Annotated in this window: 46 protein-coding genes and 3 pseudogenes (2 of these 49 running past the window's edge); 29 read left to right on the plus strand and 20 right to left on the minus strand. The window is 67.6% G+C overall.

The genetic code is table 11. The annotated features are described in order from the left end of the window. Window positions 1–153 carry the 5' end (the start) of a ThuA domain-containing protein gene (locus tag ACE3T8_RS00255; RefSeq protein ID WP_374605842.1) on the minus strand. Its footprint begins 627 nt before the window's first position, so only the first 153 of its 780 coding nucleotides appear in the window; its start codon is at window positions 151–153; its stop codon lies beyond the left edge, outside the window. Between the two features lie 103 nt (window positions 154–256). On the opposite strand from ACE3T8_RS00255, the gene ACE3T8_RS00260 reads away from it, so the two are divergent. Continuing rightward, window positions 257–820: a YdeI/OmpD-associated family protein gene (locus ACE3T8_RS00260; protein ID WP_374605843.1), complete on the plus strand. Its 564-nt coding sequence runs from the start codon at window positions 257–259 to the stop codon at window positions 818–820. 49 nt (window positions 821–869) lie between these two features. Here ACE3T8_RS00260 and ACE3T8_RS00265 read toward each other — a convergent pair whose 3' ends face one another. Beyond that, window positions 870–1325, minus strand: coding sequence for a hypothetical protein (locus ACE3T8_RS00265; RefSeq protein WP_374605845.1), 456 nt, complete (start codon window positions 1323–1325; stop codon window positions 870–872). Window positions 1326–1448: 123 nt separating this feature from the next. Here ACE3T8_RS00265 and ACE3T8_RS00270 point away from each other — a divergent pair, with 123 nt between their 5' ends. Beyond that, entirely contained in the window at window positions 1449–2471 is a 1023-nt protein-coding gene (locus ACE3T8_RS00270; protein ID WP_374605846.1) for a TIGR00266 family protein, read from the plus strand. Between the two features lie 15 nt (window positions 2472–2486). Here ACE3T8_RS00270 and ACE3T8_RS00275 read toward each other — a convergent pair whose 3' ends face one another. Together ACE3T8_RS00275 and fabR are read right to left on the minus strand one after the other, a co-directional pair. Further along, window positions 2487–3713, minus strand: a complete 1227-nt coding sequence (locus ACE3T8_RS00275) for a hypothetical protein (RefSeq protein ID WP_374605847.1) — start codon at window positions 3711–3713, stop codon at window positions 2487–2489. Between the two features lie 147 nt (window positions 3714–3860). Continuing rightward, window positions 3861–4520 carry an HTH-type transcriptional repressor FabR gene (fabR, locus tag ACE3T8_RS00280; protein WP_374605849.1) on the minus strand — a complete coding sequence of 220 codons (660 nt, stop codon included), beginning with the start codon at window positions 4518–4520 and terminating at the stop codon, window positions 3861–3863. A gap of 82 nt (window positions 4521–4602) precedes the next feature. Between fabR and ACE3T8_RS00285 the strand changes: the two genes are divergently transcribed. The 3 genes from ACE3T8_RS00285 (at window position 4603) to ACE3T8_RS00295 (ending at window position 7252) form a co-directional block, all read left to right on the plus strand. After that, the gene (locus tag ACE3T8_RS00285; protein WP_374605851.1) at window positions 4603–5712 is read left to right on the plus strand and encodes a ferredoxin reductase; all 1110 of its coding nucleotides are present in this window, start codon (window positions 4603–4605) and stop codon (window positions 5710–5712) included. A 5-nt stretch (window positions 5713–5717) separates the two neighbouring features. Beyond that, the gene (locus tag ACE3T8_RS00290) at window positions 5718–6839 is read left to right on the plus strand and encodes a fatty acid desaturase (protein ID WP_374605852.1); all 1122 of its coding nucleotides are present in this window, start codon (window positions 5718–5720) and stop codon (window positions 6837–6839) included. A 185-nt stretch (window positions 6840–7024) separates the two neighbouring features. Further along, complete coding sequence (locus ACE3T8_RS00295) at window positions 7025–7252, plus strand: hypothetical protein (protein WP_374605854.1); 228 nt, start codon at window positions 7025–7027, stop codon at window positions 7250–7252. Window positions 7253–7314: 62 nt separating this feature from the next. Here ACE3T8_RS00295 and ACE3T8_RS00300 read toward each other — a convergent pair whose 3' ends face one another. From ACE3T8_RS00300 to ACE3T8_RS00310, 3 genes and pseudogenes are all read right to left on the minus strand, one after another. Next, on the minus strand, window positions 7315–7485 hold the full coding sequence (locus ACE3T8_RS00300) for a hypothetical protein (protein ID WP_374605855.1): 171 nt from the start codon (window positions 7483–7485) through the stop codon (window positions 7315–7317). 166 nt (window positions 7486–7651) lie between these two features. Then, window positions 7652–9268: pseudogene (locus ACE3T8_RS00305) on the minus strand (family 43 glycosylhydrolase). 222 nt (window positions 9269–9490) lie between these two features. After that, the gene (locus ACE3T8_RS00310) at window positions 9491–11383 is read right to left on the minus strand and encodes a DUF885 family protein (RefSeq protein WP_374605856.1); all 1893 of its coding nucleotides are present in this window, start codon (window positions 11381–11383) and stop codon (window positions 9491–9493) included. Between the two features lie 217 nt (window positions 11384–11600). Between ACE3T8_RS00310 and folE the strand changes: the two genes are divergently transcribed. From folE to ACE3T8_RS00330, 4 genes are all read left to right on the plus strand, one after another. Then, the gene (folE, locus tag ACE3T8_RS00315; protein ID WP_374605857.1) at window positions 11601–12209 is read left to right on the plus strand and encodes a GTP cyclohydrolase I FolE; all 609 of its coding nucleotides are present in this window, start codon (window positions 11601–11603) and stop codon (window positions 12207–12209) included. Continuing rightward, window positions 12196–13119 carry an NAD(P)/FAD-dependent oxidoreductase gene (locus tag ACE3T8_RS00320; RefSeq protein WP_374605858.1) on the plus strand — a complete coding sequence of 308 codons (924 nt, stop codon included), beginning with the start codon at window positions 12196–12198 and terminating at the stop codon, window positions 13117–13119. The genes folE and ACE3T8_RS00320 overlap by 14 nt, the downstream gene beginning before the upstream one ends. A gap of 41 nt (window positions 13120–13160) precedes the next feature. After that, on the plus strand, window positions 13161–13751 hold the full coding sequence (locus tag ACE3T8_RS00325; RefSeq protein WP_374605860.1) for a DUF2239 family protein: 591 nt from the start codon (window positions 13161–13163) through the stop codon (window positions 13749–13751). A gap of 78 nt (window positions 13752–13829) precedes the next feature. Further along, entirely contained in the window at window positions 13830–15107 is a 1278-nt protein-coding gene (locus ACE3T8_RS00330) for a TCR/Tet family MFS transporter (RefSeq protein ID WP_374605861.1), read from the plus strand. 12 nt (window positions 15108–15119) lie between these two features. Here the strand turns inward: ACE3T8_RS00330 and ACE3T8_RS00335 are convergent, their stop codons facing one another. After that, window positions 15120–15416: an I78 family peptidase inhibitor gene (locus tag ACE3T8_RS00335; RefSeq protein ID WP_374605863.1), complete on the minus strand. Its 297-nt coding sequence runs from the start codon at window positions 15414–15416 to the stop codon at window positions 15120–15122. A gap of 134 nt (window positions 15417–15550) precedes the next feature. Between ACE3T8_RS00335 and ACE3T8_RS00340 the strand changes: the two genes are divergently transcribed. Beyond that, on the plus strand, window positions 15551–17449 hold the full coding sequence (locus tag ACE3T8_RS00340; RefSeq protein ID WP_374605864.1) for a M61 family metallopeptidase: 1899 nt from the start codon (window positions 15551–15553) through the stop codon (window positions 17447–17449). 96 nt (window positions 17450–17545) lie between these two features. Beyond that, complete coding sequence (locus tag ACE3T8_RS00345) at window positions 17546–18376, plus strand: murein L,D-transpeptidase catalytic domain family protein (protein WP_374605866.1); 831 nt, start codon at window positions 17546–17548, stop codon at window positions 18374–18376. Window position 18377: 1 nt separating this feature from the next. Here ACE3T8_RS00345 and yjjJ read toward each other — a convergent pair whose 3' ends face one another. Together yjjJ and ACE3T8_RS00355 are read right to left on the minus strand one after the other, a co-directional pair. Next, window positions 18378–19751, minus strand: a complete 1374-nt coding sequence (yjjJ, locus tag ACE3T8_RS00350; RefSeq protein WP_374605868.1) for a type II toxin-antitoxin system HipA family toxin YjjJ — start codon at window positions 19749–19751, stop codon at window positions 18378–18380. Window positions 19752–19858: 107 nt separating this feature from the next. Then, window positions 19859–23554, minus strand: coding sequence for an indolepyruvate ferredoxin oxidoreductase family protein (locus ACE3T8_RS00355; RefSeq protein ID WP_374605869.1), 3696 nt, complete (start codon window positions 23552–23554; stop codon window positions 19859–19861). A 113-nt stretch (window positions 23555–23667) separates the two neighbouring features. Between ACE3T8_RS00355 and ACE3T8_RS00360 the strand changes: the two genes are divergently transcribed. Further along, complete coding sequence (locus ACE3T8_RS00360; RefSeq protein WP_374605871.1) at window positions 23668–24867, plus strand: hypothetical protein; 1200 nt, start codon at window positions 23668–23670, stop codon at window positions 24865–24867. Window positions 24868–24877: 10 nt separating this feature from the next. Here ACE3T8_RS00360 and nagA read toward each other — a convergent pair whose 3' ends face one another. The 5 genes and pseudogenes from nagA to ACE3T8_RS00385 all read right to left on the minus strand — a co-directional run bounded on the left by nagA (window position 24878) and on the right by ACE3T8_RS00385 (window position 30481). Further along, window positions 24878–26008 carry an N-acetylglucosamine-6-phosphate deacetylase gene (nagA, locus tag ACE3T8_RS00365; protein ID WP_374605872.1) on the minus strand — a complete coding sequence of 377 codons (1131 nt, stop codon included), beginning with the start codon at window positions 26006–26008 and terminating at the stop codon, window positions 24878–24880. Between the two features lies 1 nt (window position 26009). After that, window positions 26010–27050, minus strand: coding sequence for an SIS domain-containing protein (locus ACE3T8_RS00370; protein WP_374606120.1), 1041 nt, complete (start codon window positions 27048–27050; stop codon window positions 26010–26012). Between the two features lie 50 nt (window positions 27051–27100). Beyond that, complete coding sequence (locus ACE3T8_RS00375) at window positions 27101–27844, minus strand: GntR family transcriptional regulator (RefSeq protein WP_374605874.1); 744 nt, start codon at window positions 27842–27844, stop codon at window positions 27101–27103. A gap of 214 nt (window positions 27845–28058) precedes the next feature. Next, entirely contained in the window at window positions 28059–29087 is a 1029-nt protein-coding gene (locus tag ACE3T8_RS00380) for a LacI family DNA-binding transcriptional regulator (RefSeq protein WP_374605876.1), read from the minus strand. A gap of 105 nt (window positions 29088–29192) precedes the next feature. Next, window positions 29193–30481: pseudogene (locus tag ACE3T8_RS00385) on the minus strand (sugar MFS transporter). Window positions 30482–30793: 312 nt separating this feature from the next. Between ACE3T8_RS00385 and ACE3T8_RS00390 the strand changes: the two are divergent. The 8 genes from ACE3T8_RS00390 (at window position 30794) to ACE3T8_RS00425 (ending at window position 44641) form a co-directional block, all read left to right on the plus strand. Beyond that, a complete protein-coding gene (locus ACE3T8_RS00390) occupies window positions 30794–31873 on the plus strand; it encodes a glucokinase (RefSeq protein WP_374605878.1) in 1080 nt (359 codons plus the stop codon). Between the two features lie 114 nt (window positions 31874–31987). Further along, a complete protein-coding gene (locus ACE3T8_RS00395; RefSeq protein WP_374605880.1) occupies window positions 31988–34756 on the plus strand; it encodes a TonB-dependent receptor in 2769 nt (922 codons plus the stop codon). A 108-nt stretch (window positions 34757–34864) separates the two neighbouring features. Beyond that, window positions 34865–37168: a family 20 glycosylhydrolase gene (locus ACE3T8_RS00400; protein WP_374605881.1), complete on the plus strand. Its 2304-nt coding sequence runs from the start codon at window positions 34865–34867 to the stop codon at window positions 37166–37168. A gap of 96 nt (window positions 37169–37264) precedes the next feature. Continuing rightward, window positions 37265–38461 carry an EAL domain-containing protein gene (locus tag ACE3T8_RS00405; RefSeq protein WP_374605882.1) on the plus strand — a complete coding sequence of 399 codons (1197 nt, stop codon included), beginning with the start codon at window positions 37265–37267 and terminating at the stop codon, window positions 38459–38461. A 30-nt stretch (window positions 38462–38491) separates the two neighbouring features. Then, window positions 38492–41410 (plus strand): ATP-binding protein, encoded by a 2919-nt coding sequence (locus tag ACE3T8_RS00410; protein WP_374605884.1) that lies wholly within the window; start codon window positions 38492–38494, stop codon window positions 41408–41410. 65 nt (window positions 41411–41475) lie between these two features. Then, window positions 41476–42105, plus strand: coding sequence for an AAA family ATPase (locus tag ACE3T8_RS00415; RefSeq protein ID WP_374605886.1), 630 nt, complete (start codon window positions 41476–41478; stop codon window positions 42103–42105). Between the two features lie 28 nt (window positions 42106–42133). Then, window positions 42134–42607 carry a histidine phosphatase family protein gene (locus ACE3T8_RS00420; protein ID WP_374605888.1) on the plus strand — a complete coding sequence of 158 codons (474 nt, stop codon included), beginning with the start codon at window positions 42134–42136 and terminating at the stop codon, window positions 42605–42607. Window positions 42608–42670: 63 nt separating this feature from the next. After that, a complete protein-coding gene (locus ACE3T8_RS00425; RefSeq protein ID WP_374605890.1) occupies window positions 42671–44641 on the plus strand; it encodes a phospholipase D family protein in 1971 nt (656 codons plus the stop codon). On the opposite strand, the gene ACE3T8_RS00430 is transcribed toward ACE3T8_RS00425, so the two are convergent. Further along, complete coding sequence (locus ACE3T8_RS00430) at window positions 44642–45655, minus strand: amidohydrolase family protein (protein WP_374605891.1); 1014 nt, start codon at window positions 45653–45655, stop codon at window positions 44642–44644. It lies immediately after the preceding gene. Window positions 45656–45809: 154 nt separating this feature from the next. Between ACE3T8_RS00430 and ACE3T8_RS00435 the strand changes: the two genes are divergently transcribed. From ACE3T8_RS00435 to ACE3T8_RS00455, 5 genes are all read left to right on the plus strand, one after another. Next, the gene (locus tag ACE3T8_RS00435; protein WP_374605893.1) at window positions 45810–46448 is read left to right on the plus strand and encodes a YkvA family protein; all 639 of its coding nucleotides are present in this window, start codon (window positions 45810–45812) and stop codon (window positions 46446–46448) included. Between the two features lie 82 nt (window positions 46449–46530). Beyond that, entirely contained in the window at window positions 46531–46905 is a 375-nt protein-coding gene (locus ACE3T8_RS00440; protein ID WP_374606122.1) for a hotdog fold thioesterase, read from the plus strand. A gap of 50 nt (window positions 46906–46955) precedes the next feature. Next, window positions 46956–47732, plus strand: a complete 777-nt coding sequence (locus tag ACE3T8_RS00445; RefSeq protein ID WP_374605894.1) for a lysophospholipid acyltransferase family protein — start codon at window positions 46956–46958, stop codon at window positions 47730–47732. Continuing rightward, window positions 47729–48730 (plus strand): YheT family hydrolase, encoded by a 1002-nt coding sequence (locus ACE3T8_RS00450; RefSeq protein ID WP_374605895.1) that lies wholly within the window; start codon window positions 47729–47731, stop codon window positions 48728–48730. The genes ACE3T8_RS00445 and ACE3T8_RS00450 overlap by 4 nt, the downstream gene beginning before the upstream one ends. 156 nt (window positions 48731–48886) lie before the next feature. Beyond that, complete coding sequence (locus tag ACE3T8_RS00455; RefSeq protein WP_374605896.1) at window positions 48887–49495, plus strand: YbhB/YbcL family Raf kinase inhibitor-like protein; 609 nt, start codon at window positions 48887–48889, stop codon at window positions 49493–49495. A 3-nt stretch (window positions 49496–49498) separates the two neighbouring features. On the opposite strand, the gene ACE3T8_RS00460 is transcribed toward ACE3T8_RS00455, so the two are convergent. From ACE3T8_RS00460 to ACE3T8_RS00470, 3 genes and pseudogenes are all read right to left on the minus strand, one after another. After that, on the minus strand, window positions 49499–50659 hold the full coding sequence (locus ACE3T8_RS00460) for a serine hydrolase domain-containing protein (protein ID WP_374605898.1): 1161 nt from the start codon (window positions 50657–50659) through the stop codon (window positions 49499–49501). A 108-nt stretch (window positions 50660–50767) separates the two neighbouring features. Further along, window positions 50768–51049 (minus strand): annotated as a pseudogene (locus ACE3T8_RS00465) (DUF4377 domain-containing protein); the annotation flags it as partial. 34 nt (window positions 51050–51083) lie between these two features. Further along, on the minus strand, window positions 51084–51938 hold the full coding sequence (locus ACE3T8_RS00470) for an undecaprenyl-diphosphate phosphatase (RefSeq protein ID WP_374605900.1): 855 nt from the start codon (window positions 51936–51938) through the stop codon (window positions 51084–51086). 208 nt (window positions 51939–52146) lie between these two features. Between ACE3T8_RS00470 and glnA the strand changes: the two genes are divergently transcribed. The 4 genes from glnA (at window position 52147) to ACE3T8_RS00490 (ending at window position 56681) form a co-directional block, all read left to right on the plus strand. Beyond that, window positions 52147–53556: a type I glutamate--ammonia ligase gene (gene glnA, locus ACE3T8_RS00475; RefSeq protein ID WP_374605902.1), complete on the plus strand. Its 1410-nt coding sequence runs from the start codon at window positions 52147–52149 to the stop codon at window positions 53554–53556. A 349-nt stretch (window positions 53557–53905) separates the two neighbouring features. Beyond that, a complete protein-coding gene (locus ACE3T8_RS00480) occupies window positions 53906–54688 on the plus strand; it encodes a TorF family putative porin (protein WP_374605903.1) in 783 nt (260 codons plus the stop codon). A 21-nt stretch (window positions 54689–54709) separates the two neighbouring features. Continuing rightward, window positions 54710–55048, plus strand: a complete 339-nt coding sequence (locus ACE3T8_RS00485; protein WP_374354570.1) for a P-II family nitrogen regulator — start codon at window positions 54710–54712, stop codon at window positions 55046–55048. Between the two features lie 19 nt (window positions 55049–55067). Further along, entirely contained in the window at window positions 55068–56681 is a 1614-nt protein-coding gene (locus ACE3T8_RS00490; RefSeq protein ID WP_374605905.1) for an ammonium transporter, read from the plus strand. Between the two features lie 68 nt (window positions 56682–56749). On the opposite strand, the gene ACE3T8_RS00495 is transcribed toward ACE3T8_RS00490, so the two are convergent. Next, on the minus strand, window positions 56750–57292 hold the 3' portion of the coding sequence (locus ACE3T8_RS00495; RefSeq protein ID WP_374605907.1) for an alpha/beta hydrolase family protein. Its footprint extends 273 nt past the window's final position; only the last 543 of its 816 coding nucleotides appear in the window; its start codon lies beyond the right edge, outside the window — the gene reads right to left on this strand; the stop codon is at window positions 56750–56752.

The raw sequence follows: 57292 nt of genomic DNA on the forward strand, positions 1-57292 counted from the left end.
CGACATCCGCTCGAACTGCGGTTTCGCGACCACCGTGTAGTCGTGGTGGTACTGGTTGGGGATGGCGACCACCAGCAGCTTGAACTGGCCCTGCGCGAACGCGGGCAGGCAGGCGACGAGCAGCAGAAACAGGCAGGGCAGCAGGCGTTTCATGGCTCGATGCTAGGACGAAAAGGGGTCAGAGTGAATTTCGTGTCGGGAGCTCACGGTTTGTAGAACAATCCGATCACGAAACTTCACTCTGACCCCTTTTCGCATGAGCGAGCCCGCGACGATCCGATTCAAGGCCACGCTGCGGCGCCCCGCACAACCGAAGGGCGCGACCTGGCGGTTCCTGGTCCTGCCTGCGGCCGCCAGCGCGAAGTTGCCGACCCGCAGCATGGTGAGCGTGCAAGGCACGCTGGCCGGGCAGCGCTTCCAGGCTACGCTGGAGCCGGATGGCGAAGGCAGTCACTGGCTGAAGGTCGAGAAGAAGCTGCACGAAGCCGCCGGCATCGGGCCTGGCGAGTCGGTGCAACTCGAGATCGCGCCGATGGCGAAGGAACCGGAACCGAAGCTGCCCACCGACCTGCGCGCAGCACTGGCCGCGAACGCCGCCGCCACGGCGACGTGGAAGGACATCACGACCGTCGCGCGACGCGACTGGATCCACTGGATCACCTCCGGCAAGAGAGCGGAGACGCGGGTGAAGCGGATCGACGTGGCCATCGACAAACTGGCTTGCGGCAATCGCCGCGCCTGCTGCTTCGATCGCTCCGGCAAGTACAGCAAGGGCAACATGGGCGCGCCGGAAGCGGCTGCGGAAAAGGGGTCAGAGTGAATTTCCTGCCGAGTAATTCAGATCGCTCGGAAGATTCGATCAGGAAACTTCACTCTGACCCCTTTTCCTGCACCACCCGCCGCATCCGCGAAAAAGGATAGCCATTGCAGCCGGTCTTCGGCGTGTCGCGGCGGGCGATGTCCGCGCGCTCCGCATCGGCCTGCGTCGCGGCCTCCCAGGCGCTCAGGCAGAACGCCCATCTGTATGGCGGCATGCCCGGTAAAGCGATCCAGTCGATGCGTGTCCAGCGGCCTGCATCGCTACGATTAGTCGCATCGTTCTGCGCGATCAGGTACTGCGCATCGGGATGCCAGGCGACCACGCGATAGCGCGTGTCCGGCCGTTGCAGCCATTCGTTCGCATCGATGCGATGGCCGATGCCGTAATCGTCGACGAAATCGCCAAGCAACATCGATGGTGGCGTCGCGGCCTCGCGCGGCGCATGCGATGCGCAACTGGCCAGGCAAAGAAACGCAGATATCAGCAGCAGGCGGGAGATGCGCATCGACCGTCATCGATCCAGTGAGCAATGTGGTCATTAAACCGCGGATCAAGCGCGACTTCCGGCATCTTGCCGGTCGTGGCGCGCGCATTAGACTTCGCCGCATTCCCCGCAATGGAGTTCGCGATGAGCCAGTGGCACCTGCACGACCCCGCCAGCAACAACCGCCTGGGCCCGATGGATGTCGACGCGGCGCGCGCGCAGGCTGCGCGCAATCCGGCGCTGCTGGCATGGAAGGACGGCATGGGCGACTGGCTGCCGGTGCGCAACATCGCCGAGCTGGTCGATGGCGTACCGGGCGATCCGGCCGCAGCCCCACCGCCGCCGCCGCGCAATGGCGGCAAGGGCCGCGCCGACGAGATCGACTTCCGCATCCATGGCCAGGAAATGCAGTTCGTCGAGATCGAACTGGATCCGGGCGAGAGCGCCATCGCCGAAGCGGGCTCGCTGATGTTCAAGGACAGCGCGGTGCAGATGGACACCGTGTTCGGCGACGGCTCGGCCAGCGGCCAGTCGGGCGGCTTCATGGACAAGCTGCTGTCCGCCGGCAAGCGCGTGATCACCGGCGAGAGTCTGTTCACCACGATGTACACGCATAGCGGCAGCGGCAAGGCCAAGGTCGCGTTCGCCGCGCCGTATCCGGGCACGGTGATGGCGATGAAGCTGGACGAGCACGGCGGGCGCATCATCTGCCAGAAGGACAGCTTCCTGGCCGGCGCGCGCGGCGTGCAGGTCGGCGTGCACCTGCAGAAGAAGATCCTCACCGGCCTGTTCGGCGGCGAGGGATTCATCATGCAGAAGCTGGAAGGCGACGGCTGGGTGTTCATCCATGCCGGTGGCTGCGTGGTGGAACGCGAACTCGCCGCGGGCGAGCGCATCGATGTCGATACCGGCTGCGTGGTCGGCTACCACGCGACCGTGAACATGGACGTGCAGCGCGTCGCCGGCCTGAAGAGCATGTTCTTCGGCGGCGAAGGCGTGTTCCTGGCCACGCTCACCGGCCCCGGCAAGGTGTGGCTGCAGTCGCTGCCGTTCTCGCGCCTCGCCGGTCGCATGCTGGCCGCCGCGCCGCAGAACGGCGGCGCGCGCGGTGAAGGCTCGGTGCTGGGCGGGATCGGCCGGATCCTGGACGGCGACAACTCGTTCTGACAGCGCAGCGGACGATCAGGGCAAGGGCAGCGCCAGGATGCGATGCCCGTGCCGACCTGGCGGTGCGGGCGTCACCGCATCGTTCGCGAACATCTGCAGGTTGGGATCGGCGACCAACAGGAAGCGGCGACCGACCACCACGCCGGTGGTCGGGTTGCGCAGGTCGGGATGCTGGCGCAGCAGTAGGTGCAGATCCTCGACATGCGCGGATGCCGGGTTGATGCGGAACCGCCACACCCGCCCACGCCCGACCAGGTTCTGGATCGCGACGATGTGCTCGCCATCGCGGGCTAGGCCATCCATGCCGCCGAGGTAGCGGCCACCTGGGGTGGTGATCCGGCGCTTGCGCATCGGTGCCGGTGCCGACGGATCGACGAGCCACAGCGCATGGAAATCGCTGACGACCAACGCCCTATCAGCGAGGGCGACGATGCCGTTCGGGCCTTCGAAACTTCCTGCGGGCAACACCGGCTGCAACGTGGGTGAGTCAGAGGAAGGATCAAGCAGGTAGACCGTGCCGGAGATGCTGTCGGTCACCGCAATGCGGCCATCGGGCAGCAGGTCGAGGTCGTTCAGCAGTCCCGCATTGGCAGGTGCGTACGAAGCGAGCACGCGACCGGTGGCGAGGTCGATGCGCGACAACCGCGTCTCACCCGCTTTTGCCGATGCTGCGTCGCGCATGAACGGCGCGGTCGCGCTGGCGACCCACAGCACATCGCGTTCGGCATCGACATCCATGCCCAGCACCGCGAGCAGGTGGTCATCTCCAGGCGGCAACACGTCGCTGCAACGGCCATCGGCATCGACCGCGATCACGTTGCGTCGGCGGCCGCTGGACATCAGGAAACGGTCGCGCGCGCTGTCGTATGCGGTGCCCTCCGGCAACACGTCGAGGCACTGCGTCTCGGCGTGCAGCACGGGCGTGCCGATGACGCTCGCGGCTTCCAGGCGCCGCGCGATCTCGTGGTAATCCGCGCGATCCGCCAAGGACGCGAAGTCGGCAGGCTCCAGCGCGTCGTCGAAGCCGGCATCGACCAGTTTGCGCAGGTAGGCGATTGCGCGATCGCCGTCGCCCGCGTTCGCAGCGGTGCGTGCGGCATGGTGGAGCGCACCGATGTGTGCCGGTTCGCGCGCGATCAGGGCATCGAGTGCGGCGTAGCGATCATCGCCGTCACTCCGCGCGTGACCGATGCCGGCGACGGACAGCAGCAATGCAGCAAGGACGAATGTCGACGACGGCATGTGCGATTTCCGCAGGGCGTGCGGCGATTGTTCGCGTATGCCGCGCACGTGGCCAGTGGCATCACACCTGGAATGGCGAATGCGATGCGATTGATTCGATCCGGCAAAGTTGCCGGTGAGGTGGTGCGCTCGACGCGTCGGCGGGCGTCAGTGCCGCTCCAGCGCGCGCGCGCCGACCAGGATCATCCGCACCATCTGCGAGAGCTGCTCGACCACTTCGGCGTCGCGGTCGGCCGGGCGGTCCAGTGCGGCCGCGCCCATCGCGAACGCGAGGCGGGTGATCGCCTTCGCGGCCAGCGCGGGTTCGTGCAGGGTCACGCCGTCGGCCTTGGCGAAGCGGATCAGGTCGATCCGCAGTTCTTCCTCGAAGAACCCCAGTTCGCGGTCGACCGCGCTCTTGAACGCGTCGGAGCCGACCGTGCCTTCGCGCAACAGCACGTGCAGCAGGCGGTCGTCGGCGCGCAACTGTTCCATGAAGGCCTCGACCGAGCCATGCACCAGGCTGCGTCCGCTGGCGGCGCGATGGCGCGCGGCACCGACGATCCGCCGCAGCGATTGCCCGGCGAGGTCGATCAATGCCACCGCGAGCTCGTCGATGTCGCGGAACTGGCGATAGAAGCTGTTGGGCGCGATGCCGGCCTCGCGTGCTACCTCGCGCAGGCTGAGGCTGGACACGCTGCGGTGCGGGCCGATCAGGCGCAGGGCCGCGGCCAGCAGGTCCTCGCGGGAAATCGCGGCCTTGCGGACGGCGTGGCCGGTGTCGGGACTGGCGTCGGAAGCGGCGGCTTGGGTCAAGGCGAAGGCCATGAAAGGCAGTGCCGGATCATATCGGCATTCGTCAATGCACAACTGTATAGACATATGTGCATTCACGTGTATATTGGCCGCCATGAACGCTGCACTCCAGGTCCGTCCGCGCCCCGCCTCCCGCCTCCTGAAAGGGATTGCCGAGGTCATGGCCCCTCCGCAGTCGCTGGAGTTCTGGGCCGACCGCCTGCTGCCCGGCGCGAATGCGGGGCGGGCGAAGGTGATCGAGCGCCGCCGGGAATCGGCCGACGCGGTCACCCTGGTCCTGCAACCCGGCCGCGGTTGGGGCGGGTTCCAGCCCGGACAGCACGTCAGCATCGGGGCCGAAGTCGACGGTCGGCGCGTCCGTCGCAGCTACAGCCCGACCGGCATCCCGCGCGCGGACGGCCGCATCGCGATCACCGTGAAGCGGATGGCAGGCGGCAAGCTGAGCCAGCATCTGTGCGATCACGCGCCGGTCGGCACCTGGCTGGACATCGGCCCGGCCTTCGGCGAGATGACGCTGCCGACACGAGCCGATGCGCCGTTGTTGTTCCTCGCCGCCGGCAGCGGGATCACGCCGCTGCTGTCGATGACCCGCGCGTTGGCGGAACGCGGCATGCCGGTGGCGGTGACCCTGCTGTATTGGGCGCGACGTCGCGAGGAACTGTGCTTTGTCGACGAATTGCGCGGACTCGCCTGCGACCTGCCCGGCTTCGACGTGCGATTCATGCTCACGGGCGATGCCGCGACGGGGCACGATGAAGGCAGCGGTCGCATCGATGCCGCGCAGCTCGCGTTGCATGTGCCCGACCTTGCACGGCGTCGCGTGTTTGCCTGCGGCCCGAACGACTTCGTGGAAGCGGCGCGTGTGTTGGCCGCAGCGCATGCCGTGGCTTTCGACAGCGAAGCCTTCTCCCCGCCGCGCCTCGTCGACGACGACGCAGACAGCAACGGCGACGTGCAGATCACCCTGGCCGCCAGCCAGCGCGTGCTGACCTTGCCGCGTGGCAGTTCGTTGCTTGAAGGACTGGAGGCGGCGGGTGTGTCGCCGGCATCCGGTTGTCGCATGGGCATCTGCAACACCTGCGCCTGCGGCAAGCGCGCGGGTACCACCCGCCACCTGCATACCGGCGATGTCGAGCACGAACCGGTGACCGCCCTGCGCCTGTGCGTCAACCGTGCCGCAACCGATCTGATCCTCGACCTGTGACCGCCATGACCCGAAACCGCCTGCTGACGCCTTCGGAACTCGACGCTTTCGGCAACGAACTCGACGCCGTGCGTGCGCGCACCGTCGCGACATTGGGCCAGCGCGATGCCGATTACATCCGCCGCGTTGCTGCCGCGGTGCGCTGGATCGGACTGGCCGGTCGCCTGCTGTTGCTGGGCGGAGCGATCGGCGGTGCATTCGTGCCGGTATTGCTGTGGCCGCTGTGCATCGCCGGCACGTTGTTGCTGGCGCTGTCGAAGATCCTCGAAAACATGGAACTCGGCCACAACGTGATGCACGGGCAGTTCGACTGGATGGGCGACCCGCAGCTCAACGGCCAGGCCTACGAATGGGACATCGCCGGCACCAGCGACAACTGGCGCAAGACCCACAACCACCAGCACCACACGTGGACGAACGTGCGTGGAATGGACGACGACATCGGCTACGGTCTGCTGCGGCTGTTCCCGGAGCAGCGCTGGAAGCCGTTCCACCTCTTCCAGCCGGCCATCGCGGTGGTGTTCGCGGTGCTGTTCGAATGGGGCATCGCGATCCAGGACCTGCGCCTGGGGCGCTGGTTCGCCGGCAAGCTGCGCTTGGCCCAGCTGCGCGAACAGTTCCGCCCGGTTGGTCGCAAGATGGGCAAGCAGGTGTTGCGCGATTACGTGCTGTGGCCGTTGCTGGCCGGCCCGTGGTTCCTGCCGGTGCTGCTCGGCAACATTGTCGCCAATGTGCTGCGCAATCTCTGGACCTACACGGTGATCTTCTGCGGTCATTTCACCGCGGATGCCGAAACCTTTTCGCGCGAGTCGGTGCGCAGCGAATCGCGCGGCCAGTGGTACCTGCGCCAGTTGCGCGGTTCATCCAACCTCACCGGCGGCCGTGTGATGAACCTGATGACCGGCAACCTCAGCCACCAGATCGAGCACCATTTCTTCCCCGATATCCCGGCGAACCGTTACGCCGCGATGGCGGTGGAGGTGCGCGCGATCTGCGCGCGCTACGGCCAGCACTACAACACCGGGTCGATGCCGGTGCAGTTCGGGCAAGTCGTCTGGCGGATCCTGCGGCATGCCCTGCCGAGCCGGCCGCGGGCGTCTGCGCCTGCGCCTGCGGCGAGCGCATGAGTGTCTTAGACGAAACTTCGTCGCCGCATCCGGGGTTTCGTCGCAAAGTGCTTGCAGCGGAATGGCTCGGCGTAGGGAATGGGGTCAGAGTGAAGTTTCCCGACATGGTTCTTTGATCCACCATTGGTCGGCGGGAAATTCACTCTGACTCCATTTCCATATTTCCATTCGCGAGACCCGAAGCCATGAAGACCCTGATCGCCCTGTCCGCCTGGTGCCTGCTGCTGGTGCTGTGCTGGCCGCTGGCGTTGCTGGCGCTGGTGTTGTGGCCGATCGCGTGGCTGTTGTCGCTGCCGTTCCGCCTGCTCGGCATCACGTTCTCGGCGCTGTTCGCGTTCCTGAGTGCGCTGCTCATGTTGCCGGCGCGTGTGCTGGGCTGGAAGCCGACGCCGTCGTCCGCGTCGATGGCGTGACTCGCACATACGCGAAGGGCAGGCGGTTGCCTGCCCTTCGCTGATCAAGGTCGCTGCGGACGTCAGCGTTGGCTGGTGTCGCGCCCGGGCGACTGCTTCGCGTCGCGGTTCTTGTCCAGGTCCTGCTGGTCGCGTGCCTGCCTGGCGGGATTGTTGCCGGCAAGCTGCTGGTCGCGTCCGTGCTGGTTCTGGTCCTTGTTGGTCTGCGGATTGTTCTGCGGGTTGGTGGGCATCGATTGCACTCCTGTGATGTACGTGGGGGTTGTACGTGGCCGTCCTGACCACGAGTGAAGGATGCGCCACTGCCCATTTGCGGATCGCGAAGAAAACGCAAAGATTGGATGAGGTGCCAGTCAGCTTGGTGACGGCACGGGTTGCCAGCTAATCGCGCTGCCTTCGTCAGCCTGCGGTGGATTCTTCCAGCGCGCGATAGCGGAAGTCGCGCAGGCGCACCGCGCCCTTGCCGATGGCGAACAAACCGACACGCAGGCTGAGAAAGCCGCCAAACACGTTGTGGTGCATGCCGGAGACTTCCATGCACGGTCCAGCTGCGGCCATCGTCCTGCGAATACTCGAAGGTGACCACGTGCGCGTTGTTGGTCATGCGCACGCGCACCGATCGTCTCGCGCGCGGCACGCGTGCCCATGGCAATTCCTCGGCGTACTGCCAGGTCTTGACGGTGTCCGCGGTGAAGCCCAGGCCGATGAAGGCTTTCGGGTTGTAGTACTGCAGCAGGCCGGCCTCGACGTCGCTGCCATCGAGTTCCATCGCCACCTCGACCTGGCAGGCGCGGTCGCCGACCTGGCAGACCAGCGGCGCACTTTGGCGGGCGATGTGCCCGACGCGGCAAGGATCAGCGCATCGCCATCGCGCGTGATGCGCTTGTCTTCGTCCGGGCCGGGTTGGTGAAAGCACCACTGCGTGCCGAAGCGTTCGGCCTCGAAGCCGCCGGATAACGCGGCACTGGCGGCGCCGGCCTTGCCGCCGGCGGGTTTGCGCAACGGCTTCGACAGATCACCACCCATCGCGCGGAACCAGCCGTCATCGGTCCACTCGACGGGTTCCAGCAAGGTCTGCCGGCCCAGTGTGCGAAAGCCATTCTCGTAGCCGTGATAGACCATCCACCAGTCGCCGGCCGGGCCTTCCACCAGGGTTGCGTGGCCACGCGACCACCATGGTTCGTCGGCGCTCAGCGTGCGCACCAGCGGATTGCGCGGGCAGTGTTCCCACGGGCCGTGCACCGAGCGCGAACGCGCGGCGATCACCATGTGGCCCGTTGCCGGGCCGGCGGTGCCGCCGACCGCGGTGACCAGGTAGAGCCAGCCGTCGCGCCACAGCAGTTTCGGGCCTTCGGGCGCGAAGTTCTCGGTGATCCAGTGCGCCGGATAGCGCCATGGCTGGTAGGCGTCCTGCAGCTCGCCGTCGGTGGCCAGGCCGTCGTCGCGCAGGCGGATCTTGCGGATCCCGTTGACGAACAGATAGCGCTTGCCGTCCTCGCCGACCACGTGGCCGGGATCGATGCAGCCGCGGATGCCGAGGTCGACCGGCGCGCTCCACGGCCCGCGGATGTCGTCGGTCCAGATCACGAAGATCGACCAGCCATCGCCGGTGGGGTTCGCCGGGATGTAGATGAAATAGCGATCGCCGTGCTTGCACAGGTCGACCGCCCAGATGTCGCCGAGGTGCGTGTGCAGCGCGGGGCCGACCGGCGCCCAGTTGACCAGATCGGTGGAATGCCAGAGCACCAGTCCCGGATACGAGAGGAACGACGAGAACGTCATGTAGTAATCGTCGCCATCCTTGAGGATGGTCGGATCCGGATGGTCGGCGGCGATGATCGGATTGAGGTAGCTGCCGTCGCCGAGGTCGGCCTTGCGCTGGCCTTCGATGCCGCGGCCCCACGTCGGCGTGCGCGAGGTGCAGGTCTCGGCCGATGCAGTGCCGGCGATGCCTTGCAGCGGCGCCGCGAGTGCGCCCACGGCCATCGCCTTGAACAGGTCCCTGCGGGTGGTCATCGGCGGTTCCGTGCAGTGCGTTGCGCGCATCTACCCACGGAAGGGCATCGGCATACCAGTCATGCGCTGGTGGAATAGCCGGCGGAAGGGAAATGGGGTCAGAGTGGATTTCCCGGTAAAAAAGGGGCCAGAGTGAAGTTTCCTGCACCCTCGCGCCGCGCTGAGAGACAGGTCCAAAAACCGCCTCACACACAAAAATTCAGACAGCCCCCGCCGCCGCGATCAGCTTGTCTTCCTGCTCGCGATCCAACTGTCCACGCGCCGTTCCAGCAGGTCCATCGGCATGGCACCGCCGCCGAGGATGGTGTCGTGGAAACCGCGGATGTCGAACTTCTCGCCGAGTTCGGTCTCGGCCTTCTTGCGCAACTGCTGGATCCTGATCATGCCGACCTTGTACGCGGTGGCCTGGCCGGGCATCACCAGGTAGCGCTGGATCTCCGACTTGATCGCCGCATCCGGTACCGAGCTGTTGGCGCGGAAGTAGTCGACCGCCTGCTGCTCGGTCCAGCCCTTGGCGTGCATGCCGGTGTCCACCACCAGGCGGATCGCGCGCCACATCTCCGACATCAATCGACCGTATTCCGAGTACGGCGTCTGGTAGGTCCCGGGCATTTCCTTGGCCAGCCATTCGGAATACAGGCCCCAGCCCTCCGTGTACGCGGTGTCGAAGGCCTGGGTGCGGAAGGTCGGCACGCCGGTGAGTTCCTGTGCGATCGATATCTGCATGTGATGGCCCGGCAGGCCTTCGTGGTACGCGATCACCTCGAGCTCGGTCTTCGGCATCGAGTTCATGTCGACCAGGTGCGCGTAGTACACGCCGGGGCGCGTGCCGTCCGGCGTGCCGGGGTAGTAATGCTGGGCGGCACCGGGCTGTTCACGGAAGGCCTCAACGCGCTTGACCACCAGGTCGGCCTTGGGCAGCAGGCCGAAGTAGTCCGGCAGGTGCTCCTTGATGTTGGCGATGTCGGCGCTGGCCTCGTCGATGTAGGCCTGGCGGCCTTCGTCGGTGTTCGGGAACAGCCGCTCCGGATCGGACTGCACGTGCTTGAAGAACGCCGGCAGGTCGCCCTCGACGCCCATGGTCTTCTGCACGGCTTCCAGTTCGCCGCGCAGGCGCGCGACCTCGGACAGGCCGAGCTGGTGGATCTCGTCGGCGGACATGCCGGTGGAGGTGTTGGTCTTCAACTGGTGCGCGTAGTACGCCGCGCCATTGGCATGTGTCGTTCCCACGCCGCTCGGATTCACCGCGGCTTTCGGCAGTTCCTCGCGGGCGAACGCGATGATCCGCTCGTAGGCCGGCTTGACGCTGTCGAGCAGCGCCTTGCGCGCTTCCGCCTTGAGCGCGGTGGCGCGTTCGGCGCTGACCTTGCCATCCTTCACCAGCGCATCGGCCTTGGCCTGCGCATCGGCCCACAGCGCGCTGTCCTTGCCGCCATCGAAGGGCGCACCGGCTATGATCTTGCTCGATTGGTCGATCACGCCTTCATAGGCGAACTTCGGCGGGCGGATGTTGTTGGCGGAGGACGCGCGCGCGCGCTCCAGCGCCTGGTCGAAGGCGGTGCCGAGCTTCTGCAGGCGGGCGATGTAGGCCAGGTAGTCCTTCTCGTCGGCGACCTTGTGGAAATTGATCAGGAAGGTGGGCGCGAAACTCTGCACGCCGCCCATCTGCTCGAACGGATAGCCGTTGCCGATGAAGGCCATGCCGTCGCGGGCGTTCTCGTACTGCTTCTTCCAGAGGTCGAACGACAACTGCGTTTCCGGATCCAGCGATTCGTATTTGAAGCCGGCTTCCATCTCCTTCACCGAGGCTTCCTGCCAGGCCAGCTGCTTGCGCATGCCGGCTTCCGACATGTCGTCGATCTGGTCGTACAGCTCCTTGCGGCCGAGCATGGTCAGCTGGATCGGGCTGAACTGCAGTTGTTCCTCGTACTTCTTCTCGAACCACGTGTTGAGCCGCGCGGATTCGGCCTTGACCTCTTCGGCGGTGGGCGCAGCGGCGGCCGTGGTCGCGGCAGGCGTGGTGTCGGCGGCGGGTTTCGAGCAGGCAGCCATGCCAAGGCCGAGGCTGAGGGAGACGGCAAGCGCGAGCGCTGAGCGGGGGAGGAAGGGCGGCATCGGGGGATCCTTGGGGGAGAAGGCAAGCGGATTGTGTGGCCTGCCGGACTGCGCTGCCTATGCGAATGGTCACGACGCCCGCCTCGCCGCGTGGAAATGCGCGGAGCGCAAGTTTCTATGCCGCTTGAGCATCGCGGGCGAGTCCGCGTGGCGTCCGCTGCCGCCGAGGCCTGCGGGTTACCATGGCGCTCCCGATTCCGCGAAGGCCGGCGGCCGCATGTCCGACAACCGCAACGACGATGTTCGCAACCAGGTCAGCCGCGCGCAGGCCGAGGACGCGGTGCGCACGCTGCTGCGCTGGTCCGGCGACGATCCGGCGCGCGAAGGCCTGCTGGACACGCCGAAGCGCGTGGCCAAGGCCTACGAGGACTGGTTCAGCGGCTACGCGCTGGATCCGGACGAGTACATGGCGCGCACCTTCGAGGAAGTCGCCGGCTACGACGAGATGATCGTGCTGCGCGACATCGAGTACGAAAGCCATTGCGAGCACCACATGGCGCCGATCATCGGCAAGGTGCACATCGGCTACCTGCCGGACGGCAAGGTCGTCGGCATCAGCAAGCTGGCGCGCGTGGTCGAGGCCTACGCGCGGCGTTTCCAGGTGCAGGAAAAGATGACCGCGCAGATCGCCAATTGCATCCAGCGCGCCTTGCATCCACGCGGCGTCGGCGTGGTGGTGGAGGGCGCGCACGAGTGCATGACCACGCGCGGCATCCACAAGCGCGGGGTGTCGATGGTGACCTCGAAGATGCTCGGCGGGTTCCGCGACGACGCGCGCACCCGCGCCGAATTCCTGCGTTTCATCGATGTCGGTGGCAAGCGCTGACGACCTGCTCGACGTGCTGGTGGTCGGCGCCGGTCCTGCCGGGCTGACCGCTGCCACGTATCTCGCACGTTTCCATCGGCGCTTCGTGGTGGTCGATGCCGGCAAGAGCCGCGCGCGCTGGATCCCGACCAGCCACAACTGCCCGGGCTTCCCCCACGGGATCGGCGGCGATGCCCTGCTCGGCAAGCTGCGCACGCAGGCCGAAGCGTTCGGTGTGTCGATCGAGGACGGCCGCATCGAACGGCTGCAGCGCGACGGCGAAGCATTCGTCGCCACTGCCGCGGACGGGCGCACGTGGTGCGCGCGCTTCGTGTTGCTGGCCACCGGCGTGGTCGACGTGATGCCGGCGATGGACGGGCTGGAGGTCGGCATTGCCTCGCACGCGGTGCGGCTGTGCGCGATCTGCGACGGCTACGAGGCCAGCGACGCCGACATCGCGGTGCTGGCACCGGTCGATGTCGGCATCCACCACGCGGCGTTCCTGCGCAGCTTCTCGCGCACCGTCGCGGTGGTGCCCAGCCAGGCCGGCGAGCCGTCGCCCGAATGCGCCGAAGTCGCCGAGCAGGCCGGCATCGAATTGCTGCCGCCTGCGCTGTCCATGCGTTGCGACGAGCACGGTTGCGAGGTCGAGACCGCCGCCGGCACGCGCCGCTTCGACACGCTGTATCCGGTGCTGGGCAGCGATGCGCAGTCGCGCCTGGCCAGCGAGCTCGGTGCGGCGGTGGACGACAACGCCGAACTGGTCGTGGACGCGCGCATGCAGACCAGCGTCGACGGGCTGTACGCGATCGGCGACGTGGTCAGCGCGCTCAACCAGATCAGCGTAGCGATGGGCCATGCTGCGATCGCGGCGTCCGCGTTGCATGGTCGACTTCCGGCCAACTGGCGCGAACGGCAGATTGACGTTTGATTTTGCCCGGATAAAATAAGCGCCTCGTTTTGGAGGCGCGCATGTCCAGTCCATCCCTGCGTTGCACCGCGTTTTCCGGCCCGCAACGGATCGCCAGCGGCGAACTCCGCCACGTCGCGATGAAGGCCAAGCAGGCCTTCGACCTGCATCCCGACCGGCCGGTGCTGGTGTTCGACGATGCCGACGCACGCACCATCGAAGTGCCGCTGGAGCTGCCCGCCGCCGACCTGCTGCGCCTGCTGGCGCAACCGCAACTCTCGGCCAGTGCGGATGCCGCGCCGGTGCCGCGCAAGCCGGGCCGACCGAAGCTGGGCGTGGTCGCCCGCGAGATCACCCTGCTGCCGCGTCACTGGGACTGGCTGGCCGCGCAGCCCGGTGGTGCGTCCGTCGCATTGCGCAAGCTGGTGGAGGAGGCCCGCAAGGTGTCCTCCGGCGACGACCGCCGCCGCGCCGCGCAGGAAGCCACGTTCCGCTTCATGCAGGCGATGGCCGGCGACGCGCCCGGCTTCGAGGACGCGGCGCGCGCGCTGTTCGCCGGCGACGTGGCCCGCTTCGAAGAGCAGGTGGCGCGCTGGGCCGACGATGTGCGCGACCACGCCACGTGGCTGGCCACGGACGCCTTCGGCAGCTGACAATCGCGCGCTGCCCGCGGCGCAACCTGTACATCCACCTCCACGCCGCTGCGTCATCGCAAGGCAACGGGATTCCACTTGAACGCACCCCTCGCGACGAATCCATTGAACGGCGGCGCACGCCAGGCCGCGCTGATCTTCATCTTCATCACCGTGCTGATCGACGTGCTGGCGTTCGGGGTGATCATCCCGGTGCTGCCGCACCTGGTGCAGGAATTCGTCGGCGGCGATACGTCCACCGCCGCGTACTGGACCGGTGCCTTCGCCTTCGCGTTCTCGCTGGTGCAGTTCTTCAGCGCGCCGATCCAGGGCGCGCTGGCGGATCGCTACGGCCGGCGCCCGGTAATCCTGATCTCGTGCCTCGGGCTGGGCCTGGATTTCATGTTCATGGCGCTGGCGCCGAGCCTGGCCTGGCTGTTCGTCGGCCGGATCATCTCGGCGGTGACCTCGGCCAGCTTCACCACCGCGAATGCCTACATCGCCGACGTCACCGCGCCGGAAGCACGCGCGAAGAGCTTCGGCATGATCGGCGCGGCGTTCGGGCTGGGCTTCATCATCGGCCCGCTGATCGGCGGCGTGCTCGGCGATATCGACCATCGCCTGCCGTTCTGGTTCGCGGCGGGGCTCGCCTTGCTCAACTTCTGCTACGGCCTGTTCGTGCTGCCGGAATCGCTGCCGAAGGAGAAGCGCACGCCGCGTTTCGACTGGACCCATGCCAAGCCGATGGGCGGGGTGAAGATGCTGCGCGAGTATCCGCAGATCTGGGGCCTGGTCGCGGTGGTGTTCATCGCCAACTTCGCCCACTACGTGTATCCGAGCACGTTCGTGCTGTTCGCCGATGCCGCCTACGGCTGGAAGGAAAAGCAGGCCGGCTATGTGCTGTCGGTGGTCGGCGTGCTCAGCGTGATCGTCAACGTGCTGCTGGTCGGCCGGCTGGTGAAGGCGCTGGGCGAACGCCGCGCGGTGCTGTTCGGCCTGGCCTGCGGCACCGTGGGCTTCTGCATCTACGGACTGGCTGGCAGCGGCTGGTGGTTCATGCTTGGCTTGCCGATCAGCGCGCTGTGGGCGATCGCCGCGCCGGCGACGCAGGCGCTGATTACCCAACAGGTGCCGGCCGATGCGCAGGGTCGCATCCAGGGTTCGATGAGCAGCCTGGTGTCGCTGGCCGGGATCTTCGCCCCGGCGGTGTTCGCCGGTTCGTTCGGGTTCTTCATCGGCCCGCACGCGCCGGTGCGGATGCCCGGCATCGCGTTCCTCATCGCCGCGCTGATGCTGGCGATCGCGGCGTTCGTGGCCTGGCGTTTTACCGATGCCGCGCACCTGCCGGCCAAGGCTGCGGACGAGCCCACAGCCTGACGTACGAAGCGATCAGCCGCAGCCGATGCGTTCGATGTTGCCGCTTGCGTCCTGGTACACGTTCACCCGGTCCTCGCGGTAATCCATCGTCACCGCCTGGCCTGGCTTGATCGAGCGCATGGTCTTCGCGCCGGAGGCCTTGAACGCGGCTTCGATATTGGCATCGCTGGCAGGCTTGCCGACGTAAGACTGCGCGGGTTCGGCATTGCAGGTGCCTATACCTGCGGTCGGTTCGTCGGCTGCGGGCTGCGAGGCGCAGGCTGCAAGCGCGAGCAGGGTGGGAAGCAGGAACAACGGGCGCAGCGACATGGGCGGATTCCCGGGACTGTGATGCAGCGAGCATGGTCGGACGCGGATTAACTGCGCGTACATGGCTTCCGGCAGGCGCGATCGCGCAACGACGTCCTAGGATGGACGATCACGTCCCGCCCTGGAGTTGCCCGATGCATCGTCGCCTGTTGCCCGTCGCCCTGTCCCTGTTGCTTGCCGGCGGCGCCCATGCGCAGGACGCATCGTCGATCCCCGCGCCGCGCGACGTGGCCTATGCGCCGGGCACGATCCGGCTCGACATCGATGCCACCAACCTCAACCAGCGCATCTTCAAGGTCAGGCAGACCATCCCGGTGCAATCGGGGCCGCTGACCTTGCTGTATCCGGCGTGGGTGCCGGGTGGGCATTCGCCGCGCGGCGCGATCGACAAGATCGCCGGGCTCACGTTCAAGGCGGGCAACCGCAAACTGGAGTGGAAGCGCGACACGCTGAACGTGCATGCCTTCCACCTGGACGTGCCGCAGGGCGTGTCCCAGATCACCGCGGAATTCGACTTCCTGACCGCGACCGGCAGCGGCCAGGGCCGCGTGGTGATGACCCCGCGCATGCTCAACCTGCAGTTCCTCTCCACCGTGCTGTACCCGGCCGGGCACTACGCAGGCAAGATCATGTTCGATCCGCGCGTCACCTATCCGGCCGGCTGGACCGCGTTCACCGCGCTGCACGAGCAGGGTCGCAGCGGCGACACGGTGGATTACCAGGACGTGCCGCTCGACATCCTGGTCGACTCGCCGGTCTACGCCGGTCGCCATGCGAAGAACATCGACCTCACCCCGGCCGGCAGCAAGGTGCCGGTGCGCCTGGGCGTGGTCGCGGATGCCGCGAAGTTCCTCGAAGCCAAGCCCGCGCAGGTCGCCATCCACAAGGCGATGGTCGAGCAAACGCTGAAGCTGTTCGGCGCGCAGCATTACGACCACTACCAGTTCCTGTTTTCGCTGTCGGGACAGATGGGCGGCAACGGCCTGGAGCACCAGCGTTCCAGCGAAAATGGCGTGGGTACCGACTACTTCACCGGCTGGAACGAAAAGGCCGGCTTCACCGACCTGCTGGCGCACGAGTTCGTGCACTCGTGGAACGGCAAGTACCGTCGCGGTGCCGACCTGTGGACGCCGAATTTCAACGTGCCGATGCAGGACAGCCTGCTGTGGGTGTACGAGGGGCAGACCCAGTTCTGGGGCAACGTGCTGGCTGCGCGCAGCGGCCTGCGCCCGCTGGCGGCCTCGCGCGATGCGCTGGCATTGGTCGCGGCGACGTATGCGGATAACCGCGCGGGCCTGCAGTGGCGCGGTATCCAGGACACCACCAACGACCCGATCGTGGTCGGCCGCGCTTCGCGTGCGTACCTGAACTACCAGATGAGCGAGGACTACTACCGCGGCGGCCAGATGATCTGGTGGGAAGCCGACGCGCTGATCCGCACGAAGAGCGGCGGACGCAAGTCGCTGGACGATTTCGCCCGCGCGTTCTTCGGGGTCAATGACGGCGAATGGAAAGTGCAGAACACCTACACCTTCGAGGACGTGGTGAAGACGCTGAACGGCGTGCAGCCGCACGACTGGACCACCTTCCTGCGCGATCGCCTGGACGGCAAGGTCGCCCTCACCGGCGGCATCGAGGCCAGCGGCTGGAAGCTGGTCTACAAGGACGAACCGAATGCCTACGCCAAGGCCAGTTCCCGCGGCGGCGGTGCCGATTACACCTATTCGCTGGGCCTGTCCTTGAACAAGGAAGGCGTGATCGGCGACGTGCGCTGGGACAGCCCGGCGTTCAAGGCCGGCATCGGCAGCGGCAGCACCGTGGTCGCGGTCAACGGCCTGGCCTACGACAAGGACGTGCTGGACGAAGCGGTGACCGCGGCGAAGACCGGCGCGCCGATCGAACTGATGCTGCGCGACTTCGACATCTACCGCACGATCAGGCTCGATTACCGCGGCGGCCTGCGCTATCCGCACCTGGAGCGCATCGAGGGCAAGCCCGACACGCTCACGCCGATGCTGACCGCACGCAAGTAACGACCGTCGTCGCAGATCCGTCGAAGCGCGCGCGGTCGTTCAGCTTCGACGCGCGCGTTCAGCGACATCAACGTGGCGTGGCGGTAAGGTCGCGCCATGCGCAAGCTCCGACTGCCCGCCACCGCGTGTGCGGCCGCCCTGCTGGCCGGCTGTGCCGGCCCGGCGACGCGTACCGACACCGTCACTGCGGCTCCCGTGATGGCACCGCCGCTTGTGGTCGCAGTCGCGCCGTCCGCGACCACGCCGATGCCGTCCTCGACGCTGGATCGCATCCGCCGCCTGGCGCCGGGTCTTGATCCTGGCGTGCTCGCGCTTGCCTTGGAGGCGCGCGCCTGCGCCCTGCGCAATGGCGAGGTCGATGACGAGGCCAAGCTCGCGGTGATCGACTACTCGCGGCCGTCCACCGAGAAGCGCCTGTGGGTGTTCGACGTGGCGGGCGATGCATTGCTGTTCAACGAACACGTGGCCCACGGTTCCGGCACCGGCGACAACATCGCGAAGCGCTTCTCCAACGAGGACGGCAGCCACGCCACCAGCCTGGGCCTGTTCCGCACCGCCGAGACCTACCAGGGCGGCAACGGCTATTCGCTGCGCATGGATGGACTCGATCCCGGCTTCAACGATCACGCGCGTTCTCGCGCCATCGTCATGCACGGCGCCTGGTACGCGAATCCCGAGCTGATCCGCACGCAGGGACGGCTCGGTCGCAGCCAGGGTTGCCCGGCCTTGCGCGAGCAGGTGGCGAAGGTCGTCATCGACACCCTCAAGCAGCGCCAACTGCTGTTCTCCTACGCCGACGACGCCGCGTTCCTGCAACGCGGCCGCAGCTTCGCCTGCGATGGCCGCAGCGCCGGGCAGATCCTCGCCGCCGCGCGCGCAGGCACGCTGGGTGCTGGCGCTGCTGTGGGTGCGGTCGCCGCGCCCTGATTCAAGCGAAGCGACGGCGCGCGGCGTCGAGTTTCTGCAATTGCATGGCGGCGATGTCGCGGAACGTGGCGGTAATGCCTTCGCTCGCTGCAACACGCGTCCAGAACCGCATCGCCATATCGGCCGCCGACAGCCAGTCCGTATGGTGTTCCGGCAGCGGCGCGGGAATGTCCAGCGTACGCGGCACGATTTCGCCGGTGGAAGCGGGTCGCAACGCCATCGGCAACATGTCGTAGCTGGGTGCCAACGCCAGCGGGCGCGCGTCGGCCAGGATCAGGCTGGCGTTGCCCAGGTGCATGTCGCTGTTCCCGATCAATGCACCGAACCAACCGCGCAATGCGAGTGTCCGCGCATCGTCCGCAGCCAGCCAGCCATCGCGCTGCAGTTGCGGCGCGAACTTCCACCAGTCGATGCGGCCGTGGCCGTAATACGCGGCATCCAGCGCGGCCAGCGACACCAGTCCGCGCCGGCCGAGCACGGGCGTGCGGTCGAAGCGGGTGGATTGCAGGAACACCCGGCCGTCGGCACGAATGAGTTCGCTTTCCGCGGCGGCGATACCGTGGTCGCGCAAGACCTCGCCCGCAAGATGTTCGCACTGCAGAAGATCCGCCCAGCGCTGGCCCGCTGGCGTGCTGCTGCGTTCGCTGAACTTGACGATCACCGCGCGCGTGCCGTCGTCGCCCTGCAACAACACGGTGAACTTCGGCTGTTCGCCGCCCGCGGACGAGCCGATGTCTTCGCCTGCGAGCGCTACTTCCGCGAATTCGGGATAACGGGTCGCGCGTTCCGACAGGGCGATCACATCGGGCGACAGCATCGCCTTCAGCGCGCGTTGCAGGGCATCTTCACCCATCACCAAGTCACCGGGTTCGTCTTCGCCATGGCGCAGCAGGGCTAGCACCACATCATCGGCCTGCCAGCGGACCAGGTCGTCGGGCGCACCGATGTCGGGCGCGACGCGACGCACGAACGCGCGACCCAGGAATCCCTGCGGGCGCTGGTCGTCGAGGAACCACGGCAGCCCGGGAAACAGGCCATCGGAAAAGCTGCCATGCACGAATGCTGGCAGCGGGTGCGCGGGTTCGAGGTGGAAGCCGCCGCCATGCAGTGCGCGCAGTTCGCCCAGCGGTGCGCCGCGACCTGCGTCGTCGATCCGGTAGAGCGGCCATCGGTTGCCGGCACGAGCAATGTCGTGGCCCAGCGCATAGCGGCTGGCGCGCGCGCGTCCGATGCGGACGATGCGATCCCCCGCCGCCGCCAGCAGGCGGGAGACGCTGGGTTGGCTGACGCCCAACGCCTGCCCCAAGGCCGCAGCGGTCAGTGGGCCGTTGCGGTGGAGCAGGTCTTCCAGTTGCATGGTTCGGGCATCCGCCATGCACCGATTGAATAGATAATTGAATAGATAATCAAGCCCGCTTCAGCGGACTGATACGGACTGATACGGACTGATACGGACTGATGCAGAATAGATATTGAATAGATTCAGGCCGCCTGCACCACCCGCAACGGGTTGACCCATTCCCTCAGCAACTCCGCTTCGCGGGCCTTGGCCTTGTGCAGGTGGGCTTCCTTGACGTGGCCATAGCCGCGGATCTGCTCGGGGATGCTGGCGATGTCGGCGGCCAGGTCGACGTTGCCGGCATCGAGCTTGTCGAACAGCGCGCTCACGGTCTTCTCATAGTCGCCGATCAGGGCGCGCTCGCTGCGGCGTTCGGCGGTGTAGCCGAAGATGTCGAGCGGGGTGCCGCGCAGGCCGCGCAGCTTCGCCATCAGGCCGAAAGCGGTGAGCATCCAGCTGCCGTATTCCTTCTTCAGCAGCTGGCCCTGCGCATTCTTCTTCGCGAACAGCGGCGGCGCGAGGTGGAATTTCAGCTTGTAGTCGCCTTCGAACTGCTGCGCCACGCGGCGCTTGAAGTCGCCGCTGGTGTACAGGCGCGCCACTTCGTACTCGTCCTTGTAGGCCATCAGCTTGAAGAAGTAGCGAGCCACCGCTTCCGACAGGTCGGTGCTACCCGGCGCCTTCGCGCTTTCGGTTGCGCGCACCTTGGCCACGAAATCGGAATAGCGCCTGGCGTACTTCGCGTTCTGGTATTCGGTGAGGAAGGCCACGCGGCGCGCGATGACCTCGTCCAGCGACCGCGAGAGGCGTGCATCGTCCAGGGGTAGGAAGGCGATGTCGCTGCCCGCATTGGCCGGCACGTGGCGGAGTTCGTCCTCGCGGCGCAGGTCGGCGGCGAACGGGGTGAGGCCGGACTCGCCGGCATCGTTGTTGGTGGCGCCGAGCAACGGCAACGGCAACGCAGTGCGTTCCGCAGTGGTCGGCGCATTGCGGACGATGCCGGCGGCCTCGACCACCGAGGCGAGGTCGACCATGGCGAGGCGACCCCACGCGAACGCGGTCTTGTTCATCTCCACCGCGGCGCCGTTGAGTTCGATCGCGCGCATCAGCGCGTCGAACGAGATCGGCACCAGTCCCTGCTGCCAGGCGTAGCCGAGCATGAACAGGTTGGCGGCGATCGCGTCGCCCATCAACGCGGTGGCGATGTGCGTCGCGTCGATCAGCAGCGGCACCTCGCCGTTGAGCGCGGAGCTCACCGCCTTGACGATGTCGGCGGCCGGGAACTGCATGTCCGGGCGCGTGGTGAAGGTGCCCGGCATCGCCTCGTAGGTGTTCATCACCACGGTGCTGCGCTCGGGGCGGATCTTCGACAGCACCCAGTAGTCGTTGACCACCACCATGTCGCAGCCCAGCACCAGGTCGGCCTCGCCGGCGGCGATGCGCACGGCGTGGATGTCGGCCGGCGACTTGGCGATGCGGATATGCGTGGTCACCGCGCCGCCCTTCTGGGCCAGGCCGGTCTGGTCGAGCACGCTCGAGCCCTTGCCTTCCAGGTGCCCGGCCATGCCCAGCAACGCGCCGATGGTCACCACGCCGGTGCCGCCGACGCCGGTGATCAGGATGTTCCAGGGCTGCGACAGGTCGCTGCGGATTTGCGGCGCTGGGATCGAGGCCAGCTTGTCGGCCGCGTTCACTTTCTTGCCCTTGCGCGGCTTGCCGCCGTGCACGGTGACGAAGCTCGGGCAGAAGCCCTCGACGCAACTGTAGTCCTTGTTGCAGTTGCTCTGGTCGATCTCGCGCTTGCGGCCGAACTCGGTGTCCTTCGGCAGCACGCTCACGCAGAAACTCTTCTGGCCGCAGTCGCCGCAGCCTTCGCAGACCAGTGAATTCACGACCACGCGCTTCTGCGGATCGACCACCTTGCCGCGCTTGCGACGGCGGCGCTTTTCCGTCGCACATGTCTGGTCGAAGATCAGGATCGAGACGCCCTTCACCTCGCGCAGCGTCTTCTGCACGGCATCGAGTTCGCGACGGTCGTGGAAGCTCACGCCGTTCGGGAAGATCGACGGATCGGTCCACTTGTCGATGTCGTCGCTGAGCAGGACGATGGTCTGCACGCCTTCCGCGCGCATCTGGTGGGCGATCTGCGGCACGGTCAGGGTGCCGTCGACCGGCTGGCCGCCGGTCATCGCCACTGCGTCGTTGTAGAGGATCTTGTAGGTGATGTTGACGCCGGCCGCGATCGACTGGCGGATCGCCAGCGAGCCGCTGTGGAAATAGGTGCCATCGCCCAGGTTCTGGAAGATGTGCGGCGTCTCGGTGAACGCCGCCTGGCCCGCCCAGGTCACGCCTTCGCCGCCCATGTGGGTGAAGGTGTCGGTGCTGCGGTCCATCCACGTCACCATGTAATGGCAACCGATGCCGCCCTGTGCGCGCGAACCTTCCGGCACCTTGGTGCTGCTGTTGTGCGGGCAGCCGCTGCAATAATGCGGGACGCGCGGGAAGTTGGCGCGCGGCAATGCGAGCTCGCCTTCCTTGTTTTCCATCCAGCGCAGCACGTCGCGGATGTGTTCGCTGTCGTGGAAGCGCTGGATGCGCTTGGCCATCACGCCCGCGATGCGCGCCGGGGTCAGTTCGCCGGTGCTCGGCAGGATCCAATCGCCGGATTCGTCGTACTTGCCGACGATGCTCGGGCGCTGGCCATCGAAGTTGTAGAACAGTTCCTTCATCTGCGACTCGATGAAGGAATGCTTTTCCTCGACCACGAGGATGTCTTCCAGCCCGCGCACGAAGGCGCGGATGCCGACCGGTTCCAGCGGCCAGGTCATGCCGACCTTGTACACGCGGATGCCGAGGTCGCGGCAGGCGGCTTCGTCCAGGCCCAGGTATTCCAGCGCCTGCAGCACGTCGAGGTAGGACTTGCCGGTGGTGACGATGCCGAGCCGCGCATTCGGCGAATCCACCACGATGCGGTCGATGCCGTTGGCCCGCGCGAACGCCTGCGCGGCCTTGACCGCGTAACGGTGCAGGCGCATCTCCTGGTCCAGCGGCGGATCCGGCCAGCGGATGTTGAGGCCGCCCTGCGGCATCTCGAAGTCGGCATCGCCGGGCACCACGATCTGCATCGCGAACGGATCGACATCGACCGAGGCGGAGGACTCCACGGTCTCGGCAATGGTCTTGAAACCGACCCAGCGGCCGGTGAAGCGCGACATCGCGAAGCCGAGCAGGCCCATGTCGAGGATGTCCTGCACGCCGGCCGGGTTGAGCACCGGCATCATCGCGCTGACGAATTCGTGCTCGCTGCCGTGCGGCAGGGTCGAGCTGCGGCAGTTGTGGTCGTCCGCGGCCAGCGCCAGCACGCCGCCGTGCTTCGACGTGCCCGCCGCGTTCGCATGCTTGAACACGTCGCCGCAACGGTCCACGCCCGGGCCCTTGCCGTACCACATGCCGAACACGCCATCGTGCTTCGCGCCGGGGAACAGGCCGGGTTGCTGGGTGCCCCAGACCATCGTCGCGCCCAGGTCCTCGTTGAGGCCGGGGGTGAACTTCACCTTCGACGATTCCAGGTGCTTCTTGGCCCGCCACAACTCCAGGTCGAACCCGCCCAGCGGCGAGCCACGGTAGCCGCTGATGAAGCCGGCCGTATCCAGCCCCGCGCGCTCGTCGCGCAGCTTCTGCATCAGCGGCAACCGCACCAGCGCCTGCACCCCGCTCAGGTAGATGCGGCCCTGCGTGCGGCGGTACTTGTCCTCCAGCGTGTAGTCGGCATCGACCACCGAGTTGGTGAGCGCGGTGTTCGCCGAGGACGGCGAGGAGAGTTCGGCGGTGCTGGTCATGGAAACCCCGGGGCTGGCGACGCGCTGGCACGGTGTTGGAGCAAAGACCGGCCATTTTAGCAGTGGCCCGGCGATGGCCCATGCGCTGGCGGATGGCGGCTAAGATCGCGGCGATGAAGATGCCCCCGCAACGGATTGCACGACTTACCCTGGTGCTGATCGGGCTTGCGGGCGCTGGTGTCTGGTGGATGTTGGACAGCGCTTCATCGCCCCCTTCGCCTGCCTTCGACGGGCTCCGCGCGAAGCAGACGGTGGCTTCATCCCGCCCCGCTTCGATCGGCGGAGCGCGCCAAGAAGGGGAGGCGGAAGAAACCCCCGTCGCGCTGGAAGCCTGCGAGCAGGCCATGCGCCAGCAGCGAAGGAGCCGCATGGAGGCTTTGGCAAAAGCAGGTGACACCGATTCCCGCATCGCGAGGGCGTTGCTGGCGATGTCGACCACCAATGATCCTGTCGACGACGAGTTGGGTACCGGACTGTCGATGCTTAAAGCTGCTGCCCAAGCGGCGCCAGGCGATGCAGAGGCCGCGTGGTACTACGCACGTTACTGTGCAAGCGACGGTGAATGCGATGCGACCGAGGCGACCGCCACTCTTGTCGCACTCGAACCGGACAACCTGGATGGTTGGCTAGTGGCGTTGCAGCTTGCGCAAAAGCGCGGCGACGAGGTGGGCGTGGCGAAAGCGCTGGAGGGTGGCGCAAAGGCGCGCTACTTCGACCACAGGAACGGTGACAGTTTCATGCGTGCAACCCGTGCGCTCGCCGATCTTCCCGTATCGCCCGCCTGCTCGACTCCGGAATATGCCGAGTTTCTCAGGGACGTCTGGAAGCTGGAACGACAGCCTCGCGCGGAAGATTTTGCGATGGCGCAGGGGATGATTGCAGCAATGAACGAGTTGCGTGCGTATGCGCCTCTACGCGAGGCATGCAGTGTTGCGAAAGTCGCTCGGTTGGATGCAGGCCGAGGCAGTGCATGTCGCAGTGTGCTGCAGCGGCTGTCGGATGGCGATCTGCTCATTGACCGCCTCATCGGCGAGACAACCATGGTTGAGTTGACGGCGGACACCGGAGATGGCGAGCACTGGCGGGAACGCCTGCGGCGAACGCATTGGATGGCAGAGCAGGCGCGTTCCCTGAAACCGGATTTCGATGCCGGCATGCGGCGCTGGACAGAGGGTGAAGTACCCACGATGCAATCGGAGTTGGCGGCTGTTGCGAAGTCGTTGCCACCCGCTGACTGGCTGCCCTCGAGTGAGCGTGCTCGCAGCCTCGTTCTCACTGGCCGCCCGCCGCCGGAGGAAAAGAAGCCCAAGTAGCATTGTCGATCTATTCGACTCCACCAATCCAGCTGCGCTGCACGCACACCTCGCCATCCAGCAGCACCAGGTCCGCGCGATAGCCCGCCGCGATGCGGCCACGCTCGCCGCCGATGCCGACGAACTCCGCCGGATACTGCGCGGCCATCCGGCAGGCTTCGTCCAGCGGCAGGCCGAGCAGGTGCACGCTGTTGCGCACGGCACTGGCCATGTCCAGCGCGGAACCGGCGAGCGCGCCCGCTGCGTTGCGGACCACGCCGTCGATCGCGGTGATGGTTTCGCCGTAGAGATCGAAACTGGGATCGTCGCCGCCGACCATCGGCATCGCGTCGGTGACCAGGAACACCCTGCCGCGCGGCTTCGCTTTCAACGCGACGCGCAGGCTGGCGGGGTGCACGTGCACGCCGTCGACGATCACGCCGCACCAGCAATCGTCGTCCTCCAGCGCAGCACCGACCGCGCCGGGCTCGCGGCCCTGCAACGGCGACATCGCGTTGTAGAGATGGGTAAAGCCGGTGATGCCGGCATCGATGCCCGCGCGGATCTCGTCGTAGCTGCCGGCGGTATGGCCTGCCGTGACGATGCCGCCACGCTGCACGATGGCCCGGATGCTTTCCGTCGGCACGCGTTCCGGTGCGAGCGTCAACAGACTGATGCCATTGTCGAGCGACGTCGCCATCGCGATCTCGTCGGCGTCGGGCACGCGGAACTTGGCGTCGTCGTGGGTGCCCTTGCGAGCGGGTGCCAGGTACGGCCCTTCCAGGTGGATGCCGAGCACGCCCGGCACGCCCTGTTCGATCGCATCGCGGGTGGCGGTGATCGCGCGTTGCATGACCGCGGCATCGTCGCTGATCAGGGTCGGCAGGAAGCCGGTGGTTCCGAACCGGCGATGCGCGCGGCCGATCGCGTTGATCGCATCGACCGAGGTGTCGTTGTTGAACAGCACGCCGCCGCCGCCGTTGACCTGTGCATCGATGAAGCCGGGAACCAGGTAGCCGCCATCGAGGTCGACGAGATCGCCGCTTGGCGGGTCACCATGCAGCAGCGCGACGATGAAGCCGTCTTCCACCACCACGCACACGTCGCGTTCGAAGCCGCGTTCGGTGAGGACGTGTCCGTTGTGGAAGATGCGCGTGGTCATGTCAGACGGTCTCGGTGACCTTGTTGAGGTGCGGCGGCACGTCGGGATCATGCCCGCGCGCGATCGAGAGCGCATTCGCCGCGCCGTAGAACGCTTGCACGGTGAGGATCGGGGTGCAGGCCGGATGCGGCGAGGCCGGCAACGGCAGCACGCCGGGGCCGCTCGCACCGGGCCGTGCCAGCCACACCGGGGCGCCACGCGCGACGAACTCTGCAGCGACTGCGGCGGTGCCGGCGCCGATGTCGTCGTCCTGCGCGAACACCAGCACCGGGAAGTCCGGTCCGACGATCGCCATCGGCCCGTGCTTCACCTCGGCGGAAGAGAACGCCTCCGCGTGCAGGCCGCAGGTTTCCTTGAACTTCAGCGCAGCTTCCTGCGCACCGCCCAGGCCCAGGCCGCGACCGAGCACGAACAGGTGATCCGCCAGCCGCAAGCCGGACACCAGCGGCGACCAGTCCTGCGCCCAGGCCGCGCGCATGGCATCCGGCAGCGCATCGACCGCGGCGAGCAGGCGCTCGTCGCCGCTCCAGCGCGCGGTGAGCTGCAGCAGCGCGGCCAGCGAGCAGAGGTAACTCTTGGTCGCGGCCACGCTGGTCTCGGGACCGGCATGCAGCGGCAACACGGTGTGCGCGAGTTTCGCCAGGGGCGAGTCGGCCACGTTCACCAGCGCGACCACGTGCGCGCCCGCGGCCTTGGCGATCTCTGCGTTGCGCAGCAGGTCGGGGCTCTTGCCGGATTGCGAGATCACCACGAACAGCGCGCCGTGGAGCTTCGGCTGCACCGCATACACCGACCCCACCGATGGCGATGCCGAGGCCGTCACCAGGCCGAGCGTGGTCTCGAACAGGTATTTGCCGTAGGTCGCGGCGTGGTCGGAACTGCCGCGCGCGCAGGTGACGATGAAGCGCGGTGGATTTGCGCGCAGGCGTTCGACCAGCGCATCGATCGTTGTGGCGTTGGCGGCGAACTGGCGGGCGACGGCGCTTGCCGCCTCTGCCGCTTCGCTGTGCATCCAGGTGTCGGCGGCGACGTGCATGGGCATGTGTCCGCAAGAAAAGTGGTCGAAGGGCGTCGCGAGTGGGGTGTCGAGGCTCATGGGGCATGCAGCTCGGCGACGAAGTCGTAGGCATCGCCGCGGTAGAAGGAACGGGTGAACTCGACCACGCGACCGTCGTCGAGGAAGGCGCGGCGTTCGATGAACAGGCAGGGACTGCCTTCCGGCAGGCCGAGCAGACGTGCCTGCTCGGCGTCGAAGGCGATCGCGCGCAGCCGTTGCAAGGCACGCGTCGGGCGGATGCCGCGTTGGGCGAGCGCTTCGTACAGCGAATCGCGCAGCAGGGTTGGATCCGGCAACACCGCCAGGGGCACGCTGCTGCGTTCCAGCGCCAGCGGCTGGCCGGCGGCGGTGCGCAGGCGGTGGAAACGAGCGACCTGCACGCCCGGCGACAGGTTCAGCGCCATCGCTTCTTCCGGCGTGGCCGCGCCGATGCCGCGTTCCAGCATCACCGACTTAGGGTCGAGCCCGCGTGCGCGCAGGTCGTCGCTGAAGCTGGTCAGTTGCGAGGACGATTTGACGATGCGCTCGGCGACGAAGGTGCCGGAACCCTGACGCTGCACCAGCAGGCCATCGCCCACCAGGCCGGCGATCGCCTTGCGCACGGTGACCCGCGAGAGGTCCATCAACGTGGCGAGTTCGCGCTCCGGCGGCAATGCCTGGCCGATGCCGAGCACGCCGTGTTCGATCGCATGCTGCAGCGCCCGCCGCAGGTGCTGGTATGCCGGCGCGCGATGCGCATCGGCCTGGCGACGGAATTCGGCAAGGAGGTAGCTGTCCACGCCGAAAGAATACCAATCAAATACCAAATGGCAATATCAGGCTGCAATTCTGTCGGATATGCAAAATTGGTATCTATCTGCCAAGGGTTGACTTGCGATCACTTCACTTGGCTCGTCATTCCTGCGAAGGCAGGAATCCAGTGACTTCAGGCCTTTGATAAGACAGACACTGGATCCCTGCCTTCGCAGGGATGACAGGCAAAAGCTGATTTGTTCAGACCTTCGGCCGCGGCGGTGCGGTCGAGCCGCGCACCACCAGTTCCGGGCTGAAGCCTTCGTTGCGGGTCTGCACGGGTTGTTCGCGGATCTCGTCCAGCAGGCGCCGCGCGGCGTGGCGGGCGATCTCTTCGGTGGCCTGCTTGGCGGTGGTCAGCGGCGGCCAGCTCTGCTTGGAGAACGGGCTGTCCTCGAAGCCGGCGATCGACAGGTCATACGGCACGTTGAGCCCGCCCGATCGCGCTGCAGCGAGCACGCCGGCGGCGATCTCGTCGTTGCTGCCGAAGATCGCGGTCGGCGGCTGCGGCAGGCCGAGCAACCGGCGCGCGCCGCGGAAACCGTCGTCGAATGCGTAATCCCCTTCCACCACCAGATCCGGATCGACCGCGATGCCGTAATCGCGCAACGCGTCCTCGTAACCCTTGTGGCGCTCCCACGACGAGCCATGCGACTTGCCGCCCCACAAAAAGCCGATCCGCGCATGGCCTAGCTGGATCAGGTGCTGGGTGATCTCGTAGGCGGCGTCGCGGTCGTCCACGTAGACGCAGGCGCTGCCGCCCTGCGGATCGGTGGCGGCGGAGACGATCCGCACCAGGCGGACACCCGCCTCCACCAGCGCATCGACCAGGGGCTGCCGTTCCGACATCGGCGGCGCCAGCACGATGCCGGCCAGGCGCGCATGCTGCACCAGCTCGACGATCTCATTCGCAAGATTCGGCGACGACGAATCGCAGGGATGGATCTGCAGGCCGTAGCCGGATTCGCGGCAGACCGACAGCACGCCGCTCTGCATCGCGATGACGTAGTACGGGTTGGGGTTGTCGTAGAGCAGGCCGATCGCGTACGACTGCGCGGTGCGCAGGCTTCGCGCGGAGGGGTCCGGCAGGTAGCCGAGGCGGGCGATGGCCTGCTGCACGCGTTCGCGGGTGCGCGCATGCACGCCGGTCTCGTCGTTGACCACGCGCGAGACGGTCTTCAGCGAGACCTCCGCCTGGGCGGCGACATCCTTGATCGTGGGCTTGCGCAACGTGGCCTCGCGTGGGGGCGCCGGCCGCGTGGTCGCGGGCCTGGCGTGGGAAGGGCGGCGCATAGGGTAACGGTCGCCGGTTAAGCAAAAGTTTGCGCGCGTGCCTCAGCCGCGGCCCGCGCGATGCCCGCGCATCGCGAAGTACAGGATGTAGAGGTAGCAGGGCACCATCAGCAGCAGGAACACCAGCTGGAAATCGTGGTCCTGCTTCAGCCCGGCGAACAGGCGCGGGATGATCGCGCCGCCGACGATGCCCATCACCAGCAGGGCGGAGCCGAGTTCGGTATGCCGGCCCAGGCCCTGGATCGCCAGCGGGAAGATCGCCGGCCACATCATCGCGTTGGCGAAGCCGAGCGCGGCGACGAAGCCGACCGACACGTAGCCGTCGGTGAAATACGCGCCCGTCACCAGCAGCACGCCCAGCACCGCCGACCACTTGAGGTAGTCCTGCTGGGACACGTACTTCGGGATGGCGACCAGGCCGATCACGTAACCCAGCAGCATCGCGCCCAGGGTGAACGAGGTGAAGAACTTGGTCTGGTCCAGCGGCAGCCCGAACGCCGCGCCGTAGGTGCCGATGGCATCGCCCGCCATCACCTCGGCACCGACGTAGGCGAAAATGCACAGCGCGCCCAGCCACAAGTGCGGGAAGCTGAAGATGCTGCGGCCATTGCGCGCGGCCTCGCCCGCGCCGACGGACGCGTTCGCCGTCTTCGGATCGATCTCCGGCAGCGGCGAGAACAGCACGCCGATCGCCAGCAGGGCGAGCAGGCCGGCCATCGCCAGATAGGGCGCGTGGATCTTCGCTGCGAAGGCGTCGAGCAGTTGTTCGCGGGTCGCGGGATCCGCGGCCGCAACCTGCGCGGACAGGTCGCCGATGCCGCCCATCACCAGCATGCCGATGGCGAGGGTGCCAGGATGCCGGCGATCTTGTTGCAGATGCCCATCACCGCGATGCGCTGCGCCGCGCTTTCGATCGGGCCGAGGATGCTGATGTACGGATTGGACGCGGTCTGCAGCAGCGCCAGCCCACCGCCGATCACGAACAGGCCGCCCAGCGCGCCGGGATACCAGCGCTGCGTGCAGAACTCGCCGAACAGCGCCGCGCCGATGGCCATCACGAACAGGCCCAGCGCGAGGCCCTTCTTCATGCCGGTGCGCTTGAGGATCCACGACGACGGGATCGCAAGGAAAAAGTACGACAGGAAGAACGCGGTCAGGATCAGGAAGGCGTTGACCTCGTCCAGTTGGAAGGCGAGCTGGGCGAAGGTGATCAGCGGGCCATTGAGCCAGGTGACGAAGCCGAAGATGAAGAACAGCGCGCCGATGATCGCGATGGAGCCGATCTGGCTGCGCGCCGCGGCGGATGGCGCGGCGGACGTAAGCGTGGACATGCGAATCCCCTCCCAGGAATGACCCGCCGGCCGATGAGCGAGCGGCGATTGGTCATGGATTGACGCATACGTCAGGTCTTGGTGCAACGTTGTCGGAAATTGACCCGACACGAACGACGGGTTTTCGTAAATTGCGATAAAACAAGGGTTGTCAGTGGATCACCCGGGTCAAGAAATCTGCTGCCTCGCAACAAAATCGGGCCCGGATTCCAGCTGAATGGGGCTTTCAGAAGAAAATTCCTGACAGGTTGTTGACAACGTTGTCTAAACCGCCGCACATTCGCCTCGCCGCACTGGCATGGGGATGTTGGGATGGGCGATACGGCAGGCATCGGGGGAGAAGCGGAGGTGGTCGCATTGCGGCCGCAAGCCGTGTTCGCGCCCTCGTCGGTCGCGTCCGTGTCGCGCTTCGTCGCTGCCGACGTCGGTGGCACCAATGCGCGCATCGCGCTGGTGCAGGCCGACGGCGAGCGCATCGAGATCCTCGATTACCGCCGCTATCCCTGCGGGCAATACGCCAGCCTGACCGCGATCCTGTCCGACTTCACCGATCGCCAGCTGGATGCCGGCCAACCGCGCGCCGCGTTCGAGCGCATGGCCATCGCCAGCGCTGGCGTGGTGCTGGATGGCGAGGTCATCAATTCCAACCTGCCCTGGCGGATCTCGCTGCAGGACCTGCGCGACACCCTGGGCCTGCACGAGCTGCACGTCATCAACGATTTCGCCGCCGCGGCGCATGGCACCCAGCGCCTCGACCCGGCCGACTCGCGCCTGCTGACCCCCGGCGTGGCGGTGGCCGAAGCCGGTCCGGCGCTGGTGGTCGGCCCGGGCACCGGCCTGGGCGCGGCAGTGTGCATCCCGCACCCGCGCGGCACCGTGGTGCTGCCCACCGAAGCCGGGATGACCGCATTCGCGCCCGGTACCGACCGCGAGGTCGAGATCCTGCGCTGGATGCAGCGCCACGGGACCCGCCACGTCTCGACCGAGCAACTGGTGTCCGGCCCCGGCCTGGTGAATCTCTACCAGGCCCTGTGCGAACTGGAATGCACGCGCCCGTTGATGCGCGCGCCCGCCGCCATCAGCGAGGCCGCGCGGGTCGGCGACCCGACCTCGCTGGAAGCGGTGATGACCTTCTGCGCGTTGCTGGGCAGCGTGATCGGCGACCTCGCCGTGGTCAGCGGCGCGCGCGTGGTCCACGTGGCCGGCGGCATCGTCCCGCAGCTGGTCGACTTCCTGCCGCGCAGCGACTTCCGCGCGCGCCTGGTCGACAAGGGCGCGATGCGCGCCGTGCTGGAGCGCGTGCCGGTGCGCCTGATCGAGAACGAACGACTCGGCGCGCTGGGCGCGGCGAGCTGGTACCTGCAGCAACGGCAAGACCGCATCGACCCGTAACCGAACCACCCACAACAACATGGCCGCGCATGGACGGGCCAGCAAGCAACGACGAACCAGCCAAGGGTCCACAGGAACCGGACCCGACGCCACCACTGCCCCGGGAGAGGAATCATGCAAGTCCGCAAGAACATGTTGGCGCTCAGCATCGTCGCCGCGCTTGGCGTCACAGGCACGGCCGTGGCGCAGGACGCGCCGAAGACAGACCCCAAGGACCTCGACACCGTCGTCGTCACCGGCATCCGCGGCAGCGTGGAGAAGTCGCTGGACGTGAAGCGCGATGCCAAGGCGCACGTCGAAGTCGTCACCGCCGAAGACATCGGCAAGATGCCCGACAAGAACGTGGCCGACTCGCTGCAGCGCCTGCCGGGCGTGACCATCAGTTCTGCCGGCGCCAGCGAAGGCGGCTTCGACGAGAACGACCGCGTGTCGATGCGCGGCACCAACCCCAGCCTGACCCTGACCCAGATCAACGGGCATTCGGTGTCGTCGGGCGACTGGTTCGTGCTGAACCAGAGCGACAACGCCGGCCGCAGCGTCAGCTACACCCTGCTGCCGTCCAGCCTGGTCAGCCAGGTGGTGGTGCACAAGACCTCGCAGGCCAAGCTGCCCGAGGGCGGCGTCACCGGCACCGTCGACATCATCACCCGCAAGCCGCTGGACTTCGCCGAGCAGTTCACCGGCAACGTGGCGATCGGTGGCGTGTACTCCGACCTGCCCGGCAAGACCGACTCGCAGTTCAATGCGCTGTTCAACTACCGCAATGCCGCCTCCACCGCCGGCGTGCTGCTGCAGATCTTCGACGAGAACCGCACCCTGCGCCGCGACGGCGTGGAAGTGCTGGGCTACGACCAGATTTCCAATGCTGCTGATTCCCCCACCAAGGCATTTGCCGACGCCCATCCCGACCTCAACGGCGTCTGGTTCCCTCGCATGATCGGCGCGGCGTTGTTTGAACAGACCCGTGAGCGTCGTGGCGGCCTGCTGGAAGTGCAGTTCAAGCCCACCGACAACTTCAGCGTCGACCTGTCCGGATTCGTCTCCAAGCTGGATGCTTCCAACTACAACCGGAACTACCTGCTGTACAACCCGCGCACGATCAATGCGAACGTTCCCATCGCTCCGGGTTACGTGGTGCGCAACAACACCCTGGTTTCTGCCACGTTCCCGGGCACCCCGGGCGCGCAGTACGGCCTGTACGACATGATCGCGCGCCCGGACGAGAAGGCGAGCACCACCTACCTCGCGCTGGACGCCAATTGGCGCGCCAGCGAAAGCCTCACCTTCGACTTCAAGCTCGGCACCTCCACCGGCCATGGCGAGACCCCGACCCAGGACGTTGCCGAATGGCGCGTCGGCGGCGTGGGCGCCTCGTGGGCGCTGAACGGCATCGACGAAGCCGCATCGTTCAGCCTCAACGAGAACACCGCGGCACCGCAGGCGAACCTGGCACTGGACTGGATCTTCGGCCTGCAGAACCTCGACATCGAGGACAAGGACAAGTGGGCCCAGGTCGATGGCGAATATTTCTTCGAGAAAGGCGCGCTGACCTCGCTCGAGTTCGGCGTGCGCTCGACCAACCACGACCGCTCCTCGGCCAACGTGATCGCGCAGGGCCCGGCCTGCATCAACTCGAGTGGCGCGGTGGTCGGCTTCGACTGGTCGCAGGCCAACTGGTGCCCGGTGGGTACGCGCTCGCCGGCCGATCGGGCCAACTGGCCGACCAGCTTCGCCAACTATCCGGGCGACTATGGCAGCGGCCTGGGCGGCACCTTCCCGCGCAACATCTGGTACTACACCGCCGAGGACATGGCCGCCTACAACGCGCTGACCACCCGCGACCCGGTTGGCCGCCGCTACCCGGTCTACGAATTCGGCCTGGAGGAAAAGACCACCGCCGCCTATGTCCAGGCCAACCTGGAAGGCGAGCGCTGGAGCGGTAATGTCGGCGTGCGTCTGGTCAAGACCAGCCAGGACGTCCTGCAGTACCTGGCGGGCGGCACCGCGACCACGCCGGGTGCGATCCAGGGTTCGGCCTTCGGCATCTTCACCCCGCAGCTGGTGAGCAACGACTACACCGACGTGCTGCCCAGCGCGAACTTCAAGTTCGACCTCACCGACGACCTGGTGGCGCGCGTGGCGGTCACCAAGACCCTGGCCCGTCCCGACTATTCGGCACTGGCCGGCGGCCTGAGCCTGTCGCCGCCGAGCGGTCCGAATGACGTTGGCAAGGGCTCGTCCAGCAACCCGAACCTCAAGCCGATCCGTTCGACCAACTTCGACGCCGCGCTCGAGTGGTACTACGCCCCGCGCGCGCTGCTGTCGGCCAGCGTGTACTACATGGACCTGTCCAGCTACATCGGCCAGGGCACGAGTCGGCAGCAGTTCTTGACCTTCGACCAGGCCCATCCCGACGGCTACCTGGGCAACTACGACGTCACTTCGCCGGTCAACACCAAGGGTTCGGTGAAGGGCCTGGAATTCGCGGTGGAGCAGCCGATCGGCGAGAACTTCGGCATCAGCGCCAACTACTCGTACACCGATGCCCAGGAAGACAGCGGCCGTCCGCTGGTGGGCGCGTCGAAGAACGTGTTCAACGTGATCGGCTACTTCGAGAACGAGAAACTGAACGCGCGCATCGCCTACAACTACCGCTCGCATTTCTACAACGGCCTCGATCGTCGTTCCGCGTTCAACCAGGACGATACCCGCTCGGTGTCGGCCTCGGTGGGCTGGACCTTCAACGAGCACTTCGCGATCAGCCTGGACGGCATGAACCTGACCAAGGAAAAGCTGAAGTACTACGCGGACAACAAGGACCAGCCGCGCGGCATCTACAACAACGGCCGCCAGTTCTACCTGACCCTGCGCGCCAAGTTCTGATCGAACCTCCCGGTACCGCAATACCCCCGATCGGGGCCCGCACTTCGGGCCCCTCTTTTTTGCCAACATGCTGGACGGCGAAGCCAACGCCACACGAGGATCAACGCCATGACCCGACGCACCCCGACCTTGTTGCCTGCCGGCCTGCTGGCCCTGTGCGCGGCGATGGCGGCACCGGCATCGGCATTCGCCGCCGACGCCGCTGCCGCATCGCCGTCGCTGCTGCCGCGCGCGGTCTCCGTGCAGGCCATGCCGGGGCGGCTGGTGCTGGCCGGCAACACCCATTTCGTCGCCCGCGAACCACGCGCGAAACAGGTGCTCGCGCAACTGGTGCGCCTGGCGGGTGATGCCCTGCCGGATACCGCGCTGCGTTCGGCGAGTGCCGGCGCCACCCTGGAACTGAAGATCGTGCCCGGCCTGGACGTGCCGGCCGAAGGCTACCGCCTGCACATCGCGCCCGATGGCGGTGTGTTGCAGGCCGCCGACGCGGACGGCCTGTTCAATGGCGCGATGACCTTGCTGCAACTGCTCAAGCGCGATGCCGACGGCACCGCGTGGTTGCCGGCGGTGCGCATCGACGACGCGCCGCGCTTCGCCTGGCGCGGGCTGATGCTGGATTCGGCGCGGCATTTCCAGTCGGTCGACGAGATCAAGCGCCTGCTCGACGCGATGGCCGAATTGAAGCTGGACACCTTCCACTGGCATCTCACCGACGACCAGGGTTGGCGCTTCCCGGTGCCCGGCTGGCCGAAGCTGACCGAGGTCGGCAACTGCCGCATTCCTGCTGGCGACGGTGGCATCGATGTGGCGACCGGCACGCCGGTGCCGTACTGCGGGTTCTACACCGAGGCGCAGGTGCGCGAGGTGGTTGCGCACGCGGCCGCGCTGCACATCGACGTGGTGCCCGAGGTCGACATCCCCGGCCATGCCACCGCGGCGATCTCCGCGTATCCGCAGCTCGGCGTGTCGGGCCAGCCGATCGCGGTGTCGAACGAATGGGGCGTCAACGTCAACCTGTTCAATGCCGATGAAACCACCCTGCGTTTCCTCGAGGACGTGATGGGCCAGCTGGTGAACCTGTTCCCCGGCCGCTACGTGCACATCGGCGGCGACGAGGCGGTCAAGGACCAGTGGAAGGCCTCGCCGAACATGCAAGCGCGGATCCTCGAACTGGGCGTCAAGGACGAAGCCGGCCTGCAGGCGTGGATGGTGGCGCGGCTGGAGCGTTACCTCTCCGCGCACGATCGCCGGCTGATTGGCTGGGACGAGATCCTCGACGGCGACCTGCCGGCGTCGGCGACGGTGATGTCGTGGCGCGGCACCGAGGGCGGCATCGCCGCGGCGAAGCGTGGCCACGACGTGGTGATGGCGCCGTGGAACAAGTTGTACCTCGACTACCTGCAGACGATGTCGCCGAACGAGGAGCCAGGCCGACCGACCCAGGTCACCCTGGAAACGGTGTACGCCTTCGAGCCGGTACCCGACGTGCTGGATGCGACGCAGGCGAAGCACGTCATCGGCGTGCAGGCGAACGTGTGGACCGAACACATGCGCAGCTTCGCCCGCGTGCAGCACGCGGTGTTCCCGCGCATCGCCGCGCTGGCGGAAAGCGCGTGGACGCAAAAGTCCGGGCGCGACTACCAGGATTTCCTGCAGCGCCTGCCGTCGCTGCTGCCGCGCTGGCAGGCGCGCGGCATCGTTGCGGCGAAGACGCCGTTCCAGCCGCTGGTCGAAGCGGCGATGGAGGCGACCGGCAAGGCCCGGGTGACGCTGGCGCAGCCGCTCGGTTACGAGATCCGCTACACCACCGACGGCAGCGTGCCGACGGCTGGCTCGCCGCGCTACGCGCAGCCGGTGTCGCTGGCGTTGCCGGCAACGTTGCAGGCAGGCGCGTTCTTCGGCGACATGGCACTGGCAGCACCGGTCGCGCGCGACCTGAGCGTTGCGTCGCTGCTCAGCCGCAGCGACGAGGAGCTGGCGATGTGCACCGGCCAGTTGATGCTGCGGCTCGAGGACGATGGTCCGCGCGAAGGCGCGCGCGCGATCTACAACGTCGACATCTTCAATCCCTGCTGGAGCTGGAAGCAGGCGCCGCTGGCCGGAATCGCTGCGGTCGAGGTGCGCGCCGGGCGCATCCCGTATTTCTTCCAGCTGGCGCACGACGAGCACGCGCGCAAGTTCAAGCCGGCGAAGACCGCGCATGGCGAACTGGAACTGCGCGCGGGCTGCGACGGTCCGCTGCTCGCGACCTTGCCGATGCCGGCGAGCACCGACGCCGACGGCTTCGTCACCCTGCGCGCGCCGTTGCGCGATGCGCCGGCATCGACCGACCTGTGCCTGTGGTTCACCGGCGATACCCGCCCGGCGATGTGGGTGCTGGATCGCGCGACCCTGGTGCCGGCCACGCCCTGATCCGCGCGCCATCCGCGGGCGGCGTCGGCGTCGCCCGCGCAAGCCGCCAGCGGCTGCGGTAGGCTTGGCGTTCGACGCCTGCATCGGGGAGATGGCGTGAGCGGATCGGAACTGCAGGTCATGGTGGTGGAGGATCACGGCTTCCAGCGCCGGATCGCCCTGCGCCTGCTGTCCGAGCTCGGCATCGAGCGCGTGCTCGAGGGTGCCGATGGCCTGCATGCGCTCGAGGTGCTGCGCAAGCAGGCGACGCCGCCGGACGTGGTGCTGGTGGACCTGGACATGCCGGGCATGGACGGCATCGAATGTATCGGCCACATCGCCCAGGAACGCCTGGCGCGCGCGGTGGTGGTGGTCAGCGCGCTGGATCCGGCCCTGCTCAACACCGTGCAGACGATGGCCCGCGCCTACGGCCTGCGCGTGCTCGGCAGCGTGGAGAAACCGCTGACCCGCGACAAGCTGGAAGCCACGCTCAACCGCTTCGAGGACAGCGCCGGCGAAGAACAGGACGACGGCGAGGCCGACTTCAGCCTGCAGGCGCTGGCCGATGCGCTGGACAGTGGCGAGATCGTGCCGTGGTTCCAGCCGCAGGTGGAATTCGGCAACGGCAAGGTGATCGGGGTCGAGGCGCTGGCGCGCTGGGAGCGTCCGGATGGCAGCCTGGTGCGGCCGAACCTGTTCGTGCCGATGCTGGAGCGCGAAGGCCTGGCCAACAAGCTCACCGACCGCATGCTGGATGCCGCCTGCCGCTGGAAGCAGGGCTGGGATCACCACGGCCACCGCTTGAAGCTGTCGGTCAACGTGTCCGCGGCCTCGCTGGCGGATCCGTCGGCGGCCGATCGCTACCAGGCGATCGTGGAAAGCCACGGGGTGGAGCCGGAGGACGTGATCCTGGAGATCACCGAGAGCTCGGTGATGTCCGATGCGGCGCGCGGGCTGGGCCTGCTGGCGCGGCTGCGGCTGAAAGGCTTCGGCCTGTCGATCGACGACTTCGGTACCGGCTATTCGTCGCTGGCGCAGTTGTCGCAGATCCCGTTCACCGAACTGAAGATCGACAAGGACTTCGTGTTCGGCGCGCACGCGCAGCCGCGCAAGCGCGCGGTGGTCGAGGCCAGCCTGAACCTGGCGCGCAAACTGGGCCTGACCGCGGTGGCCGAGGGCGTGGAGAGCATGGAGGACTGGCAGATGCTGGCCGAACTCGGCTGCGACATCGCCCAGGGCTACCTGATCGGCCGGCCGGTCCCGGGCAGCGAACTGCAGGCGACGATCTCGCGCTGGCGCAGGCCCGCGCGCTGAGCATGCGCGCCGCACTCCGGGATCGACCCGATGCGGTTTGATCCTTCGCGCTTCGGCCTTCGCCACCAGTTGCTGGGCCTGTTCGGCCTGTTCCTGGTGACCGGTGCGCTGGTGCTGGCGCTGGACGAAGTCGGCCAGCACTACACCCAGCGCTCGATGAGCGCGATGAAGGACGATGTGCTGGCCGGGATGGGGCGCATCCGTCGGCTCAGCGATGCCTACGCCCAGGACGTGGTCGACACCACCTTCCGCGCCCGCAATTACCTGATCGACTGGAAGCAGGGCCAGGCAGTGGTGGCCGAGGCCCGCGCGAGCGCTGCGCGCGAATGGCATGCACTGCAGGCGATGCCGCTGGAGGGCGAGGACAAGGCGTTGCTGGAACAGGCCCTGCAGGCACGGGTGCGCGCCGACCAGGCCGCCGAGACCCTGCAGCGCATCCTGCAGGCGAAGGACATCCGCGCGCTGGGCCAGTTCGCCGATCGCGAGCTGTATCCCGCGGTGGATCCGCTGATCGAACGGCTGGAGCGGATCGACCAGCGCGGGCAATTGCGCGCCGAAGCGCTGGTGCAGGCGGAACTGACCCGCGGCGAACGGGTCGGGCGCATCCGCATCGCGTTGTCGCTGCTGTGCTTCCTGCTGGTCGCGCTGTTCGGCCGGCGGATCCTGCGCAACGGCTATCGCGGGGTCGAGAGCCTGACCGACCTGACCCGGCGGATGGCCCAGCACGACTACACCGCGCAGCCGCGCTACACGCCGGATGGCGAGCTGGGCGAGGTGATGGACAGCTTCCTGCGCATGCGCGACCACGTGCGCCGGATCGAAACCCAGCTGACCGACCAGCTGGTCAGCAACGACCGCGTGCGCGGTGCGCTGGAGCGCCGCGAGCATTTCCAGCGGCTGCTGCTGGAGGCCGCGCCGACCGCGATCTTCGCGGTGGACGAGGATGGGGTGTTCTCGCAGGTGAATCCGTTCGGCGAGCAGCTGCTCGGTTGGCCGCCCGGTTCGCTGCTGGGCCGCGAGTCGATGGATGCGATCCTCGACCCGGAGGCGCTGCAATCGCTGGCGCGTTCCCTGAGCGAGGCCTATGGACAGCGCATCGCGCCCGACTGGACAGCGTTGCGCGCGCTGGCCCAGCACCGCGAGCCGCCGCGCGAATTCGTGTTGCGCCACCAGCGCGGGCGCACCCTGCCGGTGCTGCTGGCGCTGTCGGCGATGCGCGACGACACCGGCGCGATGGTCGGCCTGCTGGCGGTGGCGACCGACCTCACCGCGCTGAAGCGGCTGGAGCGCGCGCTGCGCGACAGCGAGGCGCGTGCGCGCGATGCCAACCAGGCCAAGAGCGCGTTCCTGGCGGCGATGAGCCACGAGATCCGCACGCCGATGATCGGCGTCACCGGGATGATCGAGGTGCTCTCGCACACCGAGCTCGACATCGAGCAGCGGCGCTCGCTCAACGTGATCCAGGCCTCGGCCGAGGCGCTGCTGCGGATCATCGGCGACATCCTGGACTTCTCGAAGATCGAGGCCGGGCGGATGGAGATCGAGCCGGTGCCGACCTCGCTGCCGGACCTGCTGCGCAGCGTGGTGGCCAACTACGCCGGTTCGGCGTCGAGCAAGGGCCTCGCCCTGTCCTGCCAGGTCGATCCGCGGATCGCGCCGGCGCACTACGCCGACCCGGTGCGGGTGCGCCAGGTGATCGGCAACTTCCTGTCCAATGCGATCAAGTTCACCGAGCAGGGCGCGGTCACCGTGGCGGTGGAGCCGGGCCGGCACGATCCAAACGATGGCGCGCTGGGCAGCGACGCGCTGGTGATCCGGGTCACCGATACCGGCATCGGCATCAGCGAGCAGGCGCAGGCGCGGCTGTTCCAGCCGTTCTCGCAGGCGGAGGTCGACACCACCCGCCGCTTCGGCGGTACCGGACTGGGGTTGGCGATCAGCCGCCGCATCGGCGAATTGATGGGCGGCAAGGTGGACATGGAATCCGCCCCGGGCGCGGGCACCAGCATGCGCCTGGCGCTGACCCTGCAGCGCGCGCCGCCGGAGGAATTGCCGGACCTGCTGCTGCCGGGGAAACCTGTCGCCGGATTCACCCCGCGGCGCCTGCCCACGGTCGCCGAGGCGGAAGCCGAACGCAGCCTGGTCCTGCTGGTCGACGACCACGCCACCAACCGCCAGGTGATCCAGCGCCAGCTGGCGTTGGCCGGGTATGCGTCGGAAACCGCGGAGGACGGCATCGAAGGCCTGGAGCGCTGGCGCACGGGCCGCTATGCGCTGCTGCTCAGCGACGTGCACATGCCGCGCATGGACGGTTACCAGCTGGCGCGCGCGATCCGCGAGGAAGGCGCCCGGCGTGGCCTGCCGCCGACCCCGATCGTCGCGCTGACCGCCTCGGCGCTGAAGGGCGAAGCCGAGCGTTGCCTGGCGGCGGGCATGGACGATTACCTGGCCAAACCGGTCGGCATCGCCACCCTGGGCGCCTGCCTGCAGCGCTGGCTGCCGCACACCGCGGGCACCGGCGCGATGGGGGCCGAGCAGGGCGCACGCATCCAGAGCGCCAACAACCGCCAGGCGGTGGCGACCGAGGCCGGCCTGCCGCAACTGGAGGATCCGCCGACCCTGCAGGCCTCGGTGCTGGAAGACCTCATCGGCGGCAACGTGGGCGAGGCGCGGGCGCTGCTGGAGGATTTCCTGGGCAGCACCGATGAGGACCTGGCGGTGCTGGAACAGTTGCGCGCGGCCGGCGACCTGCACGGCCTGACCCGCCAGGCGCACAAGGTGAAAGGTGCGGCGCGCCTGGTCGGCGCGCTGGAACTGGCAGAGGCCGCGGCGGCGCTGGAAGGCGCGGGCCGCGGTGGCGACTGGGCCAGCGTGCTGCCGCTGGCGGTCGACGTGCACACCGCCGCCGCGCGCCTGCGGCTGGACGTGGCGCAGCGCTATCCGGCCTGAACACGGCGCATGCAGGGCGCTGCCGCCGCGTGTACGCTGCTGGCATCCCGCAACGGAGCTGCTCGATGAAGACGTGGCTGGTGGCCTGTTCCAAGGGTGGCGTCGGCAAGACCACGATCGCCACCCAGCTGGCGGCGAATGCCGCCCTGTCCGGCCTGCGCACGGTGCTGGTGGATGCCGACCCGCAGGGATCCGCCACTCGCTGGTGCGAACGCCGCGCCGGCATGGCCAGCGCGGTGCTGCCGGTCGACGGCACCCGCAGGGCCTGGCGCAAGCGAGTCCCGGACGATGCCCAGCGGTTGATCGTGGATGCGCCGGCCGGGGCCATGGCCGACGACCTGGACGAGGTGCTGGAGATCGCCGATGCGGTGGTCGTGCCGGTGCAGCCGTCGGCGCTCGACATCGAGGCCAGCGTGCGCTTCCTGGAATCGCTGGGCCGCCATCCGCGCGTGCGCAAGGGCAAGCTCCGGGTTGGCCTGCTCGGCAATCGCCTGAAGCCCAATACCAATGCGTCGCAGCAGGCGATGGAGGTGCTCCGCGGCTGGCCGTTCCCGCTGGTCGCGCAGCTGCGCGACAGCCAGGCCTACGTCGTGCTGACCGGGCTGGGCAAGAGCCTGTTCGACTACCACTCGGCGCAGGTGCGCGACCACCAGGCCGATTGGCAACCGTTGCTGCAGTGGCTGCAGAAAGACTGAAGCCCTCGCGGGCGACCAAGGAGTGTCCATGCGTCAACTGATCCTGCTCCGCCATGCCCATGCCGAATCCGCCACCGCGGGCCAGGACGACATCGCCCGCCCGTTGTCCGCGACCGGCCTGGCGGAAGCGCGCGCCGCCGGCGACTGGCTGCGCGAACACGGGCTGCGGCCCGACCGCGTGCTGTGCTCCACCGCCGCGCGCACCCGCGAGACCCTGGCCGCGCTGGGCGACATCGGTGCCGGCGAAATCTACGAGGACGCCTCGATCTACGAGGCCAGCCCCGGCACCCTGGCCTCGCTGGCCGATGCCAACCGCGACGCCGAGCGCCTGCTGCTGGTGGGCCACAACCCCGGCCTGGAGCAACTGGCGGCGCTGATGCACAGCGGCCAGACCGGCGACTACCGCGGCATGCCGCCGGGCGGCATTGCGGTGCTGACCCTGCCGCTGGACGTGAACATCGAACCGGGCATCGCCACGCTATCGGCCTTCTGGTGGCCATGACCGGATGAATCTGGAAAAGGGGCCAGAGTGAATTTTGCGCTGCCTGTCATCGGCATCGCTCGCATGGGTTGGTGCAAAACTTCACTCTGGCCACTTTTCCATCGAGTGCTGGCGGGCGCGTTCGCGCTGTCGCTGGCCGGCTGCGCCACCCTCTCGGTCGAACAGCGCGACGAAGCCGCCGGCATCGCCCGTGCGGCGCGCAGCAGCCAGGTCGATTGCACGCGCGCGGACGCCTGCGCGCTGGCATCGCCGCTGCGCGCGCTGGGCAAGCAGGCGATCGCCGCGTCCACCCCTTCCGCGCCGCGCCATGTCGCGCTGATCCTGGACGATGCGCCGGACGCGCTGCTGGTGCGCATCCACCTGATCCGCAGCGCGCAACGCAGCATCGACCTGCAGACCTACATCTTCGACGAGGACGATTCCGCGCAGCTGGTGCTGGATGAACTCCAGGCCGCGGCATTCCGCGGGGTCAAGGTGCGCGTGCTGATCGACCAGCTGGCCGCCCTGCGCGAAGTGGAGACCCTGGCCGGGCTCACCGCCATGCACGCCAACTTCGAGCTGCGCGTCTACAACCCGGTGCTGGACCGCGCGCGGCTGGCATTGCCCATGTATGCGGTGGCTGCGGGCTGCTGCTGGCGCCAGCTCAACAGCCGCATGCACAACAAGCTGCTGCTGGTCGACGGTGAGGTCGGCATCACCGGCGGGCGCAACTACCAGGACGACTATTACGACTGGGGCGCCGGCTACAACTTCCGCGACCGCGACCTGCTGGTCGCGGGCCCGGTCGGCGCCGACATGGCGGCCAATTTCGAGGCCTTCTGGTCGTCGCGGCGCAGCGTGCCCGCAGAGCAACTGGGCGATGTCGCCCGCCTGCTGCGCAAGCAGGGCGCGCCGCCACCGCCGCATGCGCCGTACCGCAAGCCGGAGCGTGTCCGCGCGTTGCTGGCGATGGTCGACGACGAGGCCGCGATCCGCGCGCGCTTCGTCGATCCGGCCATGCCGGTGCGGGGCGTGCAGTTCATCGCCGACCTGCCGGTCAAGCACTGGCAAGGCAGGCCCGCCGAGGCCAACGCCGCCGCCGAGGCCGCCAGCATCGGCCTGCGCACGCTGATCGCCGGCGCCCGCGACGAAGTGCTGCTGCAGACCCCGTACCTGGTGCTGTCCAAGCCCGCGCAGCACCTGTTCCGCGAACTGCACCGCCGCGAGGACGCGCCGCGCGTGCGCATCTCCACGAACAGCCTTGCCTCGACCGACGCGTTCATCGCCTACGCGATCTCGCACAAGTACAAGCGCCGCTACCTGCGCGACTTCGGTTTCGAGATCCACGAGTTCAAGCCGTTCCCGGCTGACGCGCCATTCGAGCCGGGCGCGTTGGGCGCGGACCTGCCGGTGTTCGAGGCGACGGCGGCGCCAGCGCCTTCGTCGGCCGCATCGAAGCCCCGGCCAAGCCTGCGCGAGCGTCGCCTGGCCGAGCGCGGGCTGCGCAAGGACCCGGACAGCGAGGCCGGGCGCTTCCGCGCGCTCGGTTCCGGCGGCATGCCGATGCGGCTCAAGCAGGCCGGCATGCGCATGGGCCTGCATGCCAAGTCGATGGTGGTGGACGGCAAGGTCGGCGTGGTCGGCACCCACAACTTCGACCCGCGCGGCGACACCTACAATACGGAGAGCGCGGTGGTGATCGAGGATCCGGCCTTCGCCGCGCGCCTGTCCGCCAGCATCCAGCGCGACATGGCGCCGGGCAACGCCTGGACGATCGGCCGTCGGGACTCATCGCCGATCCTGCCGGGGGTCGAGTACACCCTGGCGCGGGTGTCCGAGCGCATGCCGATCTTCGACCTGTGGCCGATCAAGTACGCGACCAGCTACGAATTCGTGCCCGGCCCGGACTGCCCGTCGCCGCCTTCGCCGTTCGATCCGCGCTTCCGCGCCTGCCACACCCCCGTCGGCAATTCGCCGGAAGTCGACATCGGCCTGAAATGGCTGGGCGTGCGCGTGTTCACCGCGTTCGGTTCGGGGCTGTCGCCGATCCTGTAGTCAGCGCGGGGCGTGGTCGGCCGCGACCTGCTGCGGGCTCAGCCGCAGGAAGCGTGCCGCGTTGTCGTAGAGGATGTCGCGCTTCTGCCCGGCGTCGAGAAATGGCGCGGTCTCGATGGCCTTGATCGCTTCGCCGATCGCGTCCGGCCAGTACATCTGGTCCGAACCGAACAGGATCCGCTTGCCCAGCCCGGCATCGACCATGCGCTTGAGGGCATCGTGGAACTGCGCGCGCGGGAATGCCCAGTTGTTGCAGGCGACGTCCACGTACAGGTTGGGGTGGGTGAACATCATCGCGATCATCTCGTCGACCAGCGGCGAGCCGTAGTGCATGACATAGATGCGCAGCTTCGGGTGCTTGCGCAGCACGTCTTCCAGCAGGAACGGCGAGCCCATGCTGGCGCGGTACGCCTCGTAGCCGGGAAAACGCGCCGCCGCCGGCGGACCCTCGCCGAGGTGGATCGCCACCGGGACGTCGAGTTCCTCGGCCAGGGCGAAGTACGGTTCGTAACGCGGATCGTCGGCGCGATGGCCCCGGTACTGCAGGTACACCTCGCCGAGCACGTCGAGTTGCCCAGCCGCATGCAGGCGGCGCAGCTCGGCGATCGACTTGTCCTGGCGCGTGCCGAAGGCCACGCCGGGCAGGATCACGCCCGGGGCTGCCTTGCGCCAGTCGGCGACCACGTCGACCGGGCCTTCGGTGACGGCCCGCCGCACATCATGGCGTCGCAGTTCGGCGATGGACTTGTCCCGCAGGTCGGCGTCGCTGGCGGCCGCGAAGATCGGCGTGCCGTTGCAGGAAAACAGCACCGATGGATCGAACGCCTCGCGGGGATCGAGGGTCGGGACCAGCACGCCGGGGCGGTCGCCAGGGCAGGCCGGTACGCCTGGCGGCACGTCATCCATGCGGAAGGCATGCAGGTGCATGTCGATCACCGGGCCTCCATGGACGGGTTCCGCGGCAATCGTGGCAAGCGGGGCGACCAGCAACACGATGAGCAATCGCCGATGCATGGCATTTCTCCAGGAGATCAACCCGGCCAACGAGAAACCGGCCCGCACGCGGCCCGCGGCCGGATTGGCCGTTCCCGTCATGGCCTGCGTCGGATTGACGCGCTGCGGCGCGGGCCCTAGTCTGCCGGTCTCTTTACGCGCGCCGGATGCCGCCATGTCGATCACCCTGAACTTCGAGCTCAATGACCGCGACCTCGCCCATTTCCAGGACGCGGCGGAACGCTCCCGCAAGGCGGCGGAGGGCAAGTCCGAGCAGGAGATCGTCGATTGCGCGGTGGGCCTGCTGGCCGATGCGCAGAAGGTGCACATCCCGGACTTCATCAAGGATCGCCTGCTGCGCCTGGACGACATGATCGCGATGGTGCGCGACACCGGCTGGGCGCTGCCGGAGGACGACAAGCAGCGCGTGCTGACCGCACTGATGTATTTCTGCGATCCGCAGGACGTGATCCCGGACCATGTCGAGGTGCTGGGCTTCCTCGACGACGCGGTGATGATCGAACTGTCGGTGCGCGAGCTGAAGCACGAGCTCGATGCGTACGACGACTTCTGCGACTACCGTGCGAACGAAGCGAGCCGTCGCGGCGTCGATCCCGCCACGCTGGGCCGTACCGACTGGCTGGACGGCCGTCGCGAGGAACTGATCGAGCGCATGCACCAGCGCCGCGATCGTGATGTCGGCGGTGGCTACGGTCGCAGCAGCGGTTACGGCGGCTCCGGCGGTTACGGCGCGCCCGGCGGCAGCAAGTCCTACACGCGCAGCTGGCGCCCGGGCGGTTTCAAGTTCGGTTGAACCGCGTTTGACCGCCCACCATTTCGCCTGGCCCGAAGGGGCGAGCCTGGACGCGCTGAACGCGCGTTCCGCCGGCACCCTGATGGAAGCACTGGGGATCCGCTTCACCGAGCTCGGCGACGGATTCCTGCGCGGGACCATGCCGGTCGATGCGCGCACCCACCAGCCGTACGGCCTGTTGCACGGTGGCGCCTCGGTGGCGCTGGCCGAAACGCTGGGCAGCAGCGCCGGCATGCTGGCCGCCCGCGGCGATGCGGTGGTCGGGCTGGAGATCAACGCCAACCACCTGCGCGCGGTGCGCAGCGGCATCGTCACCGGCACCGCGCGGCCGCTGCATGTCGGCCGCAGCACCCAGGTCTGGGAAATCCGCATCGAGGACGAGGGCGGCAAGCCGGTCTGCATCAGCCGGATCACCCTGGCCGTGCTGCCGCGGCCACCGGCGTCCGGGCAGGCCTGAGCCGTCGCTAGGCTGACCGCTCTAGTCGGCATCCGCTAAGGTTCCGCCCCATGCCCGCGACGTCCCCCGCCGTCGAGTTTTGCCTGCGCGCCCTGCGCTATGCCTATCGCCTGCCGTTCCTGCTCTGGCATGTGTTCGTGCATTTGCCGGTCGTGCTGTTGCTGATCGCCATCGGCGACGACGGCCGCCGCCCGGTCGGCCATGCCGCGATACGCTGGTGGGCGCGCGGCCTGCTGCGGGTGTTCGGCATGCGGGTGCAGGGCATCGGCACCCCGCTCGCCGGCGGCACCCTGTTCGTGGCCAACCACATCAGCTGGGTCGACATCGTCGCCCTGCATTCGCAGCACATGATGGGCTTCATCGCCAAGTCCGAGATCCGCGCCTGGCCGGTGGTCGGCTGGGTCACCTCGCATGCGGAAACCATCTACCTGCAGCGCGGCAACGCGAATTCGCTGGGCGACGTGATGGCCGAGATGAGCGCGCGCCTGCGCAGCGGCCGCGCGGTCGCCGCGTTCCCCGAGGGCGGTACCCGCGATGGTCGCGAACTCGGTGCCTTCCACGCGCGCATCTTCACCGCCGCGGTCGATGCCGATGCCTCGGTGCAACCGGTCGCGCTCTGCTACGGCGACGGCTGCGAAGCGCAACCGATCGTCGCCTTTGCACGCGGCGAGAGCTTCATGGGCAATTTCGCCCGCCTGCTCGGCGAACCAGCGCGGCCGGTGCGGGTCTGCTTCCTGGAGCCGATCCTGCATGCGGAACAGGCCGGCCGCCGCGGCATCGCCCAGGCCGCGCGCGAACGCGTCGAAGCGGCGATGGCGGCGGCATGAGCGTGCATACCGCCAGTGCCTATCGCGCGCCGCGCTGGCTGCGCAGCCCGCACCTGCAGACCCTGCTGTCCAGCAGCCCGATCCGGGTGGCGCGCGGTGGACGCGAACTGCGCAAGCTGGGCGCCATGCACGAAGAGCACCTGGTCGATGCCGGCGGCGGGATCCGCCTGCACGGCGTGCACAGCACCTTGCCGGGTCGCGCGCCGCGTGGCCTCGCGTTGCTGCTGCACGGCTGGGAAGGCAGTGCGGAATCGGGCTACATGCGCCTGACCTGCGCGCGCCTGCTCGAGCGCGGCTTCGACGTGTTCCGGCTGAATTTCCGCGACCACGGCGACACCCACCACCTCAACGAGGACCTGTTCCATTCCAATCGGCTCGATGAAGTGCTGCAGGCCGCGCTGGCGGTGTCCCGACGCTGGCAGCAGCCCGGTCAGCCGATGGTCGTCGCCGGCTATTCGCTGGGCGGCAACTTCGCCCTGCGGGTGGCCCTGCATGCGCCGGGCATGGGCTTGCAGCTGGCGCGCGTGGCGGCGGTCTGCCCGGCGCTCGATCCCGAGCGCACGACCACCGCGATGGAGCGCGGCTTGCCGGTCTACGAGCGTTACTTCCTGAAGAAGTGGACGCGCTCGTTGCGGCGCAAGCGCGAGCTGTTCCCGCAGCGACATGCGATCGCCGACGCGCAGCTGCGCAGCGTTCGCCTGCGCGAACTGACCGCATGGCTGGTGGCACGGCATACCGGCTTTGCCGATGTCGATGCGTACTTCGATGGTTACCGGATCAGCCGGGACCGCATGCGCGGTTTGCAGGTGCCGGCCGACATCCTGACCTCGGCGGACGATCCGGTGATCCCGGTCGAGGATTTCCACGACTGGCAGTTGCCCGCCGATGCGACCGTGGAGATCGCGGCGCATGGCGGCCACTGCGCCTTCCTGCGCGGCGCAAGCCTGCGCGGCTATGCAGAGGATTGGGTCGCGGAGCATTTGTCGGTGGTGCTGTGAACTCCGGCCGCGCAGGTGAGACCGTCGCGCGATTCGCGTAGCGGGAAAAGGGGTCAGAGTAGAGTTTTGCGGGCGCACTGTTCGACCGCGAGATGTTCTTCCCCGCAAAATCTACTCTGACCCCTTTTCCGCCTTTTCCGCACCCGGAATCCCCGCATGAAACTCCACAGCGACAGCTTCGAACATGGCCAGCCGATCCCGCCCGAGTTCGCGATGGGCGCGCGCGACGGCGACAACGGCTTCGGCGGCAACCGCAATCCGCACCTCGCGTGGCGCGACGTGCCGGACGGTACGCGCTCGTTCGCCCTGCTGTGCATCGACACCGACGCACCGACCGATGGTGCGCTGGTCGCCGACGCCAGCGTCGAGATCCCGGTCGCGCATCCGCGCGGGGACTTCGTGCACTGGACGGTGGTCGACATTCCCGCCGATGCGCGTGCGATCGCCGCCGGCAGTTGCAGCGATGGCATCACCGCGCACGGCAAGCCTGCCGGCCACGATGCGGGTGGACGCAGCGGCCTCAACGATTACACCGGCTGGTTCGCCGGCGATGCGGCGATGGGTGGCGACTACTTCGGCTACGACGGCCCTTATCCGCCGCCGCACGACGCGCGGGTGCATCGCTATTTCTTCCGCCTGTTCGCGCTGGACGTCGCCGCGCTGGACGTGCCGGAAGTGTTCACCGCGGGCGACGTGTTCCGCGCCATGCACGGCCACGTACTGGCGGAGGCCAGCACCTACGGAACCTACACGCTCAACCGTTGAGCCTCAGCGCGCTGGTGCGAGCACGTCGGCGAACACCGCGCGGCGCAAGGCGCGGAAGGGCAGGCCGGGATTCGGGTCGGCATTGCACAGGCAGGCCACGGTCAGCCGGCTCGGCACGTGGGTCGCGAGGTAGGTCGAGAAGCCGTAGAAGAAGCCGTTGTGCTGCACGATCAGGCTGTCGTCGCGGGTGGCGCGGTCGAGCAGCAGCCCGAAGCCGTACTCGGTGGCGCCCATCGCCGCATCTTCCTCCCTCGCCCGATGCGCGCTGGCCAGCCGCCCGTCGCGCAGCTTCGCCGGCGCCAGCATCGCGCGAAGCGTGGCGTCGCCCACCACGCGGCCATCCAGCAGCGCCGCATGCCAGCGGCACAGATCCTCGGCGGTGCCGCGCATCGCGCCTGCGCCACCGGCCTGGGCGACGTCCACGCACGGCCCGTTCTGCAGCCGCGGTGGATCGCCGTCTCCGAATGCGTACCCCGCCACGCGCCCGGGCACGATGTCCTGGTTGTGGTCGAAGGCCGTGCGCGTCATGCCCGATCGCTCGAACAGCCGGGTACGTCCGGCCTCGGCCAGCGCTTGGCCCGTAACCTGCTCGATGATCGCGCCCAGCACCACGTAGTTGGCGTTGCTGTATTGCCAGGCGGTGCCCGGCGGGAAATCGAAGGGCGTGGCCTGGGTGGCGATGGCCTCGGCCAGGTGGCGCTGGCTGACCGGCCCCGGGAGCGCCTCGCCGGATTCGTCGGCATGCAGTCCGGCGGTGTGGTGGACCAGCTCGCGCACCGTGAATGCGGGCTGGTTCGCGAATTCCGGCAGGTAGCGCGATGTGGGTGCATCGAGGTCGAGCTTGCCCGCTTCGGCCAACACTGCGGCCAGCGCCGCGGCGAACTGCTTGGTCAGCGAGCCGATCCGGAAAATGCTGTCGACGCGCACGTCGGTCCCGGTTTCCAAGTTGGCCTTGCCCGCCACGTGGGCGAGCACCGGTGCACCGTGCCGCCACACCGCCAGCTGGATGCCGGGGGCGGCGCCCTGTGCAACGGCGTCGTCGATGATCCGGCGCAGGGTGTCGGGAAGCCCGCTGGAAGCGACCGCGGCGCCCGCCTGGCCAAGCGCGGCCGTGCCGATCGCCGCCGCACCCATTTGCAAAAGCGATCGCCGGGTGAATGCCATGGAGTTGTCCGGAATGAGGATTCGGCAGGATCGGGTGCATGGGTCCCGGCCACGCATGCCGAAAGTCACGCCAGTGCTCCGGGCGCGTGATCGACTGGGACGAGCGACCTATTTCGAGCCTCGCCCGTCCGATTCCACCACCATGTCCAGGACGAAGGCCTGCGACGGCGCGTCGGCCGGCGGGTCCTTGATCGCGTAGCGATCCACGCGCAGCACGTTGCGCACGCCGGGCTCGTGGGTGTAACCCTCGATGGGCGCGTAGAAGTGGCCGAACGGCCCCGGGTCGCCGGCCTTGAGGCCCTTGTCGTCGTACTTGAGTTCGCGCACCTGCAGGCACTGCATGTCCGGGATCAGCGGGTGGTTGCACGCCGCGGCTTGCGCCGCCACTTCGCAACGGGACGAATCGTTGCGCAGGCGTGAACGCTCAGGCGTTGGCCGGCACCCACAGCAGCAGGGCGATGCCCAGCAGCAGGCGATACGCCGCGAAGGCGGTGAAGCGGTGGGTTTCGATATAGCGGAGCAGCCACTTCACCGCTACGAAGGCGGTGATCGCGGAGGCCACGAACGCCACGCCCAGCGCGCCCCAGTCCTCGCCGTGCAGGCCGCCATGGCGGGCCATCGACAGCAGTTCGTAGCCGGTCGCCGCGAACATCGTCGGGATGCCGACCAGGAACGCGAATTCGGTGGCCGCCGCGCGGCTGGTGGTGCCAGCCAGCAACGCCACGAAGATCGTCGCCGCGGACCGCGAGGTGCCCGGGAACACCCCGGCCACCACCTGGGCCACGCCGACCAGGATCGCCGTGGTCCAGGAAATCGCGGTGCGTTCGCCTTCGCGCGCCGCGCGTCTGGCCGCCAGCTGCTCGGCCAGCACCATCCAGAACGCACCGACGATCAGCGCCCAGGCGATCGGCCGCACGCTGTCCGGAAGTTCCCAGCCCAGCGCCTTGACCAGCAGGCCGCCGACCGCAGTGACCCCGAACGCGACCAGCAGCTTGAACCCGTATTCGCGCGCTTTCTGTGGGCTGATGTCGATGCCGAGCGGATCGTAGGGAGCGGTCATGTCGCGACCGGCGAAGGCGGCCAGCAGGCCGAGCAGGCGACGCCGGTAGATCAGCACCACGGCGAGGATCGCGCCGGCCTGGATGGCCACGTTGAACAGGTCGCTGCGATGGCCCAGCCAGCGTTCGGCGATCAGCAGGTGGCCGGTGCTGGAGATCGGCAGGAATTCGGTGATGCCTTCGATGATGCCGAGCAGCAGGGCGGCGAGCAGGTCGTTCATGGGCAACGGGCAGTCGGCGGTACGAAAGGATAACGCAGGCACCTTCGCACCAAAGAGGTGCATCATTAGAAAAAATTGAACCGAAGAAGTGCTAAATAGTTGGATGCGTTGCAGCAATCCATTGAAAATCAATGAGTTGAAAGTTGGCACGCCGCTTGCAATGTCACAAGCATCCCGGTTATCCCAACCGCCTGCTTCGGAGCCTGCCGTGTCGCTCGAGAATGTCGAAAAGCTGATCAAGGACCACAAGGTCGAATTCGTCGACCTGCGTTTCACCGACGTGCGTGGCGTCCAGCACCACGTGACCTTCCCGAAGTCGATCGTCGACGCCAGCCTGTTCGAGGACGGCAAGATGTTCGACGGTTCCTCGATCAGCGGCTGGAAGGGCATCAACGAGTCCGACATGGTCCTGCTGCCTGACGCGTCGACCGCGATCATCGATCCGTTCACCGCCGATCCGACCTTGATCCTGACCTGCGACATCCTCGACCCGGCGACCATGCAGGCCTACGCGCGCGATCCGCGCGGCGTGGCCAAGCGCGCCGAGGCCTACCTGAAGTCCAGCGGCATCGCCGACACCGCGTTCTTCGGCCCGGAACCGGAATTCTTCATCTTCGATTCCGTGCGCTTCGCCAACGAGATGGGCCACACCTTCTTCCACATCGATTCGGAAGAGGCGGCATGGAACTCCGGCCGCGAATACGAAGGCGGCAACACCGGCTACCGGCCGGGGGTGAAGGGCGGCTATTTCCCGGTCGCGCCGCTGGATTCGCTGCACGACATCCGCGCCGAGATGTGCAAGACCCTCGAAGCGGTCGGCATCGAAGTGGAAGTGCACCACCATGAAGTGGCGAACGCCGGCCAGTGCGAGATCGGCACCAAGTTCAACACCCTGGTGCAGAAGGCCGACGAACTGCTGACGATGAAGTACATCATCAAGAACGTCGCCCACCGCAACGGCAAGACCGCGACCTTCATGCCGAAGCCGATCGTCGGCGACAACGGCAGCGGCATGCACGTGCACATGTCGTTGGCCAAGGACGGCAAGAACCTGTTCTCCGGCGACGGCTACGGCGGCCAGTCGCAGATGGCGCTGTGGTACATCGGCGGCATCTTCAAGCATGCCCGCGCGATCAACGCGTTCGCCAACTCGACCACCAACAGCTACAAGCGCCTGGTGCCGGGCTTCGAGGCGCCGGTGATGCTGGCCTACTCGGCCCGCAACCGCTCGGCGAGCTGCCGCATCCCGTACGTGTCCAACCCGAAGGCGCGCCGCATCGAGATACGCTTCCCGGATCCGATGAACTCCGGCTACCTGACCTTCGCCGCGCTGATGATGGCCGGCCTGGACGGCATCAAGAACCAGATCGACCCGGGCGCGCCGAGCGACAAGGACCTGTACGACCTGCCGCCGGAAGAAGAGAAGAACATCCCGACCGTCTGCCACAGCCTGGACCAGGCGCTGGAAGCGCTCGACAAGGATCGCGACTTCCTCAAGGCCGGCGGTGTGTTCTCCGACGACTTCATCGACGGCTACATCGCGCTGAAGATGCAGGAAGTGACCAAGTTCCGCGCGGCCACGCATCCGCTCGAATACCAGATGTACTACACGATCTGACGAGGAACACCGTCATTCCGGCGAACGCCGGGATGACGAACGCAACAACGGTTCGATGCACGACACGCATCGAGGCGAAGCAGGCTGATCCTCGCTTCGCTCCCTCCCCGGCGAGGATCGGATGGGACCGGCAGGGCATGTCGACGGATGTGCCCTGCCGGGTCCTTGTGGCCGCGGAGGAGGTGGAGTGGGCCACGTGTGCGGCGGGGGCCGCACGACGCGCAGGACGCGCATCACGCAAGGAGGAAACACGCGATCACCGATCGCTGCGGGCAGGAACGAACACCCTGCATCGCACGTGCACGAAACAATGACTGGGGAGGGCTACCGCTTATCGAGGAGCCTTGTCATGCCGTCTCGCACCCGCACCACTCGTTCGATCCGCAACACCGCGATGGCATCCATCCTGGCCAGCCTCGCGCTCGCATCCACGGCGCATGCCGGCACCACCGGCACCGTCAGCATCACCAGCGATTACATCTTCCGCGGCACCACCCAGACCAACCAGGAACCCGCGTTGCAGGGCGGCGTCGAATACGCGGCCGAAAGCGGCGCCTACATCGGCACCTGGGGCAGCAACGTCAGCTGGCTGTCCGATCTCTCCACGCCCGCGGCACCCATTTCCAGCAGCCTCGAACTCGATGTCTACGGTGGCTACCGTGGCAAGTTCAACGACACCGTGAGCTTCGATGTCGGCGCGTTGTACTACTGGTATCCCGGCGACTTCCCGTCCGGCTTCAACAGCGCCGACACCCTCGAGGTGTACGCGGGCGTCACCGTGGCCGCGAGCGAGAAAATCTCCCTCGGCGCGAAATACTCCGTCGCCGCCACCGACCTGTTCGGTTACGCGGATTCCAGCGGCAGCGGCTACCTCGACCTGAGTGCGAACTTCGTGGTGGCGGAAGGCTGGACCCTGGGCGCGCACGCCGGCAAGCAATGGATCGAAGGCGGCGGCAACGGCGCGTTCGAGTACGCCGACTGGAAGCTGGGCATCACCAAGGCCTTCGACAACGGGTTCTCGGTGGGCCTGGCCTACACCGGCACCGATGCCGACGACGCGCTCTACGTGAATCCGTACGGCAACAAGACCGCGCGCGACACCGTCGCACTGACCGTCACCAAGGCGTTCTGACGGACCACACAGGGAGCCAAGATGAAACTCATCACCGCCATCATCCGCCCGTTCAAGCTCGACGAGGTGCGCGAAGCCCTCGGCGAGGTCGGGATCTCCGGCCTGACCGTCACCGAAGTGAAAGGCTTCGGCCGGCAGAAGGGCCACACCGAACTCTATCGCGGCGCCGAATACGTCGTCGACTTCCTGCCCAAGCTGAAGATCGAGGCCGCGGTCAGCGACGAGATGTTCGATGCCGCGCTCGAGGCGATCAGCAAGGCCGCCGGCACCGGCAAGGTCGGCGACGGCAAGATCTTCGTCGTCGCCCTGGACCACGTCGTCCGCATCCGCACCGGCGAGATCGGCGCCGATGCGCTCTGACCCTTCCATGGAGACCCACATGAAGACTCGTTCCGTCTCCGGGTGGAAGACCCGGATGCATGCACTCGCGCTGGCCGCGTTGTGCGGCGTCGCTGCGCTGGCGGCATCGCCCGTGTCCGCGCAGGATCCGGCGGCGACAGCGCCTGCGCCTGCCGAAGCCACGTCGCCTCCGGCGGAAGCGCCGCTGGTGGCCCCCGAGGTTGCAAGCACCGACACTGCGCCGGCGCCTGCCGAGGCCGTCGTTACTGAAGCTGCCGCGCCTGCTGAAGCCGCACCTGCCGAAGTTGCCGAAGCTGTCGCTGAAGAAGAAGCGCCCGCGCCGACCATCAGCAAGCCCGACACCGTGTGGGTGCTGGTCTCCGCCGCGCTGGTCATCTTCATGACCCTGCCCGGCCTGGCCCTGTTCTACGGTGGCTTGGTGCGTTCGAAGAACGTGCTGTCGATCCTGATCCAGAACCTGGCGGTGTTCTCGCTGGTGGCGGTGCTGTGGGCGCTGTACGGCTACAGCTTCGCGTTCACCGAGGGCAATGCCTTCATCGGCGGTACCGACCGGTTGCTCGCTGCCGGTTTGAATGCCTCGTCGATCGGCGCGACCTTCACCAAGGGCGTGTACATCCCGGAACTGGCGTTCTTCGTGTTCCAGGGCGCGTTCGCCTGCATCACCTGCGCGCTGGTCGTGGGTGCGTTCGCCGAACGGGTGAAGTTCGCCGGGGTGATGCTGTTCACCGTGCTGTGGTTCACCTTCGCCTACCTGCCGATGGCGCACATGGTCTGGTTCTTCCCGGGCCCGGATGCGTTCACCAGCACCGAGGCGGTGGATGGCGTGCTGGCCAAGTCGGGCTACCTGTGGGCCAAGGGCGCGCTGGACTTCGCCGGCGGCACGGTGGTGCACATCAATGCCGCGATCGCCGGCCTGGTCGGTGCCTACGTGATCGGCAAGCGCACCGGCTACGGCCGCGAGGCGATCAAGCCGCACAACCTCACCCAGACCATGGTCGGCGCGTCGATCCTCTGGGTGGGCTGGTTCGGCTTCAACGCCGGTTCGGCGCTGGAAGCCGGTGGCGTCGCCGCGCTCGCCTTCGTCAACACGTTCCTTGCAACCGCTGCGGCGGTGGTGGCGTGGCTGACCGTGGAGTGGATCGGCAAGGGCAAGCCCTCGCTGCTCGGCGCCGCCTCCGGCGCGGTGGCCGGCCTGGTCGCGATCACCCCGGCCGCGGGCCTGGTCGGCCTCAATGGCGCACTGGTCATCGGCGCGATTGCCGGCGTGGTCTGCCTGTGGGGCGTGAGTGGGCTGAAGCGCCTGCTCGGCGCCGACGACAGCCTGGACGTGTTCGGCGTGCATGGCGTGGGCGGCATCACCGGTGCGTTGCTGACCGGCGTGTTCGCGGCGCCGTCGCTGGGTGGCGCGGGGATCTGGGACTACGTGACCGAGACCGGCGTGGCCGAGTATTCGATCGGTTCGCAGGTGTGGATCCAGGCGCAGGGCGTGCTGATCACCATCGTGCTGTCCGGCGTGGTTGCACTGCTGTCGTACCTGGTCGTCAAGGTGACCGTGGGCCTGCGCGTCTCCGAGGAAGCCGAGCGCGAAGGCCTCGACATCACCTCGCACGGCGAGTCCGCGTACGAGTCCTGATCACCAGGGGAACCCGCGAGGGATGGTGGGCGGGCGACGGCAACGTCGCCCGCTTTTTTTCGCTGCGCTCAGCGCGTGTTGTCCTTCAGGAAGGCGAGCAGGCGCGCGTAGAAATCCTCGCGGTGCGCATCGATCGCCAGGCCATGCCCTTCGTTCTGGTACTCCACCACGTCCACCGGCGTCCCCGCCTTGCGCATGGCCTTCGCCAGTGCGCGTGAATGCTGCACGTCGACGCGCGCGTCGAGCTTGCCATGGCCAAGCAGTACCGGCACCTTGATCGCCGCCTGCTGCGCCGGTGAGCGCGCCGCCAGCTCTGGCTTGTCCGTGCCAAGCACGCGCTCGAGGTACTTCATGCCCAGGTCGGAGCGGCGGATGCTGCCCCATTTGTACATCTTGGCGAGGTCATAGGGCGCTGCGTACCCCGCCACGCAGCGATACAGGGCCGGTTCGCGGATCGCGCCCATCAGGGCGGCGTAGCCGCCGTAGCTCGCGCCATACAGGCAGACCTTCGCGGGATCCGCATGGCCCTGGTCGATCGCCCAGCGCGTCGCATCGCTGAGGTCGTCCTGCATCGCGCGGCCCCATTCGCGGTAACCCTTCTCCACGAAGGC

Source organism: Thermomonas sp., from assembly GCF_041919455.1.
GTDB lineage: Bacteria > Pseudomonadota > Gammaproteobacteria > Xanthomonadales > Xanthomonadaceae > Thermomonas.

Excerpts from the sequence above, each read along its gene's own strand:
- ACE3T8_RS00470 (WP_374605900.1), bottom strand. The coding sequence starts at position 51,938 with ATGAACGACCTGCTCGCCGCCCTGCTGCTCGGCATCATCGAAGGCATC.
- ACE3T8_RS00420 (WP_374605888.1), top strand. The coding sequence starts at position 42,134 with ATGCGTCAACTGATCCTGCTCCGCCATGCCCATGCCGAATCCGCCACC.
- ACE3T8_RS00440 (WP_374606122.1), top strand. The coding sequence starts at position 46,531 with ATGGAAGCACTGGGGATCCGCTTCACCGAGCTCGGCGACGGATTCCTG.
- ACE3T8_RS00340 (WP_374605864.1), top strand. The coding sequence starts at position 15,551 with ATGCATCGTCGCCTGTTGCCCGTCGCCCTGTCCCTGTTGCTTGCCGGC.
- ACE3T8_RS00490 (WP_374605905.1), top strand. The coding sequence starts at position 55,068 with ATGAAGACTCGTTCCGTCTCCGGGTGGAAGACCCGGATGCATGCACTC.
- fabR (WP_374605849.1), bottom strand. The coding sequence starts at position 4,520 with ATGGCCTTCGCCTTGACCCAAGCCGCCGCTTCCGACGCCAGTCCCGAC.
- ACE3T8_RS00430 (WP_374605891.1), bottom strand. The coding sequence starts at position 45,655 with ATGCATCGGCGATTGCTCATCGTGTTGCTGGTCGCCCCGCTTGCCACG.
- ACE3T8_RS00290 (WP_374605852.1), top strand. The coding sequence starts at position 5,718 with ATGACCCGAAACCGCCTGCTGACGCCTTCGGAACTCGACGCTTTCGGC.
- ACE3T8_RS00445 (WP_374605894.1), top strand. The coding sequence starts at position 46,956 with ATGCCCGCGACGTCCCCCGCCGTCGAGTTTTGCCTGCGCGCCCTGCGC.
- ACE3T8_RS00300 (WP_374605855.1), bottom strand. The coding sequence starts at position 7,485 with ATGCCCACCAACCCGCAGAACAATCCGCAGACCAACAAGGACCAGAAC.
- ACE3T8_RS00485 (WP_374354570.1), top strand. The coding sequence starts at position 54,710 with ATGAAACTCATCACCGCCATCATCCGCCCGTTCAAGCTCGACGAGGTG.
- ACE3T8_RS00395 (WP_374605880.1), top strand. The coding sequence starts at position 31,988 with ATGCAAGTCCGCAAGAACATGTTGGCGCTCAGCATCGTCGCCGCGCTT.
- ACE3T8_RS00355 (WP_374605869.1), bottom strand. The coding sequence starts at position 23,554 with ATGACCAGCACCGCCGAACTCTCCTCGCCGTCCTCGGCGAACACCGCG.
- ACE3T8_RS00370 (WP_374606120.1), bottom strand. The coding sequence starts at position 27,050 with ATGCCCATGCACGTCGCCGCCGACACCTGGATGCACAGCGAAGCGGCA.
- ACE3T8_RS00410 (WP_374605884.1), top strand. The coding sequence starts at position 38,492 with ATGCGGTTTGATCCTTCGCGCTTCGGCCTTCGCCACCAGTTGCTGGGC.
- ACE3T8_RS00400 (WP_374605881.1), top strand. The coding sequence starts at position 34,865 with ATGACCCGACGCACCCCGACCTTGTTGCCTGCCGGCCTGCTGGCCCTG.
- ACE3T8_RS00435 (WP_374605893.1), top strand. The coding sequence starts at position 45,810 with ATGTCGATCACCCTGAACTTCGAGCTCAATGACCGCGACCTCGCCCAT.
- ACE3T8_RS00450 (WP_374605895.1), top strand. The coding sequence starts at position 47,729 with ATGAGCGTGCATACCGCCAGTGCCTATCGCGCGCCGCGCTGGCTGCGC.
- ACE3T8_RS00460 (WP_374605898.1), bottom strand. The coding sequence starts at position 50,659 with ATGGCATTCACCCGGCGATCGCTTTTGCAAATGGGTGCGGCGGCGATC.
- ACE3T8_RS00275 (WP_374605847.1), bottom strand. The coding sequence starts at position 3,713 with ATGCCGTCGTCGACATTCGTCCTTGCTGCATTGCTGCTGTCCGTCGCC.
- folE (WP_374605857.1), top strand. The coding sequence starts at position 11,601 with ATGTCCGACAACCGCAACGACGATGTTCGCAACCAGGTCAGCCGCGCG.
- ACE3T8_RS00270 (WP_374605846.1), top strand. The coding sequence starts at position 1,449 with ATGAGCCAGTGGCACCTGCACGACCCCGCCAGCAACAACCGCCTGGGC.
- ACE3T8_RS00260 (WP_374605843.1), top strand. The coding sequence starts at position 257 with ATGAGCGAGCCCGCGACGATCCGATTCAAGGCCACGCTGCGGCGCCCC.
- ACE3T8_RS00285 (WP_374605851.1), top strand. The coding sequence starts at position 4,603 with ATGAACGCTGCACTCCAGGTCCGTCCGCGCCCCGCCTCCCGCCTCCTG.
- ACE3T8_RS00310 (WP_374605856.1), bottom strand. The coding sequence starts at position 11,383 with ATGCCGCCCTTCCTCCCCCGCTCAGCGCTCGCGCTTGCCGTCTCCCTC.
- ACE3T8_RS00455 (WP_374605896.1), top strand. The coding sequence starts at position 48,887 with ATGAAACTCCACAGCGACAGCTTCGAACATGGCCAGCCGATCCCGCCC.
- ACE3T8_RS00335 (WP_374605863.1), bottom strand. The coding sequence starts at position 15,416 with ATGTCGCTGCGCCCGTTGTTCCTGCTTCCCACCCTGCTCGCGCTTGCA.
- ACE3T8_RS00345 (WP_374605866.1), top strand. The coding sequence starts at position 17,546 with ATGCGCAAGCTCCGACTGCCCGCCACCGCGTGTGCGGCCGCCCTGCTG.
- nagA (WP_374605872.1), bottom strand. The coding sequence starts at position 26,008 with ATGACCACGCGCATCTTCCACAACGGACACGTCCTCACCGAACGCGGC.
- ACE3T8_RS00425 (WP_374605890.1), top strand. The coding sequence starts at position 42,671 with ATGGGTTGGTGCAAAACTTCACTCTGGCCACTTTTCCATCGAGTGCTG.
- ACE3T8_RS00295 (WP_374605854.1), top strand. The coding sequence starts at position 7,025 with ATGAAGACCCTGATCGCCCTGTCCGCCTGGTGCCTGCTGCTGGTGCTG.
- ACE3T8_RS00265 (WP_374605845.1), bottom strand. The coding sequence starts at position 1,325 with ATGCGCATCTCCCGCCTGCTGCTGATATCTGCGTTTCTTTGCCTGGCC.
- ACE3T8_RS00360 (WP_374605871.1), top strand. The coding sequence starts at position 23,668 with ATGAAGATGCCCCCGCAACGGATTGCACGACTTACCCTGGTGCTGATC.
- ACE3T8_RS00415 (WP_374605886.1), top strand. The coding sequence starts at position 41,476 with ATGAAGACGTGGCTGGTGGCCTGTTCCAAGGGTGGCGTCGGCAAGACC.
- ACE3T8_RS00480 (WP_374605903.1), top strand. The coding sequence starts at position 53,906 with ATGCCGTCTCGCACCCGCACCACTCGTTCGATCCGCAACACCGCGATG.
- ACE3T8_RS00390 (WP_374605878.1), top strand. The coding sequence starts at position 30,794 with ATGGGCGATACGGCAGGCATCGGGGGAGAAGCGGAGGTGGTCGCATTG.
- yjjJ (WP_374605868.1), bottom strand. The coding sequence starts at position 19,751 with ATGGCGGATGCCCGAACCATGCAACTGGAAGACCTGCTCCACCGCAAC.
- ACE3T8_RS00325 (WP_374605860.1), top strand. The coding sequence starts at position 13,161 with ATGTCCAGTCCATCCCTGCGTTGCACCGCGTTTTCCGGCCCGCAACGG.